59 protein-coding genes and 2 tRNA genes (2 of these 61 only partly in view) are annotated in these 56231 nt (G+C 67.4%); 20 read left to right on the forward strand and 41 right to left on the reverse strand.

Annotation, left to right across the window (positions count from 1 at the left end; all coding sequences use genetic code 11):
- Both AAY78_RS03825 and AAY78_RS03830 read left to right on the forward strand, forming a co-directional pair.
- On the forward strand, positions 1-1203 hold the 3' portion of the coding sequence (locus AAY78_RS03825) for an FAD-binding dehydrogenase (protein WP_046747034.1). 462 nt of this gene lie to the left of the window's left edge; the window shows 1203 of its 1665 coding nt (coding positions 463-1665); its start codon lies beyond the left edge, outside the window; it ends in the stop codon at positions 1201-1203.
- Between the two features lie 119 nt (positions 1204-1322).
- Entirely contained in the window at positions 1323-2822 is a 1500-nt protein-coding gene (locus tag AAY78_RS03830) for a serine hydrolase domain-containing protein (protein WP_082108561.1), read from the forward strand.
- On the opposite strand, the gene AAY78_RS03835 is transcribed toward AAY78_RS03830, so the two are convergent.
- Entirely contained in the window at positions 2753-3418 is a 666-nt protein-coding gene (locus AAY78_RS03835) for a hypothetical protein (protein WP_046747035.1), read from the reverse strand. The two genes, AAY78_RS03830 and AAY78_RS03835, sit on opposite strands and share 70 nt — an antisense overlap.
- A 50-nt stretch (positions 3419-3468) precedes the next feature.
- Between AAY78_RS03835 and AAY78_RS03840 the strand changes: the two genes are divergently transcribed.
- Positions 3469-4359 (forward strand): acyl-CoA thioesterase, encoded by an 891-nt coding sequence (locus AAY78_RS03840; RefSeq protein ID WP_046747036.1) that lies wholly within the window; start codon positions 3469-3471, stop codon positions 4357-4359.
- Between the two features lie 113 nt (positions 4360-4472).
- Here AAY78_RS03840 and AAY78_RS03845 read toward each other — a convergent pair whose 3' ends face one another.
- From AAY78_RS03845 to AAY78_RS03860, 4 genes are all read right to left on the reverse strand, one after another.
- Entirely contained in the window at positions 4473-4958 is a 486-nt protein-coding gene (locus AAY78_RS03845; protein ID WP_046747037.1) for an acyl-CoA thioesterase, read from the reverse strand.
- A 7-nt stretch (positions 4959-4965) separates the two neighbouring features.
- Positions 4966-6645 (reverse strand): energy-dependent translational throttle protein EttA, encoded by a 1680-nt coding sequence (ettA, locus tag AAY78_RS03850; RefSeq protein WP_046747038.1) that lies wholly within the window; start codon positions 6643-6645, stop codon positions 4966-4968.
- Positions 6646-6708: 63 nt separating this feature from the next.
- Positions 6709-7206: a DUF6993 domain-containing protein gene (locus tag AAY78_RS03855; RefSeq protein WP_046747039.1), complete on the reverse strand. Its 498-nt coding sequence runs from the start codon at positions 7204-7206 to the stop codon at positions 6709-6711.
- Positions 7207-7301: 95 nt separating this feature from the next.
- A complete protein-coding gene (locus AAY78_RS03860; RefSeq protein ID WP_046747040.1) occupies positions 7302-7808 on the reverse strand; it encodes a single-stranded DNA-binding protein in 507 nt (168 codons plus the stop codon).
- 205 nt (positions 7809-8013) lie between these two features.
- On the opposite strand from AAY78_RS03860, the gene AAY78_RS03865 reads away from it, so the two are divergent.
- A complete protein-coding gene (locus AAY78_RS03865; protein WP_052748636.1) occupies positions 8014-8283 on the forward strand; it encodes a hypothetical protein in 270 nt (89 codons plus the stop codon).
- 55 nt (positions 8284-8338) lie between these two features.
- Here AAY78_RS03865 and AAY78_RS03870 read toward each other — a convergent pair.
- Positions 8339-8414, reverse strand: a tRNA-Arg gene (locus tag AAY78_RS03870).
- A gap of 87 nt (positions 8415-8501) precedes the next feature.
- Here AAY78_RS03870 and orn point away from each other — a divergent pair.
- The 6 genes from orn to AAY78_RS03900 all read left to right on the forward strand — a co-directional run bounded on the left by orn (position 8502) and on the right by AAY78_RS03900 (position 11118).
- Positions 8502-9128, forward strand: a complete 627-nt coding sequence (orn, locus tag AAY78_RS03875) for an oligoribonuclease (RefSeq protein ID WP_046747041.1) — start codon at positions 8502-8504, stop codon at positions 9126-9128.
- A 35-nt stretch (positions 9129-9163) separates the two neighbouring features.
- Positions 9164-9238: transfer RNA gene (locus AAY78_RS03880), tRNA-His, on the forward strand.
- Between the two features lie 89 nt (positions 9239-9327).
- Positions 9328-9957 carry a LysE family transporter gene (locus AAY78_RS03885; protein ID WP_046747042.1) on the forward strand — a complete coding sequence of 210 codons (630 nt, stop codon included), beginning with the start codon at positions 9328-9330 and terminating at the stop codon, positions 9955-9957.
- A gap of 26 nt (positions 9958-9983) precedes the next feature.
- Entirely contained in the window at positions 9984-10331 is a 348-nt protein-coding gene (locus tag AAY78_RS03890; protein WP_046747043.1) for a metallopeptidase family protein, read from the forward strand.
- The gene (gene clpS, locus AAY78_RS03895; RefSeq protein ID WP_046747044.1) at positions 10328-10624 is read left to right on the forward strand and encodes an ATP-dependent Clp protease adapter ClpS; all 297 of its coding nucleotides are present in this window, start codon (positions 10328-10330) and stop codon (positions 10622-10624) included. The genes AAY78_RS03890 and clpS overlap by 4 nt, the downstream gene beginning before the upstream one ends.
- Positions 10621-11118: a DUF2017 family protein gene (locus AAY78_RS03900; protein ID WP_046747045.1), complete on the forward strand. Its 498-nt coding sequence runs from the start codon at positions 10621-10623 to the stop codon at positions 11116-11118. Before clpS ends, AAY78_RS03900 begins: the two co-directional genes overlap by 4 nt.
- Here AAY78_RS03900 and AAY78_RS03905 read toward each other — a convergent pair whose 3' ends face one another.
- Genes AAY78_RS03905 through gatC form a run of 6 tightly spaced genes read right to left on the reverse strand, consistent with a single transcriptional unit; the run spans position 11119 to position 16670 of the window.
- Entirely contained in the window at positions 11119-11700 is a 582-nt protein-coding gene (locus AAY78_RS03905) for a hypothetical protein (protein WP_082108562.1), read from the reverse strand. It lies immediately after the preceding gene.
- Positions 11684-12001, reverse strand: coding sequence for a hypothetical protein (locus tag AAY78_RS03910; protein WP_046747046.1), 318 nt, complete (start codon positions 11999-12001; stop codon positions 11684-11686). Before AAY78_RS03910 ends, AAY78_RS03905 begins: the two co-directional genes overlap by 17 nt.
- A 37-nt stretch (positions 12002-12038) precedes the next feature.
- A complete protein-coding gene (gene dinB, locus AAY78_RS03915) occupies positions 12039-13295 on the reverse strand; it encodes a DNA polymerase IV (protein WP_046747047.1) in 1257 nt (418 codons plus the stop codon).
- A 47-nt stretch (positions 13296-13342) separates the two neighbouring features.
- Entirely contained in the window at positions 13343-14857 is a 1515-nt protein-coding gene (gene gatB, locus AAY78_RS03920; protein ID WP_046747048.1) for an Asp-tRNA(Asn)/Glu-tRNA(Gln) amidotransferase subunit GatB, read from the reverse strand.
- Positions 14857-16374, reverse strand: coding sequence for an Asp-tRNA(Asn)/Glu-tRNA(Gln) amidotransferase subunit GatA (gene gatA / locus AAY78_RS03925; RefSeq protein WP_046747049.1), 1518 nt, complete (start codon positions 16372-16374; stop codon positions 14857-14859). Before gatA ends, gatB begins: the two co-directional genes overlap by 1 nt.
- Positions 16371-16670: an Asp-tRNA(Asn)/Glu-tRNA(Gln) amidotransferase subunit GatC gene (gene gatC / locus AAY78_RS03930; RefSeq protein WP_026049703.1), complete on the reverse strand. Its 300-nt coding sequence runs from the start codon at positions 16668-16670 to the stop codon at positions 16371-16373. The genes gatA and gatC overlap by 4 nt, the downstream gene beginning before the upstream one ends.
- 67 nt (positions 16671-16737) lie before the next feature.
- Between gatC and AAY78_RS03935 the strand changes: the two genes are divergently transcribed.
- Positions 16738-18438, forward strand: coding sequence for a long-chain-fatty-acid--CoA ligase (locus tag AAY78_RS03935; protein ID WP_046747050.1), 1701 nt, complete (start codon positions 16738-16740; stop codon positions 18436-18438).
- A gap of 47 nt (positions 18439-18485) precedes the next feature.
- A complete protein-coding gene (locus AAY78_RS03940; RefSeq protein WP_442922329.1) occupies positions 18486-20327 on the forward strand; it encodes a DEAD/DEAH box helicase in 1842 nt (613 codons plus the stop codon).
- 23 nt (positions 20328-20350) lie between these two features.
- Here the strand turns inward: AAY78_RS03940 and AAY78_RS03945 are convergent, their stop codons facing one another.
- Genes AAY78_RS03945 through AAY78_RS03960 form a run of 4 tightly spaced genes read right to left on the reverse strand, consistent with a single transcriptional unit; the run spans position 20351 to position 25469 of the window.
- On the reverse strand, positions 20351-20818 hold the full coding sequence (locus AAY78_RS03945; RefSeq protein WP_046747052.1) for a hypothetical protein: 468 nt from the start codon (positions 20816-20818) through the stop codon (positions 20351-20353).
- The gene (gene ligA, locus AAY78_RS03950; protein WP_046747053.1) at positions 20815-23148 is read right to left on the reverse strand and encodes an NAD-dependent DNA ligase LigA; all 2334 of its coding nucleotides are present in this window, start codon (positions 23146-23148) and stop codon (positions 20815-20817) included. The genes AAY78_RS03945 and ligA overlap by 4 nt, the downstream gene beginning before the upstream one ends.
- Before the next feature lie 38 nt (positions 23149-23186).
- Entirely contained in the window at positions 23187-24284 is a 1098-nt protein-coding gene (gene mnmA / locus AAY78_RS03955) for a tRNA 2-thiouridine(34) synthase MnmA (RefSeq protein ID WP_082108563.1), read from the reverse strand.
- Between the two features lie 9 nt (positions 24285-24293).
- Entirely contained in the window at positions 24294-25469 is a 1176-nt protein-coding gene (locus AAY78_RS03960) for a cysteine desulfurase family protein (protein WP_046747055.1), read from the reverse strand.
- A gap of 100 nt (positions 25470-25569) precedes the next feature.
- On the opposite strand from AAY78_RS03960, the gene glgX reads away from it, so the two are divergent.
- From glgX to glgB, 3 genes are all read left to right on the forward strand, one after another.
- Positions 25570-27642: a glycogen debranching protein GlgX gene (glgX, locus tag AAY78_RS03965; RefSeq protein ID WP_046747056.1), complete on the forward strand. Its 2073-nt coding sequence runs from the start codon at positions 25570-25572 to the stop codon at positions 27640-27642.
- Positions 27643-27707: 65 nt separating this feature from the next.
- On the forward strand, positions 27708-29780 hold the full coding sequence (locus AAY78_RS03970) for an alpha-1,4-glucan--maltose-1-phosphate maltosyltransferase (protein ID WP_231589649.1): 2073 nt from the start codon (positions 27708-27710) through the stop codon (positions 29778-29780).
- Complete coding sequence (glgB, locus tag AAY78_RS03975; protein WP_046747057.1) at positions 29777-31981, forward strand: 1,4-alpha-glucan branching protein GlgB; 2205 nt, start codon at positions 29777-29779, stop codon at positions 31979-31981. Before AAY78_RS03970 ends, glgB begins: the two co-directional genes overlap by 4 nt.
- Positions 31982-32036: 55 nt before the next feature.
- On the opposite strand, the gene AAY78_RS03980 is transcribed toward glgB, so the two are convergent.
- Positions 32037-32960, reverse strand: a complete 924-nt coding sequence (locus AAY78_RS03980; RefSeq protein ID WP_046747058.1) for a tetratricopeptide repeat protein — start codon at positions 32958-32960, stop codon at positions 32037-32039.
- The gene (locus AAY78_RS03985; protein WP_052748637.1) at positions 32957-34906 is read right to left on the reverse strand and encodes a hypothetical protein; all 1950 of its coding nucleotides are present in this window, start codon (positions 34904-34906) and stop codon (positions 32957-32959) included. Before AAY78_RS03985 ends, AAY78_RS03980 begins: the two co-directional genes overlap by 4 nt.
- A 179-nt stretch (positions 34907-35085) precedes the next feature.
- Here AAY78_RS03985 and AAY78_RS03990 point away from each other — a divergent pair, with 179 nt between their 5' ends.
- Entirely contained in the window at positions 35086-36147 is a 1062-nt protein-coding gene (locus AAY78_RS03990; protein ID WP_046747060.1) for an AI-2E family transporter, read from the forward strand.
- 19 nt (positions 36148-36166) lie between these two features.
- Here AAY78_RS03990 and AAY78_RS03995 read toward each other — a convergent pair whose 3' ends face one another.
- The 9 genes from AAY78_RS03995 to rpsB all read right to left on the reverse strand — a co-directional run bounded on the left by AAY78_RS03995 (position 36167) and on the right by rpsB (position 42903).
- Positions 36167-36889 carry an alpha/beta hydrolase gene (locus tag AAY78_RS03995; protein ID WP_046747061.1) on the reverse strand — a complete coding sequence of 241 codons (723 nt, stop codon included), beginning with the start codon at positions 36887-36889 and terminating at the stop codon, positions 36167-36169.
- Positions 36886-37173, reverse strand: a complete 288-nt coding sequence (locus AAY78_RS20040) for a hypothetical protein (protein WP_082108564.1) — start codon at positions 37171-37173, stop codon at positions 36886-36888. The genes AAY78_RS03995 and AAY78_RS20040 overlap by 4 nt, the downstream gene beginning before the upstream one ends.
- A gap of 9 nt (positions 37174-37182) precedes the next feature.
- The gene (locus AAY78_RS04005; RefSeq protein WP_218867353.1) at positions 37183-37857 is read right to left on the reverse strand and encodes a transglycosylase SLT domain-containing protein; all 675 of its coding nucleotides are present in this window, start codon (positions 37855-37857) and stop codon (positions 37183-37185) included.
- Between the two features lie 66 nt (positions 37858-37923).
- Positions 37924-38502, reverse strand: a complete 579-nt coding sequence (locus AAY78_RS04010) for a DivIVA domain-containing protein (RefSeq protein ID WP_046747063.1) — start codon at positions 38500-38502, stop codon at positions 37924-37926.
- The gene (locus tag AAY78_RS04015; RefSeq protein ID WP_052748638.1) at positions 38502-39647 is read right to left on the reverse strand and encodes a phosphatidate cytidylyltransferase; all 1146 of its coding nucleotides are present in this window, start codon (positions 39645-39647) and stop codon (positions 38502-38504) included. The genes AAY78_RS04010 and AAY78_RS04015 overlap by 1 nt, the downstream gene beginning before the upstream one ends.
- A 5-nt stretch (positions 39648-39652) precedes the next feature.
- Positions 39653-40207 carry a ribosome recycling factor gene (gene frr / locus AAY78_RS04020; protein ID WP_017830710.1) on the reverse strand — a complete coding sequence of 185 codons (555 nt, stop codon included), beginning with the start codon at positions 40205-40207 and terminating at the stop codon, positions 39653-39655.
- Between the two features lie 67 nt (positions 40208-40274).
- Positions 40275-40991, reverse strand: a complete 717-nt coding sequence (gene pyrH, locus AAY78_RS04025; RefSeq protein ID WP_046747064.1) for a UMP kinase — start codon at positions 40989-40991, stop codon at positions 40275-40277.
- 92 nt (positions 40992-41083) lie between these two features.
- Positions 41084-41911: a translation elongation factor Ts gene (gene tsf / locus AAY78_RS04030; protein ID WP_045265219.1), complete on the reverse strand. Its 828-nt coding sequence runs from the start codon at positions 41909-41911 to the stop codon at positions 41084-41086.
- A gap of 41 nt (positions 41912-41952) precedes the next feature.
- Positions 41953-42903 (reverse strand): 30S ribosomal protein S2, encoded by a 951-nt coding sequence (gene rpsB, locus AAY78_RS04035; protein ID WP_046747065.1) that lies wholly within the window; start codon positions 42901-42903, stop codon positions 41953-41955.
- Positions 42904-43223: 320 nt separating this feature from the next.
- Here rpsB and AAY78_RS04040 point away from each other — a divergent pair, with 320 nt between their 5' ends.
- Positions 43224-43760, forward strand: coding sequence for a murein hydrolase activator EnvC family protein (locus AAY78_RS04040; RefSeq protein WP_052748639.1), 537 nt, complete (start codon positions 43224-43226; stop codon positions 43758-43760).
- A 22-nt stretch (positions 43761-43782) separates the two neighbouring features.
- Here the strand turns inward: AAY78_RS04040 and AAY78_RS04045 are convergent, their stop codons facing one another.
- The 9 genes from AAY78_RS04045 to AAY78_RS04085 all read right to left on the reverse strand — a co-directional run bounded on the left by AAY78_RS04045 (position 43783) and on the right by AAY78_RS04085 (position 50850).
- Positions 43783-44685, reverse strand: a complete 903-nt coding sequence (locus tag AAY78_RS04045) for a tyrosine recombinase XerC (RefSeq protein ID WP_046747066.1) — start codon at positions 44683-44685, stop codon at positions 43783-43785.
- 55 nt (positions 44686-44740) lie between these two features.
- Positions 44741-45934: a DNA-processing protein DprA gene (dprA, locus tag AAY78_RS04050; RefSeq protein WP_052748640.1), complete on the reverse strand. Its 1194-nt coding sequence runs from the start codon at positions 45932-45934 to the stop codon at positions 44741-44743.
- Positions 45931-47460 carry a YifB family Mg chelatase-like AAA ATPase gene (locus AAY78_RS04055; protein ID WP_046747067.1) on the reverse strand — a complete coding sequence of 510 codons (1530 nt, stop codon included), beginning with the start codon at positions 47458-47460 and terminating at the stop codon, positions 45931-45933. Before AAY78_RS04055 ends, dprA begins: the two co-directional genes overlap by 4 nt.
- On the reverse strand, positions 47457-47819 hold the full coding sequence (locus tag AAY78_RS04060) for a YraN family protein (protein WP_046747068.1): 363 nt from the start codon (positions 47817-47819) through the stop codon (positions 47457-47459). Before AAY78_RS04060 ends, AAY78_RS04055 begins: the two co-directional genes overlap by 4 nt.
- A 128-nt stretch (positions 47820-47947) precedes the next feature.
- Positions 47948-48274: a DUF2469 family protein gene (locus AAY78_RS04065; protein WP_045265213.1), complete on the reverse strand. Its 327-nt coding sequence runs from the start codon at positions 48272-48274 to the stop codon at positions 47948-47950.
- 72 nt (positions 48275-48346) lie between these two features.
- Positions 48347-49006 carry a ribonuclease HII gene (locus tag AAY78_RS04070; protein ID WP_046747069.1) on the reverse strand — a complete coding sequence of 220 codons (660 nt, stop codon included), beginning with the start codon at positions 49004-49006 and terminating at the stop codon, positions 48347-48349.
- Entirely contained in the window at positions 49003-49728 is a 726-nt protein-coding gene (gene lepB, locus AAY78_RS04075; protein ID WP_046747070.1) for a signal peptidase I, read from the reverse strand. Before lepB ends, AAY78_RS04070 begins: the two co-directional genes overlap by 4 nt.
- Positions 49729-49845: 117 nt before the next feature.
- A complete protein-coding gene (gene rplS / locus AAY78_RS04080; RefSeq protein ID WP_045265383.1) occupies positions 49846-50193 on the reverse strand; it encodes a 50S ribosomal protein L19 in 348 nt (115 codons plus the stop codon).
- A gap of 168 nt (positions 50194-50361) precedes the next feature.
- Complete coding sequence (locus AAY78_RS04085; protein WP_046747101.1) at positions 50362-50850, reverse strand: hypothetical protein; 489 nt, start codon at positions 50848-50850, stop codon at positions 50362-50364.
- A gap of 109 nt (positions 50851-50959) precedes the next feature.
- Here AAY78_RS04085 and map point away from each other — a divergent pair, with 109 nt between their 5' ends.
- Entirely contained in the window at positions 50960-51742 is a 783-nt protein-coding gene (map, locus tag AAY78_RS04090) for a type I methionyl aminopeptidase (protein WP_046747071.1), read from the forward strand.
- A gap of 85 nt (positions 51743-51827) precedes the next feature.
- Positions 51828-52421 carry a histidine phosphatase family protein gene (locus AAY78_RS04095; protein ID WP_046747072.1) on the forward strand — a complete coding sequence of 198 codons (594 nt, stop codon included), beginning with the start codon at positions 51828-51830 and terminating at the stop codon, positions 52419-52421.
- 28 nt (positions 52422-52449) lie between these two features.
- Here the strand turns inward: AAY78_RS04095 and trmD are convergent, their stop codons facing one another.
- From trmD to rpsP, 4 genes are read right to left on the reverse strand one after another with little or no spacing between them, the layout of a single operon-like run.
- Positions 52450-53166 carry a tRNA (guanosine(37)-N1)-methyltransferase TrmD gene (gene trmD / locus AAY78_RS04100; RefSeq protein WP_046747073.1) on the reverse strand — a complete coding sequence of 239 codons (717 nt, stop codon included), beginning with the start codon at positions 53164-53166 and terminating at the stop codon, positions 52450-52452.
- An 18-nt stretch (positions 53167-53184) separates the two neighbouring features.
- On the reverse strand, positions 53185-53793 hold the full coding sequence (rimM, locus tag AAY78_RS04105) for a ribosome maturation factor RimM (protein WP_046747074.1): 609 nt from the start codon (positions 53791-53793) through the stop codon (positions 53185-53187).
- Complete coding sequence (locus AAY78_RS04110; RefSeq protein WP_017830729.1) at positions 53786-54016, reverse strand: RNA-binding protein; 231 nt, start codon at positions 54014-54016, stop codon at positions 53786-53788. Before AAY78_RS04110 ends, rimM begins: the two co-directional genes overlap by 8 nt.
- Before the next feature lie 6 nt (positions 54017-54022).
- Positions 54023-54457 carry a 30S ribosomal protein S16 gene (gene rpsP / locus AAY78_RS04115; protein ID WP_046747075.1) on the reverse strand — a complete coding sequence of 145 codons (435 nt, stop codon included), beginning with the start codon at positions 54455-54457 and terminating at the stop codon, positions 54023-54025.
- 210 nt (positions 54458-54667) lie between these two features.
- Here rpsP and AAY78_RS04120 point away from each other — a divergent pair, with 210 nt between their 5' ends.
- Positions 54668-55819: a glutamate--cysteine ligase gene (locus tag AAY78_RS04120; RefSeq protein ID WP_046747076.1), complete on the forward strand. Its 1152-nt coding sequence runs from the start codon at positions 54668-54670 to the stop codon at positions 55817-55819.
- 32 nt (positions 55820-55851) lie between these two features.
- Here AAY78_RS04120 and AAY78_RS04125 read toward each other — a convergent pair whose 3' ends face one another.
- Positions 55852-56231: the final stretch of a sugar-binding transcriptional regulator gene (locus tag AAY78_RS04125; RefSeq protein WP_021200458.1), read on the reverse strand. The gene runs 592 nt beyond the window's last position; the window shows 380 of its 972 coding nt (coding positions 593-972); its start codon lies off the right edge, out of view — the gene reads right to left on this strand; the stop codon is at positions 55852-55854.

The raw sequence follows: 56231 nt of genomic DNA on the forward strand, positions 1-56231 counted from the left end.
GCGCCATTCGCCGCAGCTGTCGAGCAAGGGGAGCGAGAGGGGCGCCTGACCGTGCTCCCCCGCCACCGCGTCTCCGAGCTGCTGGTGACCGACGGAACCGTCACCGGGGCACGCGGGCAGATCCTCGCGACGAGCGGGTCGAAGCGCGGTGAGCCTTCATCGCGCGACGTCGTCGACGATTTCGAGATCACGGCGACAGCGACCATCGTCTCGTCGGGCGGCATCGGTGGAAACCACGACCTTGTACGCGCCGCTTGGCCCGCGCGCCTCGGCACTGCACCGGAGCACATGCTCACCGGGGTGCCCGCGTATGTCGACGGCTCGATGCACGGCGTGAGCGAAGCCGCCGGTGCCCGGCTGATCAACGGCGATCGCATGTGGCACTACGTCGAAGGCATCGCCAACTGGGATCCGGTATGGCCGTCGCACGGGATCCGCATCCTCCCCGGGCCGTCTTCGCTGTGGTTCGACGCGACCGGCACTCGCCTGCCCGTGCCGCTGTTCCCCGGATTCGACACTCTCGGGACTCTCGCTCATCTGCGCACGACCGGGCACGACCACTCCTGGTTCGTCACGTCGCGCCAGATCGTCGAGAAGGAGTTCGCCCTCTCCGGAAGCGAGCAGAACCCCGACCTCACCGGGAAGGACGTGGGCCTCCTGTTGAAGTCCCGCCTGGCGAAGGGGCCCACAGGGCCGGTGCAGGCGTTCCTCGACGAGGGTGAGGACTTCATCGTGGAGAACGACCTCGATTCGCTGCTGGAGCAGATGCAGAGGCACGCTGGCGGCGAGGTGCTGGACATCGACAACGTGCGGCGCGAGGTGCTCGCCCGCGATCGGGAGATGGAGAACGACTTCACGAAGGATGCGCAGATCGGCATGCTCCGTTCCATGCGCAGCTATCGAGGCGACAAGCTCATCCGAACGGCGGCTCCGCATCGCCTTCAGGATCCGGCCGCGGGGCCGCTCGTCGCGGTGAAGCTGCACGTGCTCACCCGCAAGTCGCTCGGCGGCATCAACACCGACCTCCAAGGGCGCGCGCTGAACGCGGTCGGCGAGCCGATCCCCGGGTTGTACGCCGCTGGCGAGGCGAGCGGTTTCGGCGGTGGCGGAGTGCACGGCTACCGTGCGCTCGAGGGGACGTTCCTCGGCGGGTGTCTGTTCTCCGGCCGCATCGCCGGACGGGCTGCGGCTCTGGCCGGATGATCTCGGTCCCGGGCTTTCCGGGTGACCCTCTTCGGGGCATCCATCCTGCTTGTTCGGGGTAACCCGAAGCGGCGGCGGCGGGTCTCGAGTCGTCGCGTCCTGCTCCCTACCGTGGACTCGTGCGCATCCTCTGCATCCTCGGTCTCGTCTCGGCATCGATCCTCGGCGGTACGCTCTCCGCTGCCGCCGCCGATGCGTCGACGGCGCATGAAAGCGCGGTCAGGAGCTACGCCGAGGCGTTCGCGACGCCCGGGGTCGCGGCAGCGGTCATCTCGAATGGTGACGTCGACCTGATCGTGCACGGCCGTGACGGAGCGGGCGACCCGATCACTCCGCAGACGCCGTTCCGGATCGCGTCGATGAGCAAGTCGATCACGGCGACCGCGATCATGCTCCTCGTGCAGGATGGAGCGCTGGCGCTCGACGACCTCGTCGTCGAGCGGCTCCCTGAATTCACGATGGCCGACCCCAGGCATCGGAACATCACGATCAGACAGCTCTTGTCTCATACGTCGGGGCTCTCGCTGCAGACGAACGACGAGTTCTCGCTGCCGGCGCCGCGCAACACGCGGGCGGTGGTGGCTGAACTCACAGGACGACGACTCGTCGCGGATCCGGGTGCTCGTTTCGAATACCACAACACGAACTACTCGCTGGCGGCCCGCATCGTCGAGGTCGTCTCCGGGCAGAGCCTCGACGAGTTCCTCCGTCTGCGGCTTTTCGCCCCGCTCGGGATGCTCGACTCTCGAAGCGTCGACGCCTGTGATCAGAGCGTCGACGGGCTCACGCCCGGCTACTCCGTGGTGCTCGGGGTCGCCTATGTCATGCCGGAGATGCCCGGCCGATGCGGCGGCAACGGTGGTGTGGTCTCAACGCTTTCCGACATGGTGCAATGGCTGGGTTTCAACCAGGGTGACGTCGGCGCGGACATCCTGGATCCGGTGCTGCGGGAGGAACTGCATTCTGTGCAACCGGGCGCCGTGTCGTATGCCCTGGGATGGCAGAACCTCGGTCCGGACGGAGCACCAGCGCCCGGCGTCCTGTCGCACGGGGGTACTCTCGCGACGTTCGGCGGGTCGATGGCCTTCGACACCACCACCGGTACCGCAGCCGTGGTGCTGACGAACGGGGTGGGCTCCCCCGGCGAGCTGGTGCGTCACCTGATCGAAGGCGACCCGTCCGCGGCGACGTACGAGAATCCGCTGGATATCGCGAACAGGATCCTCCTGGGTGTCACAGCGTTCGCGTCGATCGTTCTGCTCGTCACGACGCTGAGGGGTCCGCGTTGGGCGAGGCGGATGCGCGGAGAGGGGAGGTCGCGTGCCGGTGCCCGGCTCGTTCCGTTCGCGCTCGTCATCGTGGCGGGGTTCTTCGTCCCCCTGGTGCCAGGGCTGCTCGGGGGATCCGTCAACTGGCAGTACTGGGTGATCGACCTCTGGCTGTTCCCGCTCCTGGACGCTCTGGGACTCGTGCTCGTACTGGGTGGCACAAGCGCGCTGGTGAGCAGGATCGTGGCGCTGCGGTTGGACTCGCGGGCGCCCGGAGGATCTCAGCCCGCGGAGCCGGTGTCCCGGACGCTCGTGAGACCCGATGCGACGGGACCGCGCGACAGCACGTGACCACGTCGGAAGGCGAGACGTGTCCACCGCCCCGACTTCGACACGCGGACCTGCTCCTCACCGGAGATGAACCCCATCGCGTCGGCAGCGAAGGCGATTCCCCGAGGGAGGCCGTCGAGGTCCTCGTCGGGTTCGCCCCAGATCGCCGCACGCAGGGCGCGTACGGCCTCTTCGCCGGATCCCGGGGCTGCGCCGCGGGCGACGGCGGAGATTCCCCACTGCGCGCGCTGCGCGATCACAGATGCGTCGAGCTCGCCTACGGGCTCCCAAGAGCCACGGGGCGGAGCCACCCCGGCCCAGGCGGGCGACATCCCGGTCTCCGGGAGACCGAGCCGCTGCGGCTCATCGGTCTGCGAGAGCTGGTCGACCACGATGTCGCACTCGAGCTCGGGGTCGGCGTGCACGATCCGCATCGCGAGGATCGTCGGTGTCTGGTCGAAGAGTCCATGGGGAGCGAGCGCCGCGGTCGTGAGGGCGAGCACACCGTTCCCCGCCTGCAACCGTACTCCCTCGTCCGTGATCCGTGACGCGCGTCCCACGAACGTGAGGACGTCCTTCGCTGTGTCCGGGTCGGCGAGGAGGAGGTGATGCGGCACGCGTTCTAAACTACCAACGGAGCGGCGCCTCGGGGCGCGGAGAGGAACAGATGAGCACGGACGAGCACGCCACCCGGACCGTCGAGCGGCTGCTCGAAGTGCTCGATCTCGATTCGACGCAGGCAAGGACCACGGAGGACATCTTCACGGGTTCTTCGCACCCGATGCCGAGCGGACGGATCTACGGTGGCCAGGTCCTCGCTCAGGCGCTCCTGGCTGCCGAACGCACGCTCCCCGAGGATCGGGCTGCGCACTCGATGCACGGCTACTTCCTGCGCCCCGGCGACGCGAGCCAGGGCATCACGATCTCTGTGGACCGCATCCACGACGGACGTTCCTTCTCGACGCGCCGTGCCCAGGCGTACCAGAACGGTGTGCCGATCTTCTCGATGATCGCTTCCTTCCAGGACGCGGACCCCGGTGTCGAACATGCGGCATCGATGCCGGAGGGCATTCCCGCACCGGAAGACCTGGCTCCGGACGAGGCCCGCGTGCAGGGGCTCCCCGGCGGGACGGCCCGGATGCTGAGCGAGCGGGCAGCGGACATCCGTCACGTCGACTCGCCGTTGTATCTGCCCAGTGACGACGAGCGCATACCGCAGCAGGCCGTGTGGATGCGCCTGCGGGCTCCGCTCCCCGACGACCCGCGTCTGCATCGCGCAGCCCTCGCCTACCTCAGCGACATGACGATCCAGGAGTCCATCCTTCGGGCGCACGGCGTGTACTGGGCGCTTCCCGGTCTCAAAGTCGCGAGCCTCGATCATGCGATGTGGTGGCACCGGCCCGCGCGGGTGGATGAGTGGCTCCTGTACGTGCAGGAGTCGCCGAACGCGCGCGGCGGACGGGGACTCGCCACTGGCCGGATCTTCACCCGAGACGGCGAGTTCGCGGCGAGCGTCGCGCAGGAGATCATGATCCGCGTCCCTGACGATCAGGACTGACGAGCAGCACTGACCAGCAGCACTGAAGCGTCTGCCGAGTTTGACTGGCCCGACCGGCTTGAAGAGCTGGCAGCTCCGGTCGAGGCGCGCTGCGACCGGGACCGCGGCCGGTGTCAGCGGTGGGTGTACTCGATCGATTCGCCGACGTACGGCTCCCAGACGTCGCGCATCTCCTGGGTCAGGCGGGTCGGGCGACCGGTCTGCGCGTCGACCAGGACGATGATCGCCGTCGAGCGCGCGTAGATCTGACGAGGTTCCGCCGTCGGATCGTTGTGTACCTCGTAGCAGACCTCGACGCTGGATCCGCCGAGCTTGCCGAACCACATCTGCACCTCGAGCGGTCGCCGCTGATACGGCACCGGCGCGAGGTATTCGATCTCCTGGCGGGCGATCAGCGTGAGGATCCCCTCTTCGATGCCCGAATCGAGCACCGCCGTCGATGGAGCCTCCTCGCCGGGGCCCGCACGCCAGAACGCTCGCACGCGAGCCTCCTCGAGCAGTTTCAGCATCGAGGTGTTGTTGACGTGGTTGAATGCATCCAGATCGCCCCAGCGGAGCTGGATCGGGATGTGCAGGCGGGGCCCCGGCGTCGCGGTCATGACGGAGTCAGTCGCGCGTCAGCTTGCGGTGGGTTGAGCGGTGCGGCTTGGCGGCATCGGCTCCGAGACGCTCGATCTTGTTCTCCTCGTACGCCTCGAAGTTGCCCTCGAACCAATACCACTGGTCCGGCTTCTCGTCGGTTCCCTCGTAGGCGAGGATGTGCGTGGCGATGCGGTCGAGGAACCACCGGTCGTGGGTGATCACCACGGCGCAGCCGGGGAACTCGAGCAGCGCGTTCTCCAGTGAGCTCAGGGTCTCGACGTCGAGGTCGTTCGTGGGCTCGTCGAGAAGAAGCAGGTTGCCACCCTCCTTGAGGGTCAGCGCCAGGTTGAGGCGGTTGCGCTCACCACCGGAGAGCACGCCGGCCTTCTTCTGCTGATCGGGGCCCTTGAAGCCGAACTTCGACACGTAGGCGCGCGACGGGATCTCGGTCTTGCCGACCGTGATGTAGTCGAGTCCGTCGGAGACGACCTCCCACAGCGTCTTGTTCGGGTCGATGTTGGAGCGGGACTGGTCGACATAGCTGATCTTGACCGTCTCACCGATCTTCAGGTCTCCGCCGTCGAGCGGCTCGAGCCCGACGATGGTCTTGAACAGGGTGGTCTTTCCCACACCGTTCGGCCCGATGACGCCGACGATGCCGTTCGGCGGGAGGCTGAAGCTGAGTCCATCGATGAGCGAGCGCCCGTCGAAGCCCTTCTTCAGGTTCTTGGCCTCGATGACCACGCTTCCGAGACGCGGGCCCGCCGGAATCTGGATCTCCTCGAAGTCGAGCTTCCTGGTCCGCTCCGCCTCGGAAGCCATCTCCTCGTATCGGGCGAGACGCGCCTTCGACTTGGTCTGGCGACCCTTCGCGCTGGAACGCACCCACTCCAGCTCCTCCTTGAGGCGCTTGGCGAGCTTGGCGTCCTTCTTGCCCTGGATCTCGAGGCGTTCGCCCTTCTTCTCCAGGTACGTCGAGTAGTTGCCCTCGTAACCGATCAGGCGGCCGCGGTCGACCTCGGCGATCCACTCGGCCACGTGGTCGAGGAAGTACCGGTCGTGGGTGATCGCGATGACGGCGCCCTTGTATGCCTGGAGGTGCTGCTCGAGCCAGAGCACGCTCTCGGCGTCGAGGTGGTTGGTCGGCTCGTCCAGCAGCAGCAGATCGGGCTTCTGGAGGAGCAGCTTCGCCAGCGCCACGCGACGCTTCTCTCCACCCGACAGCGGTGCGATGGCCGCGTCTCCCGGAGGGGTGCGGAGGGCGTCCATGGCCTGCTCGAGCTGCGAGTCGAGGTCCCAACCGTCTGCCGCGTCGATCTCCTCCTGAAGCGAGCCCATCTCGGCGAGGAGAGCGTCGAAGTCGGCATCGGGATCCGCCATCAGAGCGGAGATCTCGTTGAACCGGTCGAGCTTGGCCTTGATCGCGATCCCGTCCTGGATGTTCTCCAGAACGGTCTTGGTCTCGTCGAGTTCAGGTTCCTGCATCAGGATGCCGACCGTGAACCCCGGGGAGAGCTTCGCCTCGCCGTTCGACGGGGTGTCGAGTCCTGCCATGATCTTGAGGATGGTCGACTTACCCGCGCCGTTCGGACCGACCATGCCGATCTTGGCCCCGGGGAGGAACGCCATGGTCACGTCGTCGAGGATGAGCTTCTCGCCCACCGCCTTGCGCGCACGAACCATCGAGTAGATGTACTCAGCCACCGAAAACCGCTCCTTCTGTTGGCGTCGAAGATCGACACTCCAGCCTACCGGCCCCCTGGCATCTCACCAGTCGATCGGACGCGTGGTGCCGACGAGACAGCGCCCCTCCGCGAGCTGCGGGAGAACCGCCGTGACGACCTGACCGGTGGAAGGGCCGACCTGGCCGACGAGGCACTCGTCATTGCCCCAGCGGACCGAGAACTGCAGACTCTCCGCCGGGTTGCCCACCGTGGTCAGATCCTGGGTCACCTGCATCGAATCGCGATCGAATCCTGCGCCGATCAGCGCGTCGATGTACGCCCGACCTTCGCCGCGCTGCTCGGTCGCCCAAACGCCCTCCGCGGTAGCGGTGAACAGCGGCAGATTGTCGTCGGCGCTACCATCCGGCACGAGAACGGGCCCGACGGGTGCCGTCGATTCCGCGTCCGGTGAGGCGGAGGCCGTGGCGGAGGGAGACGGTGCGGCGGTCGGCGTGCAGCCGGACAGGAGCATGGCGACGACAGCGGCGGCGGCTAGTGCACCGGCTGTGCGCGGCGGAGGAAGGACCGATCGACGAAGCACGTGCCGAGTCTACGTCGCCTTCTCATCACACCTGCGCTGTCCTCGTGCCCCCCGTTCACGCGCGCAGCCGTGCGCCGTCGCCGAGGCAGCGCCCGTCACGCGCTCCCGGCCACCTCTACGTCCGGTGCCGACCAGGAGAGTGCGAACGCGGATGAATCGCTCCCCGAGCCCAGCGCATCGACGTCATCCTCGGAGACACGCGTATCCGGTGATTCGGTCGACGTGTCGGGAGCACTCGTCTGCGGACGCGGCTGCGGGCGATACGCCGTGGTTCCCCACCGCAGATCATGGCCGATCGCATCTGCCTCGATGTCGACACTGGTGCCGTGCTTCCCATTGCTCTCCCAGTTGCGGATCTTGAGACGCCCCGTCACGATGACGCTGTCTCCCGTGCGCAGCGACGCCTTGGCGTTCTCTCCGAGGTGGCGGTACGCCGCCACCGAGTACCAGTTGGTGCCCGAATCCGTCCACGTCTGCGTCGCGGCATCGAAGCGACGGTGCGTGGTGGCAAGGCGGAAGTTGGTGACAGGGACCCCTCCGCCTGTCTGTGTCTGCGTCGGGTCGGTGGCGACTCGTCCCACGATGGTCAGGGTGTCGATCATGTTCGTATCCTCTCGATCGCCGGGTCTTTTCCGGCTTTCTCCAGCTTGCGCGGGAGCCTCGGGCCGTGGATGCGGTGAAGACGCGACCGGTGGACAGATTGCAGATCGCGCGGACGGTGGAGAGAAAGCCCCGATGACAGCGACGGAACCTGCGACGGCGAATGTCGGTGGTCGGTCATACCTTCGAATCATGAAAGGAGTACCGATGTCCGACCACCTGACCACCTCCCTACCCGACGTCCCGTTCGCGACGCCTCGACTCTCCTCTGCGCGCGAGCATCTGGTCCGCGCTGCCGATCACCTCTGGAGGGTGCAGGATCGCCGGGAGCACATCCTGGGTCATCTCCGGATCGTCGCCGATCCGCTGGGGCTTCGGTACCGCGCCGAACGGCTGCACCTCGCGACGGGCGTGTTCCGCGTCGTCGGCGAGTTCTGGCGTGTGGACGACGCGGTCGCCGCTCTGCGTGCTTCCTGACGACGGCCAGGAGGCCGGTCCCCTTCCGCGTCTCTCACCGGGATTCGATGCTGCGTGGTGCCCCCGGCAGGATTCGAACCTGCGACCAAGAGATTAGAAGGCTCCTGCTCTATCCCCTGAGCTACGGAGGCGCACGCGTCTAGAGTATCGCGCTCCTGCCGAACGATCATGACGCCGGTTCCGGTCGGGGATGTCGGGACCGTCGATAGGATGGCGACATGGTATCTGCGTCCGAGAATGACCGCCTCGTATGGATCGACTGCGAGATGACGGGCCTCGATCTCGCAGTCGACGAACTCGTGGAGATCGCGGTCGTGATCACCGACTTCGAACTCAACCCCGTCGATGCGGGGTTCCAGGTGGTGATCAGAGCCAGCGAAGCGGCCCTCGATCACATGAATGACTTCGTCACGAACATGCACGAGACCTCGGGGCTCATCGACGAGATCGCAGGCGGTCTCTCGCTCGAAGAGGCGGAGGCGCAGACTCTCGCCTATATCAAGCGCTTCGTTCCGCTTGAGCGGAAGGCTCCTCTGGCAGGCAACACGATCGGCACGGACAGGATGTTCCTGGCAAAGTACATGCCCCAGGTCGATCAGTGGCTGCATTACCGCAACGTCGACGTGTCGAGCATCAAAGAGCTGTCGCGCCGCTGGTATCCGCGGGTGTTCTTCCAGGCTCCCTCGAAGGACGGCGGTCATCGCGCCCTTGCTGACATCCTGGAGTCGATCAGGGAGCTCCGCTACTACCGGGAGGCCGTGTTCGTCGATGAGCCGGGTCCGTCCAGCGACGAGGCTCGCGAGATCGCTTCGCGTACGGTGTCAGAGTTCACTCCGAACATGTAATAGACTCGTATGGTTGCCCGCTCCGGTGGGCACATGGTGGGTATAGCTCAGCTGGTAGAGCGCTGGCTTGTGGTGCCGGATGTCGCGGGTTCGAGTCCCGTTACTCACCCTCCAGAAGAAGGCCCGAATCGCAAGGTTCGGGCCTTCTTCGCATCTGTGCCTCAAATGATGCGCCCCCGCGAAGCCCTAGACTGACGACGTGTCGCTTGCGGTCTGGTTCTCGTTGCTGACCGCTTCCGTCGTCATCAGCTTCACGCCGGGGGCCGGCGCGATCAACACGATGTCGAATGCGATGAATCAGGGATGGCGTCGTTCCATCTGGGGCATCGTCGGGCAGCAGATCGCCCTGATCGTCCATGTGGCGGTCGTCGCCGCGGGAGTCGGGCTCCTCGTGTCCCGTTCGGAGCTTCTCTTCAACGGGATCCGCTACGCCGGAGCGGCCTACCTCGTGTTTCTCGGCGTCCGGCTGATCCTGACGAAGCCGACCGTGGCGGTCGAGGACGCACCCGTTCCGGTCGACTCCCGTGAGAGTCCGTGGTCGATGATCCGCCGCGGCTTCTGGGTGAACCTGCTCAATCCCAAGGCGATCGTGTTCTTCCTGGCGTTCATCCCCCAATTCGTCAGACTGGATCAGCCCCCGCTCCCCCAGTACCTCACGCTCATCGCGACGGTGATCGTGGTGGACGTGATCGTGATGTGGGGGTTCTTCGCGGCAGCCGCGCGTCCGTTCCGTCGCCTCACGCGAACCGCGCGCGGACAGCGAGTGCTCAACACGGTCTTCGGCACGCTCTTCATAGCGGTCGCCGCGATTCTCGTTCTCCTCCACTGAGGGCTGTCGCCCCTAGGCTGGAGGGGATGGACATGGATGCGGCCGCCTTCGAAGAGCTCGTGATCGACGAGCTCGATCTGCTCCCCGACGACATGGTCGAAGGGCTCGACAACGTGGTGTTCGTGGTGGAGGACCGCCCGGAGGACGGCAGCCTCGATCTGCTCGGTCTCTATGACGGACTGGCGCTGACGGAGCGGACGCAGTACGGGATGGGCGAACTCCCCGATCGCATCGTCGTCTACCGCGAACCGCATCTTGCGCAGTGCGAGACGGAGCAAGAACTCCGCGACGAGATCCACACGACGTTGGTGCATGAGATCGCTCACTTCTACGGGATCGATGATGCGCAGCTGCACGAGTTGGGCTGGGCATGACGATGCCCACGGCAGTCCCCGATCTCGAGGAGACGATCGAACTCAGTGCCGCACCTCTGGAGCCGTGGCAGGTCGTCGTCTGGAATGATCCGGTGAACCTCATGAGCTACGTCGTCCGCGTCTTCCGGAAATACTTCGGCTACTCGCTCGACCACGCGACAGCGCTCATGCTCGCGGTGCACAACGACGGGCACGCGATCGTGGCCACGGGTCCCCGGGAGACCATGGAGGTCCACGCGCAGGCGATGCACGACTACGGCCTCTGGGCGACGGTCAGAAGGGCCTCCCCATGACTTCAGACCGCATCACCGTCACGATCAGCGCCATCGAGGAGCATCACCTGGCGATGCTGCTCGACGACTTCATCGAGCTCATCGGTGAATCGCGGAACGGCGAGGACCCGGCCGTCGACCGCCTGACGCCCAACCCGTATCCCGATGACCCCGACGCCGCTGCCGATTTCGCCGGGAGCACGCGGAAGGATCTGCTCGATCGGCGCCTCGCGGACGCGCGTCGCATGCGTGCTGCGCTTGAAGACGTCTCTGCCCCCAATGCGGGCCTCACGGATGCAGACGCGGTTCGCACTCGTGACCTCTCCATCACCCTGGGCGATCTGGAATCGTGGCTCCGCACCGTGACGGCCCTCCGGCTCGTGATCGCTGATCGTCTGGGGATCACGACGGACGAGCACGCGATGTCGGACAGCCGTCACGACGTGTACGACTGGCTGGGCTATCGTCTGGAGCTTCTCATCCAGGCAGCAGACGAAGCCGAGTCGGGCGCGTAGTCAGGGAACCTCGACGATACGCGTCGCCAGGGAGCGAGGATCATCCCGCTCGATGTGACGGCGTTCCTGCGCGGCCCAGCGGTCCCAGTGCGGGCGATAGGTGTCCCCGTCGCGAGCGAGGGCGCGCGCCTTCCGCGAGGCTTCGGCCGACTCCACCCAGATTCTGACGTCGGCGAGACCCGCCGTGGAGGGGCGAAGGATGCCGCTCCCCTCGACGATCACTCCGAGGGAGGGGTCGACGGCATGACTCTCCGCCTCGGACTGCTCTTCCCAATCCCAGCGGCGCCAGATGCCGATGTAGCCGCGCCCGTGCGGACCGAGGATCCACTCGCGGGCGCGCTCCGCGCCGCCGTCGAGTCCGTCCCAGCCCGGATAGAGGGAATCCAGGGCGATGAGCTGCACGTGCCCGACCACGGGCCAACGTCTCACCAGCAATGCCGCGAGAGAGGACTTGCCGGCCCCGCTGCCGCCGTCGATGAGGACGACCGGATTCGCCGCGGCCACGGCACGGACGTCCTGCTCGATCAGCGCCGCGGCGTGCTCCAGTGCAGCCGCGACCGGATCGTCACTTCTTGAGGGCACGGATGATGCGAGTGAGCGCCCGTCCGGCGACCCAGACGAAGGGGACAGCGACCACGAGCAGCGTGATGATGTTGGGCTCGAAGCGCAGACCCTCCTCGCGACGCACGTACACGCCGACCGGGACCGAGACGCCACCGCCACCGCCACCCTCGCCGCCGTCTCCGCTGCCGCCGCCGAATCCGGAGTACGTGAACGCCACCGGGGTGATGCTCACCCCACCGACGTCCTGTGGTTCTCCGTATGCGCTCTTCACTCCGAAGGACGCAGCCTGCTTTCCGAGTTCCAGTGCAATGTTCGGCATCCCCCCACGCTAGCCCAGGAACCGCACCGGTGCGTGATCAATCCACGCCGTGGGCCTTCGGATGCTGAGCGGCTCCCCGACCGTCGCCGCGACCTATGTGCCGCGCACGACTGATCGTCGCCGTGCCGAACCGAGCGACGGCCTCGTCGACGGCCCCCTCGACTTTGCGCCAGTCCTCATCTTCGTCCCAGAGAGCCAGACCCCCGCCGCCGGCAGGACGCAGGTTCTCGGCGCGAACACCGACGAGCCGGACGGGGTCTCGCCGATCGATCAGCTCGAACAGCGACTGCGCGGCCTCGCCGATGCGTTGCCCCACCGCGGTGGGTTCGCTCAAGGTCTGGGAGCGGTTCACCGTGCGGAAGTCGTCGAAGCGGATCTTGACGGCGACGGTCGAGGTCTCCCACTCCGCGCGCCGGAGCCGAGCCGCGACCCGGTCGGCCAGCCGCAGCAGTTCGGCTCGCAAGAACGGACGGTCGAGGATGTCGTGGTCGAACGTCTCCTCGTGGCCGATGCTCTTCTCCACCCGCTCCGTGTGCACCGCCCGCGGGTCTTCCCCCCGCGCGAGTTCTCCGAGACGCATGCTGAGAGCCGTGCCCACGGCGCGTTCGACCATTCCGGGGCGCGCATCGCGGACGTCCTGCACCGTGCGGATACCACGCGCCTCCAGAGCCTCCGCGGCTTTCGGACCGACGCCCCACATGGCCCGGACCGATCTCGGCGCCAGGAAGTCGAGGGTGTCCCTCGCAGCGACCACGAGCATCCCGTCGGGCTTGGCGATCGTCGAGGCCATCTTCGCGACGTGCTTGGTCGCCGCCACTCCCACGCTGCAGGTGATTCCCACCTCGTCGAGGACTCGTTGTCGGATGAGGTCGGCGATGCGTGCAGGGCTCCCCCAGAGTCGACGCACACCCTGCACATCGAGGAACGCCTCATCGACGGACAGCGGCTCGACCAGCGGGGTGAACGACTCGAAGATCGCCATGACCTGCTGGGAGACCTCCTGGTAGCGGTGGAAGTGCGGCGGGACGATGCGCGCGGTCGGGCACAGTCGAAGGGCCTGCGACACCGGCATCGCCGCCCGGACGCCGTAGCGTCTCGCCTCGTACGATGCGCTCGACACCACGGAACGCCCATCGGGAGCTCCGATGATCAGAGGCAATCCGCGGAGGGAAGGATCGTCGAGCACCTCCACGGCGGCGTAGAACGCGTCCATGTCGACATGGAGAATCCGCGTGCCGGAGTCGTCGGCGTCGGGGGCGGATACGATCCGCCCCCGTCCGTCACCGTGTCCCATACGACCATTCTCCCCCGGGCCTCCGACACGAGGCCCGGGACGGCGCGCTACTGCGCAGCGCGCTCGAGAATGAGCTCACGGACACGGGCGGCGTCCGCCTGGCCCTTCATCGCCTTCATGACGGCCCCGATCACGGCGCCGGCGGCCTGCACCTTGCCGTCCTTGATCTTGGCCATCACATCGGGCTGCGCTGCGAGGGCCTCATCGATGGCGGCGATCAGCGCTCCGTCGTCGGAGACGACCGCGAGCCCACGCGAGTCGACCACTTCCTGCGGCGAACCCTCCCCGGCGATGACGCCCTCGAGCACCTGACGCGCGAGCTTGTCGGTCAGGGTTCCCGCATCGACGAGCTGCTGCAGAGCAGCCACGCTCTCCGGGCTGATCAGCTCGGTCGCGTCCTTCTCCTGGGAGTTCGCGATACGGGTGATCTCACCGGTCCACCACTTGCGCGCGGTCGCGGGGGTCGCCCCGGCGGCGATGGTCGCCTCTACGACCTCGAGCAGACCGCCGTTGCGGACATCCTGGAACTCCAGGTCGGTGAATCCCCATTCGGTCATGAGGCGGCGGCGGCGAGCCACCGGCTGCTCCGGAAGCGCCTCGCGCAGTTCCTCGACCAGCTCGGCTGACGGCTCCACGGGCAGCAGATCCGGTTCCGGGAAGTAGCGGTAATCGTCGGCATCCGACTTGGGCCGTCCCGGCGAGGTCGTGCCGGTGTCCTCGTGCCAGTGCCGGGTCTCCTGCGTGATGGTGCCGCCGTCCGCGAGGATCTGCGCCTGACGCTGGATCTCGTATCGCACGGCCCGCTCGACGGAGCGCATCGAGTTGACGTTCTTCGTCTCGGTGCGGGTGCCGAGCTTCTCCTGTCCGCGCGGACGCAGGGAGACGTTGGCGTCGCAGCGCAGGTTGCCGCGCTCCAGACGCGCTTCGGAGATACCGAGTCCCCGCACGATGTCGCGGATGGCCTGCACATAGGCCTTCGCGACCTCCGGCGCACGGTGGTCGGTGCCGAAGATCGTCTTCGTCACGATCTCGACCAGGGGCACGCCGGCGCGGTTGTAGTCGACGAGCGAGTACTCGGCGCCCTGGATGCGCCCGGTCGCACCGCCCATGTGGGTCAGCTTCCCGGCGTCCTCTTCCATGTGCGCGCGCTCGATGGGGATCGTGATGAGCGTCCCGTCCTCGAGCTCGACCTCCACCGAACCCTCGTACGCGATCGGCTCGTCGTACTGCGAGATCTGGTAGTTCTTGCCCAGGTCGGGGTAGAAGTAGTTCTTCCGCGCGAACCGGCTCGATTCGGCGATCGAGCAGCCGAGAGCCAGACCGAGACTGATCGAGGAGCGGATTGCCGTCTCGTTCACGACCGGAAGCGAGCCCGGGAGCCCGAGGTCGACCGGCGCGATGAGCGTGTTCGGCTCGGCGGCATGGAAGGCCTCGTTCGCCGGGTTCGGTGCATCAGAGAACATCTTGGTGTTGGTGTTCAGCTCGACGTGCACCTCGAATCCGAGGACCGGCTCGAACAGCTCGAGCGCCTTGTCGAAGTCCATGAGCTTGGCGGCGGCCATCAGCGCTTCCCTCCTGCGAGCTGCGGTGCACGGGTGAGCAACGGCGCACCCCACGAATCGACGAGGAGCGTCTCGAGCGCTGCGCCGACCTTGTAGAGACGAGCATCCTCGCGCGCCGGAGCGATGAACTGGATGCCCACGGGGAGGCCGTCTTCGTCTGACAGACCACTGGGGATGGAGATCCCCGGGACACCGGCCAGGTTCACCGGGATGGTGGTGATGTCGTTGAGGTACATCTGCAGCGGGTCGTCGATCTTCTCGCCGAGCTTGAACGCCGTGGTCGGCGCGGAGGGCGTCGCGATCACGTCGACCTCGGCGAACGCGTTCGCGAAGTCCTGCTGGATGAGCGTGCGAACCTTCTGGGCGCTGCCGTAGTAGGCATCGTAGTAACCCGCCGAGAGCGCGTACGTGCCGAGGATGATCCGGCGCTTGACCTCGTCGCCGAATCCGGCATCGCGCGTCGCGGACATGACGTCCTCGACCGTCGGGTTGCCGTCGGGGGTCACCCGCAGGCCGAAACGGACCGAGTCGAACTTCGCGAGGTTGCTCGACGCCTCCGCCGGGAGGATCAAGTAGTAGGCGGCGACGCCGTACTCGAAGTGCGGCGCGCCGATCTCGACGATCTCCGCGCCCTGGGCCTCCATCAGCGCGAGCGCGCTGCGGAAGGACGCGGCGACGCCGGGCTGGAAGCCGCTGTCGGGAAGCTCGCGGATCACGCCGACCTTTAGCCCCTTGAGCACGTCACCGCGCGCGCCCTCACGGGCAGCCTCGGCGAACGAGGGCCACGCATCGCGCAGGGAGGTCGAGTCCTTGGGATCGTGGCCGCCGATCGCGTCGTGCAGCAGTCCGGAGTCGAGCACGGTGCGGGAGACCGGGCCGACCTGGTCGAGGCTCGAGGCGAGGGCGATCGCGCCGTAGCGGCTCACACCGCCGTAGGTGGGCTTGACGCCGACCGTGCCGGTCACGTGCGCGGGCTGACGGATCGAGCCGCCCGTGTCGGAACCGAGCGCGAGCGGCGCTTCGAACGCGGCGACGGCCGCGGCCGAGCCACCACCGGAACCGCCCGGGATGCGATCGAGGTCCCAGGGGTTGTGCGTGGGGCCGTATGCCGAGTGCTCGGTGGACGACCCCATCGCGAACTCGTCCATGTTGGTCTTGCCGAGCGGGATCAGTCCCGCGGCGCGAGAGCGTGCGACCACCGTCGCGTCATACGGCGAACGGTAGCCCTCCAGGATGCGCGAGCCACTCGTGGTGGGCTGGTCCGTCGTGACGAGGACGTCCTTGATCGCGAGAGGGACTCCCGCGAGCGGGCCCAGCTCTTCACCCGCCGCACGACGGGCATCGATGGCTGCAGCCGCCTCGATCGCCCCTTCGTTGACGTGCAGGAACGCGTGGACGTCGCCGTCCACCGCGGCGATGCGGTCGAGATGAGCGCGGGTGGCCTCGACACTGGAGATCTCGCCGGAAGCGAGCTTCGCGGCCAGATCCGCCGCGTCCAGACGGATGATGTCGGTCACTGCTCTTCTCCCAGGATCGCGGTCACACGGAATCGGCCGTCGGCGGCATCCGGGGCGTTCTGAAGCACCTGCTCGTGCGTGAGCGTCTGCCCGACCACGTCGGGGCGGAAGACGTTGCTCAACGGGATGGGGTGGCTCGTCGCTGCCACGTCGGCGGTCGCGACCTCCGACACCTTGGCGATGTTGTCGACGATCGCGTCGAGCTGGCCCGTGAGCCGCGACACCTCGTCGTCGTTCAGCTGGATGCGTGCGAGCACACCGAGGTGGCGCACGAGTTCAGGGGTGATTTCAGACACTCCCCCAGTCTAGTTGGAGCACCCGTCACTCCTCTTCCCTGCACGGCCGTCGACATATGCTGGGCGGGTGAGCACGTTCCAGCCCCCGCGCCCGTGGACCGCCAGCTACGCCGCGGGCGTCCCGGAAGACCTGCCTCCCGTCGACGGATCGCTCGTCGACATCGTCGCCGCCTCGGCACGCGACTATCCGGATGCCCCCGCCCTGCAGTTCTTCGGCCGCGAGACGACGTACGCCGAGCTGCAGGCCGCCATCGACCGGGCGGCGACGGGCCTGCGAGACCTGGGCGTCCGCGCCGGCGACCCGGTGGCCATCGTGCTCCCCAACTGTCCGCAGCACATCGTGGCGTTCTACGCGGTGCTCCGACTCGGCGCGGTCGTGGTCGAGCACAACCCGCTGTACACGCCGCGCGAGCTCCGCAAGCAGTTCGAGGACCACGGCGCGAAGCATGCGATCGTGTGGAACAAGGTCGTCTCCACGGTGCAGGAGTTCCCCGCCGACCTGGCGGTGACGAACCTCGTCTCCGTCGACGTGACCCGCGCGATGCCCTTCCTCACCCGCTTTGCCCTGCGTCTGCCCGTCGCCAAGGCCAGGGAGTCCCGCGCAGCGCTCACCGAGAAGGTCCGCGGCACGGTGCTCTGGGACTCGCTGATCGCCACAGACCCGATTCCGTCGTCGCACCCGACGCCCGCAGCCGACGACCTGGCGATCATCCAGTACACCTCAGGCACCACCGGGACGCCGAAGGGTGCCGCGCTCACGCACCGCAACCTCCTCGCCAATGCTGCGCAGTCGCAGGCCTGGGTGCCGTCGATCCAGCGCGGCAAGGGATGCGTCGTGTACGCGGTGCTGCCGATGTTCCACGCATACGGCCTCACGCTCTGTCTGACGTTCGCGATGTCGATGGGCGCGCGACTCGTGCTCTTCCCGAAGTTCGACCCCGATCTGGTTCTCGACGTCGTGAAGAAGCATCCCGCGACGTTCCTCCCGCTCGTGCCACCGATCGCCGACCGCCTTCTGAGCGCTGCCAAGGCCAAGGGTGTGTCGCTCGACGGCATCGAGGTCGCGATCTCCGGGGCCATGGCACTGCCCCACGAGCTGGTGGTGCCCTTCGAGGAGGCGACCAACGGCTACCTCGTCGAGGGCTACGGCCTGAGCGAGTGCTCGCCCGTACTCATGGCGAACCCCGTCGCCGACAACCGCGTGTCCGGCACCGTCGGACTTCCGCTGCCCGGAACCGAATGCCGGGTGGTCGACCCGGAGAACCCCACGGAGGACGTGCCTGCAGGAGCGGCGGGAGAACTCGTGGTTCGCGGACCGCAGGTCTTCTCCGGGTACTACGGCAAGCCGGAGGAGACGGAGGCCGTGTTCGTCGACGGGTGGTACCGCACGGGCGACATCGTCACGATCGACGAAGCCGGCTTCGTGCGCATCGTCGACCGCATCAAGGAGCTCATCATCACCGGCGGCTTCAACGTCGCCCCCACCGAGGTCGAGAATGCGCTGCGCCAGCACCCGCAGGTGGTCGACGCTGCGGTCATCGGACTTCCGAGCGAGCACTCGGGCGAGGAGGTCGTGGCCGCGATCGTCGTCGATCCGGAGACCGAGGTCGACGTGGAGGCCATCCGCGAGTTCGCGCGCAGCATCCTGACGCCCTACAAGGTCCCCAGGAGGATCTTCGTGGTCGACGAACTCCCGAAGTCGCTCATCGGCAAGGTGCTCCGTCGGCAGGTCAAGGAGAAGCTGGTCGCCCTGAACACCGGCTCCTGAGGACGCCCTCACAGGCGGCGAGACGTTCGGCGCGCTACCCTTGGGAAGTGACCCCTGAAGATGCAGTGCTGACCGACGCCCCCGAGGACTCCCCCGCGACCCCCGGATTCGAGGAACTCGGAATCACCGGGCCCGTCCTCAAAGCCATCAAGGACCTCGGCTACGAGACCCCGTCGCCCATCCAGGCGGCCACTATCCCTACCCTCCTCGCCGGGCGCGACGTCGTCGGCATGGCGCAGACCGGAACCGGCAAGACCGCGGCATTCGCGCTGCCCGTGCTCGAGCGTCTCGATGTCGCGCAGAAGACGCCGCAGGCGCTCGTGCTGGCTCCGACCCGTGAGCTCGCCCTCCAGGTGTGCGAGGCGTTCGAGTCGTACGCGTCCAAGATGAAGGGTGTTCACGTCCTCCCCGTCTACGGCGGACAGGGCTACGGCGTGCAGCTCTCGGCTCTGCGCCGCGGGGTGCATGTCATCGTCGGGACACCGGGCCGCATCATGGATCACCTCGCCAAGGGCACACTCGACCTGTCGCAGCTGCAGTACCTCGTGCTCGACGAGGCCGACGAGATGCTGAAGATGGGCTTCGCGGAGGATGTGGAGCAGATCCTCGCGCAGACACCCGAGGAGAAGCAGGTCGCGCTGTTCTCCGCCACGATGCCGCCGCAGATCCGCCGCCTCGCGCAGAAGTACCTGCGCGAGCCGGAAGAGATCAGCATCAAGTCGAAGACCGCGACGGGCACGAACATCACTCAGCGGTACCTCGTGGTCTCGTACGCGCAGAAGGTCGACGCGCTGACCCGCATCCTCGAAGTCGAGAACTTCGACGGCATGATCGTCTTCGTCCGCACCAAGAACGAGACCGAGACGCTCGCCGAGAAGCTCCGCGCCCGCGGCTACTCAGCCGCAGCCATCAACGGCGACGTGCCTCAGGTGCAGCGCGAGCGCAGCGTCAACCAGCTCAAGGACGGAAAGCTCGACATCCTCGTCGCGACCGACGTGGCCGCGCGCGGGCTCGACGTCGAGCGCATCAGCCACGTCGTGAACTTCGACATCCCCACGGACACCGAGTCCTACGTGCACCGCATCGGTCGCACCGGGCGCGCGGGACGAACGGGCGACGCGATCAGCTTCATCACCCCGCGCGAGCGCTACCTGCTCAAGCACATCGAGAAGGCGACCCGACAGCAGCCCACTCAGATGCAGCTGCCGAGCACGGAGGACGTGAACACCACCCGGTTGACCCGGTTCGACGATGCCATCACCGCCGCTCTCTCGGAGACCGGGCGCATCGACGCGTTCCGCGACATCATCGCGCACTACGTCCGTCATCATGATGTGCCGGAGAGCGACGTCGCCGCGGCGCTGGCCGTGGTCGCGCAGGGAGACAAGCCTCTGCTCCTCGATCCCGCCAACGATGCGCTCACCAGGGCCGTCGAGGCGGACAATCGGCCGCAGCGGGAGCGCCCCGCTCGTGACGCGCGCGAGCCTCGGGGCGAACGCCGCAGCCGTGGCGACTACACCGCCTATCGCATCGAGGTCGGCAGGCGTCACCGTGTCGAGCCGCGCCAGATCGTCGGCGCCCTCGCCAACGAGGGCGGCCTGGGCCGTGACGACTTCGGGGCGATCAACATCCGCCCCGACTTCTCGACCGTCGAGCTCCCGTCGAACATGGATCCCGCCGTGCTCGACAAGCTCCGCGACACCCGCATCTCGGGCCGCCTCATCGAGATCAAGCCCGACCGCGGTCCTGGCGCTCGACGTAGCGGCCCTCGCGAGGATCGTCCCTCCGGCGGTCGCGGTGACCGTTTCGATCGTCGTGACCGTGACGAGCGCCCTGCGCGCGAAAGCCGGGACGAGAAGCCCTTCCGCAAGCCGCGCCACAAGAGCTGACGGCGGGTCGCGCGCGGCGGTGTCTAGTCGCTTCCGCGCGCGAGCCGTGCGGCGACGGCGATCAGCGGCTCTGGATGTGCCAGAAGGGCCCGTTGCTCCGGGTGCGAGATCAGGTGAGCGATCAGTCGGTGCGCTCCCGTGACGGTCGGGGTCCAGTAACCTCCGACGTGATGACGGCTCAGCGGGACGGTGCGCGTCTCCCCTTCGACGACGAGCTTCGCGGAACCGTCATCGGGATCGATCCCGGGATCGCTCAGCATCAGGGCGGTCAACGCTCCGAGCAGCACAGTGCCCGTGAGACCGGGGAGGCGGAAGTTCGTCGTCGGAACGTCGAGTTCGATCTGCTCGAGTCCCGTCCACGGCACTATTCCGCGATTCTCGACTCCGTCGCGGATGATCACGGCCTCGGGCATCAGCCGCAGGTGGTTCCGACCGGGATCACCGACAGCCAACGCCTCGGGGACGACGATCAGCGGACCGAAGCGTCTCACGCCCCTTCGCCCGCGGGAGGGAGCGCGTCCGGCCCCTCCGTCACCAGGATGTGGAACTGCGCCGCGTCGAGGATCCGGAGACCGAGCTCCTCCGCCTTGGCGAGCTTGGACCCCGCGCCGGGGCCGGCGGCCACGAAGTCCGTCTTCTTCGACACGCTCGACGCCGCCTTTCCTCCCGCGTTGATGATGGCTTCCTGCGCACCCTCACGCGTGTAGCCGTCGAGCGAGCCGGTGGCGACCACCGTCAGTCCTTCGAGCACTCCCCCTGCGGCGACGGCAGCGCCGGGACCGGGGTGACCTGGTGTCTTCCACTGCACCCCCGCATCCGCCCACTGCTCCACGATCTCTTTGTGCCAGTCGACCTCGAACCAGGCGAGGAGCGAGTCGGCGATGATGCCGCCCACGCCCTCCACGGCAGCCAGCTCGTCGCGCGTAGCCGTGCGGATCGCGTCGAGTGAGCCGAACCACTGCGCGAGCGCCCTCGCAGCGACAGGTCCGACGTGGCGGATGTTCAAGGACACGAGCAGACGCCACAGGTCCTTCTTCTTCGCCTTCTCGAGCTCGGCGAGAAGAGTGAGCGCCTGGGACGAGGGCTGCGGACCCTCGAGGCCGGACTTCTTCTCGGCCGCAGTCGGGTTCCGTCGGAACGGGGCGCGCCTCTTGACGATCCCGTCCTCGTCCTCCTTGGGAAGCCCCGTCTCCGCATCGCGGACCACCAGCTCGATGGGGACGAGCTGGTCGAGCGTGAGGGCGAAGAGGCCTGCCTCGGTCTCGAGCGGCGGCACCGCGGGAGACGTCGGCTGTGTCAGAGCGGCGGCGGTGACCTCGCCGAGGGCCTCGACATCGAGGGCACCGCGGGAGCCGATGTGCTCGACACGTCCGCGCACCTGCGCCGGACACGAACGCGCGTTCGGACACCGCAGATCGATGTCGCCCTCCTTCATCGCCCGAAGCGGAGTGCCGCACTCCGGGCACTCCAGGGGCATCACGAACTCGCGTTCCGTGCCGTCGCGCTTCTCGACGACCGGACCGAGGACCTCGGGGATGACGTCGCCGGCTTTGCGCAGCACGACGGTGTCTCCGATCAGCACGCCCTTCGCCTTCACGACGTCCTTGTTGTGCAGAGTCGCCTGCCGGACGACGGACCCCGCGACCTGCGCAGGAGCCATCACCGCGAAGGGCGTCGCGCGGCCGGTGCGGCCGACCGACACCACGATGTCGAGGAGCTTCGTCTGCACCTCTTCCGGCGGATACTTGTACGCGATCGCCCAGCGCGGAGCCCGGCTGGTCGCGCCGAGCTCGTCATGAAGCTCGAGCTCGTCGACCTTCACCACGATGCCGTCGAGCTCGTGCTCGATATCGTGGCGGTGTTCGCCGAAGTACTCCACGAACGTGACAACCTCATCGATCGTGTGGCACACCCTGGTGTGCGGGCTCGTCGGCAGCCCCCACTCGGCCAGCAGATCGTAGACCTCGCTCTGCGCCGCGACGGGAGGGTTCGACCATGCGCCGACGCCGTGCACGTAGAGCGCGAGCGACTCGATGCGCAGCAGGCCGGCTTCGAGTTCGAGGCCGTTCTTCTTGTCGATCTGCTGACGCAGGCCGCCGCTCGCCGCGTTGCGGGGATTTGCGAACGCGGGGAATCGGCGCGCGGCGGCGGTGCGAGCCTTCTCCTCGTCGAAGGGCTTCTTCGCTCCGCCCCGCGCCTCCCAGCGCTCGAGCGCATCGGCGTAGGCGCGATCGCGGAACGCCGCCTGGGCCGCGTTGAGCCGTTCGAACGCGGCGACGGGGATGAAGACCTCCCCGCGCACCTCCACGATGGCCGGGTGGCCCTCACCGCTCAGTCGATACGGGATCTCGGGCAGCCGAAGCGCGTTCTCCGTGACGATCTCCCCCACGCGTCCGTCGCCCCTGGTCGCAGCAGAAGTGAGCACGCCTTTCTCATAGCGGAGATTGATGGCGAGGCCGTCGATCTTCAGCTCGGTGAGCCAGGCGACATCGCGTCCGGCGGCGGCCTTCGTCTTCGCGGCCCATTCCCGCAGCTCATCGATGGAGAAGACGTTGTCGAGGCTGAGCATGCGCTCCGCGTGCTCGATGGTCGCGAGACCCGTCGCCTCAGCCGCCCCCACCATCTGTGTGGGCGAGTCCTGCCCCTGCAACTCGGGATGCAGACGCTCGAGCTCTTCGAGTCGGCGCATCCAGCCGTCGTAGGTGGAATCGTCGACGATCGAGGTGTCGCGGCCGTAGTAGGCCTCCTTCGCATCGAGGATGCGCGTGGTCAGCTCCTCGGCTTCGGTTCGGGCGTCTTCCAACGAGATGTTCTCCGGCACGCCGTCAGTCTACGAGCGGGTGCGGACACCGGAGGAGGCTACGCGCCGACAGGGACCGCGGACACCGTGGTGTCGATCGTGAACTGTCCGAGCACCCGCGTCCCGATGTAGAGCACGGCGGTCTGTCCCGGTGCGACGCCGTCCAACGCGACCTGGGGCGTCACGCGCACGCCGCCTTCGGAGATCTCGGCCCTCGCAGGGACCGGCTCGGCGTGCGCTCGGATCTGCACGTGGCACTCGAACGAGGACTCCGTGGGTGCGGCACCGGCCCAGCTGAACCGCTCTCCGGCGATCTCGGCGATCGCGAGGGCCTCCTTGGGGCCGACGACCACCGTGTTCGAGACCGGTCGCACCTCGAGGACGAAGCGCGGCTTGCCGTCTGCCGCGGGAACGCCGAGCTTGAGCCCGCGTCGCTGTCCGACGGTGAAGGCATGCGCGCCCTCGTGCGATCCGACGACCTCGCCCGCACGATCGACGATCTCGCCGGTGGCCGTGCCGACCTTCTCGGCGAGCCAGCCGCGCGTGTCCCCATCGGGAATGAAGCAGATGTCGTGGCTGTCCGGCTTCTGCGCGACGCTCAGGCCGCGTGCTTCGGCCTCTGCGCGGACGATGGCCTTCGTGGGCGTCGTGCCGAGCGGGAAGTAGGTGTGCGCCAGCTGTTCGGCCGTGAGGACGCCGAGCACATAGGACTGGTCCTTGGCGTTGTCCGACGCCCGGTGCAGCTCGAGGCCGTCCTCGCCGTCGACCAGAGTGGCGTAATGCCCCGTGCACACCGCGTCGAAGCCCAACTCGATCGCACGCTCCAGAAGGGCGGCGAACTTGATCTTCTCGTTGCAGCGCATGCAGGGATTCGGGGTGCGGCCTGCCTGGTACTCCGAGATGAAGTCCTCGATCACATCGTCTCGGAACCGCTCGGAGAAATCCCAGACGTAGAACGGGATGCCGAGCACGTCGGCTGCACGACGCGCGTCGAGGGCATCCTCGATCGTGCAGCATCCTCGACTGCCGGTGCGCAGTGTTCCGCCCGCCCGGGAGAGCGCGAGATGCACGCCGACCACGTCGTGCCCCGCCTCCACGGCCCTGGCTGCCGCGACAGCGGAGTCGACTCCACCGCTCATCGCCGCAAGGATCCGCATACGACCAGTCTACGAGCGTGCGGCTGTGCCGGCGCCGGATGCGCGCGTGTACGCCTCGGCGATCGCACCGAGCACGGCATCGACATCGCTCTCGGTCGATGTCCGCCCGAGCGAGAAGCGCAGCACGCTGCGGGCGTCCCGCTCCGGGCGTCCCATCGCCATCACGACATGCGAAGGTTCGGCCACGCCCGCCTGGCAGGCTGATCCCGTCGACGCCGCCACCCCTGCGACGTCGAGCAGGAACAGCAGGCTCTCCCCCACCGCACCCGGGAACAGCATGTGCGCGTTGCCGGGAAGACGGTCGGTCGGGTCGCCCAGGAGCTCGGCCGTCGGCACCGCGGCAACGATCCCGGCCACGAGGCGGTCGCGCAGCGCACTGAGACGCGCAGCCTCGCCCTGTCGTTCATGCTCCGCGAGTTCGAGAGCCACGGCGAGGGCGGCGGCTCCGGCGATATCCTGTGTGCCGGCGCGCAGGCCTCGTTGCTGGGCTCCCCCGCGTAGCAACGCCGTGAGCCGGGCGGAGCGGGCGGTGACGAGCACCCCGACCCCCACCGGTGCGCCGATCTTGTGACCGGCGAGGCTCATCGCGACGAGCCCGACCCCGCTGTCCGCCTCTCCTCGAAGGCCTCGGAACGACAAGGGCACGTGGCCGAGCGCAGCGACCGCGTCGAGGTGGAGGGGAACTCCGGCGCCGGCGGACCCTGCCGCAAGCGACCGTGCGTCGTTGATCGTCCCGGCCTCGTTGTTCGCCACCAGCGCCGTGGCGAGGGCAGCTCCGGGAAGAGCCTCGGCGAAGCGCTCCGGGACGATGCGCGCCGAGGGCGAGACCGGCACCTGTCGTACCTCCGCCCCCTCATCGAGGAGCGCTGCAACGGTGTCCGTGGTCGCGTGGTGCTCGGCGTCGGGCATCACGATCGCCGACGTCCCCGTGGGCCGGGCGCGCCACAAACCCTGCAACGCCAGGTTGATCGATTCGGTGCCGCCTGAGGTGAACACGATCTCGATCGGGTCGGCCTCTAGCACCGCCGCCACGCGCTCACGGGACTCCTCGAGAAGCCGCCGTGCGTCCTGGCCGGCGCCATGAGTCGAGGAGGCGTTGCCCACCGTCTCCGACGCTGCCAGCCACGCCTCACGCGCTTCGGGGCGCAGGGGCGTGGTCGCCGCGTGGTCGAGATAGTGCCGCATCCTTCGATTCTCTCGCGAAACCGTCGGGAGAGGGCCTTCGCGCCTGGGACCGGGTCCTCCTTGTCATGAGACGGCAACACATCACGCCTAATGTGTACTCATGCCCGCGTCCCGAGACCTCACTGCGCCCGGCGGCCCCGTCCTCGACAACCTCGGCGTCCGTCTGCACGACGGTGTCGGCACACTGCGTGTCTGGTCGCAGAACGCCTCATCCGTCGAACTGGTCGTCTTCGACGCGACCGATCTCGACTGGGCGACCGATCAAGTGGCGCTCGAGCGGCTGCCAGGGGGGATCTGGGAAGTCACGACGGAGATGCTCCAGCCGGGGGTTCGCTACGCGATCCGCGTCAGCGGCCCACACGGCCCGGGCAACACCTTCAACCCGGAGACCCTGCTGCTGGACCCCTACGCTCGCGGCCTCGCTCAAGGAGACCGGTACGAGGAATGGCGCTCGGTCGTCATCGTCGACGGTTTCGACTGGGGCGACTCGCAGAAGCCGCGCGTGCCCCTGGACCGTACCGTGATCTACGAAGGTCACGTCAAGGGGCTCACGAAGCGTCACCCGGACGTCCCACCCGCGCTGCACGGCACCTACGCCGGTCTCGCGCACCCCGCGATGATCGAGTACTTCCACGAGCTGGGCATCACTTCGATCGAGCTGCTGCCTGTGCACGCCTTCGTGCCGGAACCACGACTCCTCGAACGCGGACTCACGAACTACTGGGGCTACAACACTCTGAACTTCTTCACTCCGCACACCGCCTACGCGACGGAGGAGGCTCGGAAGGCGGGCCCCGAAGCCGTACTGGCCGAGTTCAAGGGCATGGTGCGGCTGCTGCACGAGGCGGGGCTCGAAGTGATCCTCGACGTCGTGTACAACCACACCTCGGAGGAGGGTATCGGCGGCCCCAGATCGAGCCTGCGGGGCATCGACAACGCGAGCTACTACCGTCAGGACGAGTCCGGGATCTACATCGACACCACGGGCTGCGGCAACACCCTCAACACATCGACCGCTGCGGGCGCGAGACTCGTGCTGGACTCGCTGCGCTACTGGGCGCAGGAGATGCAGATCGACGGGTTCCGCTTCGACCTCGCCACCGCCATCGCGCGAGACGAGACGCACGCCTACTCGCCGGAGCACCCGCTCCTCGCCGCCATCGCGGATGATCCCGTCCTCGCAGACGCCAAGCTCATCGCCGAACCCTGGGATGTGGGCCTCGGTGGCTGGCAGACGGGGAACTTTCCCGCCGGCTGGCATGAATGGAACGACCGCTATCGCGACAGGGTGCGCAACTTCTGGTTGAGTGACATCGACTACGCGCGCCGCGCGTCCGCCCCGGTCGGCATCGGCGGGTTCGCGACCCGCCTCGCCGGATCCTCCAACACGTTCAGCGAAGACCGCGGCCCGCTCGCCAGCGTGAACTTCGTGACCGCCCACGATGGATTCACCCTGCATGATCTCGTCTCCTACGACGTGAAGCACAACGAGGCGAACGGCGAGCACAACCGCGACGGCGCCGATATGAACCGCGCCTTCAACCACGGCGTCGAGGGCCCCACCGACGACCCGGCGATCCTCGCCGCCCGCCGCAAGGCGATGCGGAACCTCTTGGGGACCCTTCTGCTCTCTGCAGGTATCCCGATGCTCACTGCCGGCGATGAAGTGGGCCGCACCCAGCGAGGCAACAACAACGCCTACGCTCAGGACTCCGTGCTCACCTGGCTCGGCTGGGAGTTCGAGCCGTGGCAAGAGGACCTGCGCGCCCACGTCTCGCGCCTGATCCGCCTTCGTCAGGAGAACCCCGCACTGCGCCCCAGCCGCTACGCGCGACTCGGCGAGCACATTCCCAATGCCTCGGTGATGGACTGGTACGACCAGAACGGCGAGACGATGGAACAGGAGCAATGGGCCGACCCCGGCAACAGAACGCTGCAGTACGTCGCCGCCTCCACGCCTGATACCGAGGCGCACAACCGCATCCTGCTCATCGTGCACGGAACCGAGTCCCCCGTGGATGTCCGTCTCCCCGAGGAGATCGATGGAGCGACGCGCTTCGTCTCGCTGTGGTCGAGCGCGCAGGAACGTCCCTCTGACGACGCCGAGGTCTTCGCACCCGGCGATGTCCTTCCGGTGTCCGGCACGTCGATGAGGCTTTTCCGCGTGGAATGAGTCCGGCGGCCGACGCACCATCCTGCGCGCTACCCGCCGCCACGTCCGCGCGGTACATTCGGGAGGTGGCTGCTCGTGCTGGTACTCGGTCCTCGGCTCTTCGGAGCCCCGCTCAGATCCCGGCGCGCGCCGCGGACGGAGCAGATGCTCCCGGCTCGTTGCGGACGACGCGTATCCCGCTCCTCGAGCCTGCGCCCATCGTCCCTGGCGGGTTCACTCCGAAGGCCTTCGTCGGCGAGGTCGTCCCGTTCCGGGTGGTCGCGTTCCGAGAGGGGCACGACATCATCGGCGTGCATGTCCGCCTCACATCGCCCTCCGGCGAAGAGAGCCTGCATCGCCTCACGCCGCGCGATGACGGCACCGACACGTGGGTGGCGGAGATCGCGCTCGACGAGCAGGGCTCCTGGAGCTACCGGTTCGAAGCCTTCTCCGACGACTTCGCGACCTGGGCCCACGCCGCCGCGCTGAAGGTGGCGGCCGGCGTCGACGTCCCGGTCATGGCGGCGCTCGGCGCCGATCTCCTCACCACCGCCGCCGCCGAGAAGGATCGTCCTGCAGCGCAGCGGAGACGACTGGCCGCTGATGCCCTCTCGCTCCGCAACGGAGATGCCGCGACGACCATCGCCCTTTCGACGGATGCAGAGCTCGCACAGATCTTCCGAGAGCGTCCTGTCACGTCGCTGCGCTCCGTCACACTCCCCCAGATGCTGGACGTCGACCGGCGCGCCGCGGGTGTCGGCGCCTGGTACGAGTTCTTCCCGCGCTCCGAGGGCGCCAGACGCCTCAAGGACGGCACGGTCAGGAGCGGTACGTTCCGTACGGCGACACGACGGCTGCCCGAGGTCGCAGCCATGGGGTTCGACGTCGTCTACCTGGTCCCCATCCATCCGATCGGCACGACCAACCGCAAGGGCCGCAACAACACCCTCACGGCCGAACCGGGAGACCCGGGCTCCCCGTACGCGATCGGCGCAGCGGAGGGCGGACACGACGCCATCCATCCGGACCTCGGCTCGGCCCAGGATTTCCGCGCCTTCGTGCGTGCAGCCCGGAAGGAGGGCCTGGAAGTCGCTCTCGACCTCGCGCTGCAAGCCTCTCCCGACCACCCGTGGGTGCAGGAGCATCCTGAGTGGTTCACGACCCTCCCCGACGGGACGATCGCCTACGCCGAGAACCCGCCGAAGAAGTACCAGGACATCTATCCGCTCAACTTCGACAATGATCCCGCGGGCATCTACACCGAGATGCTGCGCGTCGTGCAGCACTGGGTTGCGCAGGGCGTGAAGATCTTCCGCGTCGACAACCCGCACACCAAGCCGCTCCAGTTCTGGGAGTGGCTCATCGCCGAGGTGAATGCGGCCGACCCCGACGTCATCTTCCTGGCTGAGGCGTTCACACGCCCGGCGGTCATGCGCGCGCTCGCCGCCGTGGGCTTCCAGCAGAGCTACAGCTACTTCACGTGGCGCAACACGAAGGCGGAGCTCGAGGAGTTCCTGACGTCGGTGTCGCAGGAGACCTCCGACTACATGCGCCCGAACCTGTTCGTGAACACGCATGACATCCTCACCGAGTACCTGCAGTTCGGCGGCAGGGCGGCCTACCGTATCCGGGCCTGCATCGCGGCGACGGCCGGCCCCGTCTACGGCGTGTACGCCGGATACGAGCTGTTCGAGAACGTCGCCAGGCCCGGCTCGGAAGAGAACATCGACAACGAGAAGTACGAGTTCAAGTTCCGCGACTGGGCGGGAGCCGAAGCCAGAGGTGAATCGCTCGCTCCCCTCCTGCGCAGACTCAACGCTATCCGGGAGGCACACCCGGCGCTGCAGCAGCTTCGCAACTTCCGAGTGCACTGGAGCGACGACGATGCCGTCCTCGTCTACAGCAAGCACCTTGCTGCCGAGTTCACCGGTACCGGACGCTCGGACACCATCATCGTGGTCGCCAACGTCGATCCGCACTCGGTACGCGAGACGACCGTGCACCTCGACACGACGCAATGGGGAATCCCGCTGGGGGAAGCCTTCGAGGTGGAGGATCTCCTCACCGGAGCGATCTGGACCTGGAGCGACCACAACTACGTACGACTCGACGCGTTCGCCGAGCCGGTGCACATCCTGAAGGTGAGGGAGCGATCATGAGCTACACCGAAGACGTCGCGGCATCCACCGAGTGGGAGGCGATCTCAGCGGCCACGCATCACGATCCGCACGCGGTTCTCGGAGCGCACGCGCACAAGGATGCCGCTGATCGCACCGTCACCGTCATCCGGGCGAGACGCCCCCTCGCGGGTGCGGTCGCTGCCGTGTTCGCCGACGGGAGCAGGCTCGAACTCTCCCATGTGGCGCACGGCATCTGGGAAGCTCAGCACGACGGCCCTCCACTCCCGTATCGGATCGCGACGCGGTACGGCGATCACGAGGAGACGGTCGTCGGCGACCCCTACCGCCATCCCCCGACTCTGGGCGACCTCGACCTCCACCTCATCGCCGAGGGGCGTCACGAACGTCTCTGGGAGGTGCTGGGAGCACACGTGCGCACCTTCGACGGAGAGATCGGCGTCTCATTCGCCGTCTGGGCCCCGAATGCCTCAGCCGTGCGCGTGGTCGGTGACCACAACGGCTGGAACGGCGAGTCGCACGCCATGCGCTCGATGGGAGTCAGCGGCGTCTGGGAGCTCTTCGTCCCCGGGATCCCGATCGGCACCAAGTACAAGTATCAGATCCGTACCCGCGACGGCGCGTGGATCCTCAAGGCCGATCCGATGGCGCTCGCGGCGGAGGTGCCGCCGGACACAGCGTCCGTCGTGACCACCTCCTCCCACTCCTGGTCCGATGGCGCCTGGATGACCAGGAGGGCGGCCACCCATGCCGTCGCGCAACCGCTGTCGGTCTACGAGGTCCACGTCGGATCGTGGCGAGGTGGACTTGGCTATCGCGAGATCGCGGATCCGCTCATCCAGCACGTGACGGACGCGGGATTCACCCATGTCGAGTTCATGCCGCTCGCGGAGCACCCCTTCGGCGGATCCTGGGGATACCAGGTGAGCGGGTACTACGCCCCGACCAGTCGTTTCGGCAGCCCCGACGACCTCCGCTACCTCATCGACCGGCTGCACCAGGCAGGCATCGGCGTCATCATGGACTGGGTGCCTGGTCACTTCCCCAAGGACGCCTTCGCCCTCGCCCGCTTCGACGGACAGCCGCTCTACGAGCACCCCGATCCGCGACGGGGAGAGCACCAGGACTGGGGGACGCTGATCTTCGACTACGGCAGGCCGGAGGTACGGGGATTCCTCGTCGCCAACGCGCTCTACTGGCTCGAGGAGTTCCACGTCGACGGCCTTCGCGTTGACGCGGTCGCCTCCATGCTCTATCTCGACTACTCGCGCGAACCCGGCCAATGGGAGCCGAACATCCACGGCGGACGCGAGAACCTCGAGGCGATCCGCTTCCTGCAGGAGGTCAACGCCACCTCGTACCGGCTACACCCGGGAATCCTGATGATCGCGGAGGAGTCGACCAGCTTCCCCGGGGTCACTGCTCCGACCGATCACGCGGGTCTGGGGTTCGGCTTCAAATGGAACATGGGGTGGATGAACGACTCGCTCCAGTACATCGCCCGCGACCCGATGTACCGCGGTCACCATGAAGGCGAGATGACCTTCTCCTTCGTGTACGCCTTCGGAGAGAACTACCTGCTTCCCATCAGTCACGACGAAGTCGTGCACGGCAAGGGCAGTCTGCTCGCCAAGATGCCGGGCGATCACTGGCACAAGCTCGCGAACGTCCGCGCGTATCTCGCCTACATGTGGGGTCATCCCGGCAAGAAGCTGCTCTTCATGGGGCAGGAATTCGGTCAGCTCGCCGAGTGGTCGGAGGGTCGGGAGCTGGACTGGTGGCTTCTCGACCAGCCCTCACACGCGCAGCTGCAGGACTTCGTCGGGGCGATGAACCGCTCCTACCGGGCGCAGGCGCCGCTGTGGGAGCGTGACAACGACGGCTCGTCGTTCAGCCGTCTCGGAGCGCCGAGCTGGGATCCCACGGTGATCGCCTTCGAACGACGTGACGCCCACGGGGGGCGCCTGGTCGTCGTCAGCAACTTCGCCGGCGTGGAACGCACGGGCTACCAGCTCAACCTGCCCCGCGAGGGCGTGTGGCAGGAGGTGCTCAACACGGATGCCGCCGACTACGGGGGCCGCGGATCGGGGAACCTCGGCCTGGTGTACGCGAAGCCGGCAGAAGGCGGCGCTCCTGGCGCGAGCCTGACGCTGCCTGCGCTGTCCACTCTGTGGCTGCGGTACCAGTCCGACCCACACGTGCCGACCGTCAACCACGGCTGAGACGCCCTGGCGCGTACGCGCGCCAGGGCCGAGAACGGTACCGGAGAACGTCCCCCTAGAAGAGCAGCGACGACAGTCGGTTGCGCGCCGACACCACTCGCGGATCCTCCGCGCCGATGAGACCGAAGAGCTCGACAAGACGCTCCCTCACCGGAGTGCGCTGATCCGCCGGGAGCTGCGCGAACAGGTCGAGCAGCCTGCCGAAGGCGTCTTCCACGTGTCCCCCGGCGAGATCGAGGTCGGCCACGTCGAACTGCGCCTGGACATCGAGCGGGCCATCCGCTGCCGCAGCGCGCGCCGCCTGCAGATCGAGGCCCTGCACGCGGCCGAGGAGGCGCACCTGGCCGAGCCCCGCGATCGCGTCCGCGTCACGGGGGTTCTCCGCGAGCGCCTTCTCATAGGCCGTGATGGCCGCCGCGTAGTCCCCGAGCTCGATCGCTGCGAACGCCTCAGCGTGCAGCGGTGGAAGCTCCGGCTCTGCGGGGGGCGCCGGCTCTGCACCCTCCTCGGACACCGAGAGCGACCCGGTGACACCGTTCTGGGCCGCCACCTGGAGCAGCTGGGCGAACACATCGCGCACCTGCTGCTCGGGCACGGCACCCGTGAACATGGGCACGGGCTGCCCGGCGATCAGCGCCACCACCATCGGGATCGACTGCGCGCGGAAGCTCTGGGCGAGCTGGGGATTCGCATCGACGTCGACCTTGGCGAGCAGCACTCGTCCCCCGAGTTCGCGCGTCACCTTCTCGATGATCGGGCTCAGCTGCTTGCACGGACCACACCACTCCGCCCAGAGGTCGACGACCACGGGGACGGTCCGCGAGAGCTCGAGGATCTGTCCGAACGTCTCGTCGGTCGCATCGACGACGACATCGGCGACAGGCGGTGCGGAGGTCGCCTCGGTCGGAGTTGCCGGGCGGTTGCGGAGGCTCGACAGGTCCACGGCGCCACGCAGGGCGGCGGGAGAGATCTCACTCATTTGATCACCTTCACGGACAGGAGGTCCTGGTGGGCTGCCAGGAGCCGGATCTGCTCCGTCGATCCCTTGGCAGGGACCGAGAAGAACAGCTGGAACTCGTAGGTCGTCTCGACGCCCTTCGCCGACTCGGTCGCGTCGGTGAGCGCCTTCGCCTGCGCGTTGTCACCGAAGCGGATGGAGACGTCCTCGCCGGTCGGCGTCACTGTTTCCGTATCGGTGAGGGTGACGGCGACGATGGCACCGCTGTCGAGAGTCGTCATCGAGATGGGGGCATCCTGCGTCGCGGCCATATCGAAGGCCGCCTTCGAGGTTTCGGCGGCGCCCTTGTCCGCGAGCGCCTGGACCACGGCCTGACGGCTGTCAGTGATCGACTTCGCGTAGGTGAGGGCGAGATCGTCGAACTTCCCGTACGACGCGCTCTGTTCCCCCTGATCGACGACGTCGGCGAACGTCGTGGCCAGATCGGCAGGAGGGATAGTGAGGAAGGCCGAGTCGGACGGCACGAGAGACGTGCCGAGCCAGGATGCAGCGACTTCCGGGAAGGCGGCGTCCGCAGACATCTCCGCCATGTGCGAGACCTTGTAGTTCGACCACGGGTCGGCCTGCGTCATCGTGAGCACGACGGGCGGCACGGTGTCGTCTCCGGTCTTCGACAGCATCAGGACGGTGCGAGGCCACTGGTCGGTCGCCTCGGGAAGCACGACCTCCACGTCGTCGGTCGGGATGGCGGCGGGCGGCACCGTCTCCGGGATCTTCGTCCGCAACGCGTACTCCGTCGTCCTGGTCGCGAGTGCGGGTCCTTCGAAGCGCGTCGCCAGCAGATCGAGATCGAGGGCTGCGTCGGCCTCACTCACGGTGCCGGCGAGAGACTTGAGGATGCGCTTGGCCTGAGCTTCGGTGACCGCCGGCGGCTTCTGGTTCTCCGGTGCGACCACCGTGGGGCTCGGCGACGGAGTCGGCGAGGCGTCGCCCAGCTGCGGCCAAGAGTCGGACGAGCAACCGGCTGCGAGTATGGCTGTGAGTCCGAGCGCGGGGATCACGAGAAGACGGCGCCGACGACGAACGGTCGCGGCTCGCATCGATGTCTTGGAGCCGGGGTCTTTACCCTCGTCCACGATCTCGGCCTCCTCCGCATCGTGGTCCTGCCGTGGACTCGAATCCGCGGGGGCCGTCGCCGTGGCGGACTCGCTGTCTTCGATCGCCGCGCGCTCCGCGGGCGGAAGCGTGGCGAGGTCGATGGGCTCGGTGATCGGTAGCGGACCGGGTCCCTTGCGACGCGGACCTCGGCCCCGACGCTGATGCCGGATGGCCAGGACGTAGAGGATGAGGCCGAGCAGCAGCATGACCCCACCCGCGACCATGAGCGGTCCGGCCCACGGGGTCGAGTTGTCGAGCGGCCAGGACACCACGATGTCATCGGGAGCGTCGGCGGTCCCGTCATAGGCGACGAGCAGACTCGTGCCTTCGGGAAGCTGTATGTTCTCCGCGGTGAGGCGATCCTCCTTGACGAAGGAGTCGAGCCAGAGGTCGGAGCCGCGCGGGTCACGGCCCGTCGGAGCGCCTTCTGACGGATCGGCCTGTCCGTCGCTCGGAGCATCGGTGGACGTGTCGGCCTCGGAGTCGGAGGCGGCGATGTGCTTGACGGCCAGATCGCCGTCCTTCTTCATCGTGACCTGGTTGTAGTCGGAGTCCGCGAGCCAGGCCTCCATGTCGGCCGTGCGACCGTAGCTGCCGAAGATCTCGCCCTGCCCACGGACGATCAGTGTCTGGGCACCGGGATTCGCTCGAAGGACATCGCCGTCGATGAGAACGAACGGTGCCGGTTCACTGATCTCGACCTGGGTCTTCTGAGTGGAGGGGCCCATGAAGATGGTGCGCTGAGCAATCCCTGCACCGATCAGTACGGCAGCCAGCACGAAGGCCACCACGGCCCATACGAAACGCACGAATAGTCTCCTCACGCATCACGGACCTCTGTCCGCGACGCAACACTCGACATTTCAGACTAGCGAAATCAGCTGTGTGTTGCCCACGAGCAGACGCAGTGACGGCTGGACCGGCACGTCGTCCGCGCCGACGAAGCGCGTCTGGATAATCTTGCGGGAGCCGTCCCGAGGAGTCTCCGATGAAGATCCACAATCCCTTCCGCACCGCCCTGGTGGCGACGCTCGGCGTGGGGTTGGGGATCCTGCTGATCAACAGCGTGCAGAATCTCTCCACCGTGCTGCTCTATCTCGGCACCGCCCTGTTCCTGAGTCTCGGACTCGACCCGCTCGTCTCGTTCCTCGAACGCCGACGGCTCCCCCGCTGGGCGGCCGTGTTGGTGACGATCCTCGCGGTGCTCGGCGTCTTCGTGAGCATCGTGCTCATCGTCCTCCCGGTCCTGGTGGACCAGATCTCCCAGCTGGTCGCCCAGATCTCGGCGATCGTCCAGCGCGGGAATCTGATCCCCGACCTCAAAGAGTGGATACAGGACGCCTTCCCGAACCTTCTCGTCGACGATGTGTTCACGTACGTCACCAACTGGTTGACGAGCAACCTCGCCGAGATCGGCGGATCCATCGGTCAGGGCGTGCTCGTTGCCAGCGGCGCTGTGCTGGGCGGTCTGTTCGGAGCGTTCATCGTCCTGATCCTGACGATCTACCTGACGGCATCGACGCCGTCGCTCAAGCGCGCTGTCTACCAGCTCGCGCCCGCGTCGAAGCGCGATCGATTCATCGACCTGTCGGAGCAGATCACCGACTCGGTCGGCTATTACGTCATGGGCCAGGTATCGCAGGGTGTGCTCAACGGTGTGCTCAGCGCGATCTACCTCTCGATCATCGATGCGCCCTTCCCCGCCGTCCTGGCCGTGATCGCCTTCTTCTTCTCGCTGATCCCGCTCGTCGGCACGCTCACCGGCTCGACGATCATCGTGCTGGTATGTCTCATCCCCGGACTCGGCTCCCCGGCGACCGCCATCGCCGCCGCGATCTACTACCTGATCTACATGCAGATCGAGGCGTACATCATCTCGCCTCGCATCATGAGCCGCGCCGTATCGGTGCCCGGTGCCGTGGTCGTGGTGGCGGCCCTCGCCGGAGGAAGCCTGCTCGGCCTCCTCGGCGCTCTGATCGCGATCCCCGTGGCCGCGAGCATCCTGATCATCTACCGCCAGGTGCTCATCCCTCGGATGAACGAGCTCTGACGTCGAGGCCGTCGGCCTCTCAGTCGTCGGCGGGCCAGTGGGTGGCGAGAGGCAATGCGGAGGGGTTGACCGCCGCGACGATCTCGGTGAGCACGCGCCGCGTCTGCGTCTCGCCCACCCAGAGATGCTTGCCGCCCTCCACCGCGATGAGCGTGGCGTGCGGAATCGAGGCGAAGCGGTCCTTTGCCTCGGCCGGACGCAAATAGTCGTCGAGCTCCGGCACCAGGACCACGACGGTGCGGTCGGTCGACGCCCAGGCGGCGACCTCTTCCGGCGTGGCGCGGTGCAGCGGCGGCGAGAGAAGGATGAGGCCTTCGATGTCGTGCTCCCGGCCGTACTTCAGAGCGAGCTCCGTGCCGAAGGACCATCCGAGCAACCAGGGGCGCGGTAGTGCGCGCTCGCGGACGAAGTCCATCGCGGCGGCCACGTCGAACTGTTCAGCGGCTCCCCCGTCGAAACTCCCGTCGCTGGTGCCTCGTGGGGATGTGGTGCCTCGCGTGTTGAACCTCAGGACGGCCAGGTCTGCGAGGGCGGGCAGCCGTGCGGCCGCCTTCCGGATGATGTGCGAGTCCATGAAGCCGCCGGCGGTCGGCAGGGGATGCAACGTCACGAGCGTCGCGACCGGTGGTGCGTCCTCGGGCTGAGAGAGCTCCCCGACGAGGGTGAGGCCGTCCGCCGTGATCAGTTCGATGTCCTCGCGTCGTGCGGGCAACTCCAGCGGTCCACGGATCTCGATGGTCATGCAAGCCTCCAACAGTGCGTGTGCCAGTGCCGACGGGCCGCCAGGTCAGCGGCGTCCCCGAGTACCCCGTCCGCACGCCAGGCGACGAGATGAGCTGTCCCGGCGACGATGCCACGGCCACAGCCGGGGCACACGTACTCCTTCTGCGCCTGCGCGGCCGACACCGGTTGAACGGTCCACTCGCTGCCACGTCGAGTCTCGGTGCGCTTCCAGCCGGCGAGGAGACGATCGAATGAGTCCTCGGATTCAGGGCGCGCCGAAGGGCGTCTGCGGGAGCGGGGCATCGTGCCTGCTCACCACCAGTGGTTGTTGACCCAGAAGTTGTAGGCGCCGGCCCAGCTGCCGTAGCGGCCGGTCGCGTAGCCCGTCGCCCAGCGGAGGTTGTCGACGGGGTTGTAGCCGTTGCCGGGAACCTTGCTGCAGGGCAGAGCCTGCACCAGTCCACATGCCCCTGACGACTTGTTCGTGGCGTTGGGGTTCCAGCCGCTCTCACGCGATACGACGTAGTCGACGTACTGCCAGTCGCTCTGCGCGATACCGGCGGCGGCCATCCACTCCGCAGGAGCCCCACCACCCGTGTACGGAGGAAGCGCGCCGCGGGATGAACCGCCGGATGACCCGGTCTTGGGCGCTGCAGCAACCGTGGGGACGGGGGCCGGTTTCGGCTTCACGTACACTTCGAAGCCTCCGCGCACAACGGGCGCGATCTCGGCACCTTCGACGGTGACGGTGAGGTTCTGCGTGTCAGCGAGCGCGAGCGAATACGCCGAGTCCGGCGACTCCTCCGGTGCCGGCGCGGCCAGTGCCACCCCGGTCGGAGCGACGAGCGCGCCGGCGAAGCCGACGACCGCGAGGGCGCTGAAGACGCCGACGACGCCGCGGCTCCGAGACCAGCGACGGGTGCCCGTGCGCGCCGAACCGGCCTTCGCTGCGGGCACAGGCGAACGGTCGTTTCTGTCGAGAGTCATGTCGTTTCGGGAGTTCACGATGAGGGACAGTCTACGCAAGGTCGCCTGAATCGACCATCAGGAACCTCAACGAACCGCGAGGATGACGTCGATCGTGGCGTCGAGAAGGGCATCCACCTGCTCCTCGCGGTATCCGCCGCGCTGCATCCGGAAGGCTGCGGACCGCAGCTGCTCGGCGGTCAGGGCGTCCCCGTCACGCAGGTAACGAACGATGCGGGTCGACACGTGGTCGACCTCGTCGAGACGATAGCCGAAAGTGAGCACCCCGGTGCGGGCGAAACGATGCCGACGGGGGCGAGCCAGGTGATCCAAGATGACCTGCGCGTCCTCCCGTGCCCGCTCGACCCAGGCTCCGGCACCCTGTGCGCGCACCACTCGCTCGCGTTCCCGCGCGGCGAAGGCATCTTCGACGCGTCCGAGTGCAGCATCGACATCGGCGACCACGTAGCCGTTCTTGACCAGAGGGAACGAGGCCGTCCGCACATCCGCCGCGCTGAGGTCAGCGCCGCCCTCTTCGAAGGCGCGGCGGGCCGAGGCGAGGAACGTGTCGACGGCTGCACGGTGGTATCCGCGCACACGTCCGGAGGTGAGGGCGAACGCCGCGGGCGCCTGCGTGGGCTGTTCGTCCAACTGATCTTCGGTCATCACAGAGCCACCCAAGGAGAGAAGAGGAAGTAGAGACACAGAGCGGGGATGGTGGAGGGAAGGATGCTGTCGAGTCGATCGAGCAGCCCGCCGTGACCCGGCAACCAGGAACTCATGTCCTTGATGCCGAGGTCGCGCTTCAGCATGGATTCACCCAGGTCGCCGAGCGTCGCTGAGAGCAGGATCGAGACACCGAACACGAGGCCGCACCACCACGGCAGCTCCAGGAGGAAGATCGCCAGCAGCACGCCAGCGGCGATGGACGCGGCGACCGCACCTCCGAACCCTTCCCAGGTCTTCTTCGGACTGATCTTCGGCGCCATGGGGTGTCGGCCGAAGGCCAGACCGGCGGCGTAGGCACCCGTGTCGGCTGCGACGGCGATCGCGATGAAGCTGAGCACCCACCACTCACCGCCCTCCTGCTTGAGCAGGATGAGCGCGATACCCGCGAGGAAGGGGACGTACACCTGGACGAAGCCGCTGATCACGGCGTCTGCGAGCACGTCGCCGTAAGTCCGTCCGTCCTTCTCCACCATCTGCGCGATGAGTCGCCAGACGATCACGAAGGCAACGGATACGAAGAGCATCACCCAGCAGAGCCACGGCTCCGCGAAGTATGCCGAAAGCACCAGGAAAGTGGCTGCGATCAGTTGGGGCACCACGTCGACTCGCCGCCCGGAACCCCGCAGGGCTCTCGAGAGCTCGTACACGCCCAGCAACGCGGCCGCGAGGGCGAACGGGACGAAAAGCACCTTGAGGAAGAGCAGGGAGCCGAGCAGCGCAGCTCCGAACGCGAGGCCGATCACCGTGGCGAGGATGAGATCCCGGCCGGTGCGCTCCTTGATGCGTTCGTTCGCCTGGTCGAGCTGGTCACGTGCGTGGGAGACGTGGCTGCCGAGCTCATCCCTCGCCGCCCGCCACTGCTCGCGGATGGCGTTGTGATCTGCCGTGTCCAGGGAGCTGATGTCCCCGACTGCGACGCGGTCCGCGGGGGTTGGAAGTGGCGGCCGAGGGGGTACCTCGGCACTGTCGAACGTGGGGAACGCCGCATCGACGAGCGGGACGCCTTCGGACGGGGTACCGTGATGCGCGTCTCGACGCGCGAACGGCTTGTCGTCGTCGGCATCTCGCGTTTCGTCAGACATCCCGACTACACCTCGAGGAGTTCTGCCTCTTTGCGCTTCAGCGCGTCATCGATGAGATCGACATGCTGGCGCGTCAGAACATCGAGCTCCTTCTCACCGCGAGCGATCTCATCCTCACCGAGCTCGCTCTTGAGCGCGTCCAGCTCATCCTTGGCCTTGCGGCGGATGCCACGGACGTGGACCTTCGCGTCCTCTGCCTTGGTCTTGACGAGCTTGACGTACTCCTTGCGCCGCTCGGCGGTGAGCTCCGGCATTGTCACACGCACCAGGTTGCCGTCGTTCGTGGGATTCGCACCGAGGTTCGGCATGTCGCGGATGGCCTGCTCGATCGCCTTCAGGGCGGACTTGTCGTACGGCGTGATGATGAGCGTCCGCGCCTCCTGGTTCGCCAGGGACGCGAGCTGCGCGATCGGCGTGGGAGTGCCGTAGTAGTCCACGAGGACCTTCTGGAACATCTGCGGGTTCGCACGACCGGTGCGCACCGTGGAGAAGTCCTCCTTGGCAGCTTCGACCGCCCGGTTCATGCGAGTGGTGGTTTCAGCGAGGACGTCCGCGATCACGGTGACTCCTATCGTCGGGGTGTTCTGCAAATTCTATCGGGCGAAGTCGTCTCCGCCCGTCGCACACTCAGGTGGTGACCAGCGTGCCGATCGGGTCTCCGAGCAGAGCGCGGGTGACGTTGCCCGCCGGCTCCATGCCGAAGACCCGCATGTTCATGTTGTTGTCCATGCAGAGACTGAACGCTGTCGAATCGACCACCTTCAGGCCCCGCTGCAGTGCGTCGCTGTAGGTGACCCGCTCGATGCGCTCGGCATCGGCGTGCTTGTTCGGATCCGCGGTGTAGATGGCATCGACGCCGTTCTTGGCGACGAGGACCTCCTCCGCACCGATCTCCAGCGCACGCTGAGCCGCGACCGTATCGGTCGAGAAGTACGGAAGACCCGCGCCGGCTCCGAAGATCACGACGCGCCCCTTCTCGAGGTGACGCTCAGCCCGACGCGGGATGTAGGGCTCCGCGACCTGAGTCATCGAGATCGCCGACTGCACGCGCGTGGCGGCACCGGCCTGCTCGAGGAAGTCCTGCAACGCAAGTGCGTTCATGACCGTGCCGAGCATTCCCATGTAATCGGCGCGTCCACGGTCCATGCCGCGCTGGCTCAGCTCGGCTCCGCGGAAGAAGTTCCCTCCCCCGACGACGATCGCCACCTCGACGCGGTCGACGGCAGCGGCGATGTCGCGCGCGATCTGGCTGACGACATCCGGGTTGACGCCCAGCTGTCCAGCGCCGAAGGCCTCTCCGGAGAGCTTGAGAAGGACGCGGCGGCGTCCGGTGCGTTCAGTCATGGGTGGGTGTCCTCTCGTCCCGATTCAAGATAGTGCCTCGTGGGCATGAAGAAGGGGTTCGGATCATGACGATCCGAACCCCTTCGACGTTGCTACGCGCCGACCTTGAAGCGCGCGAAGTCCGTGACGGTGATACCGGCGTCCTTCGCCACCTGGGCGACAGAGAGCTTGTTGTCCTTGGCGTAGTCCTGCTCGAGCAGGGCGACCTGCTTGATGAACGCGGAGACGCGGCCTTCGACGATCTTCGGGAGAGCCGCTTCCGGCTTGCCCTCGTTGCGGGAGATCTCGGTGACGATCTCGCGCTCCTTCTCGACAGCGTCCGCCGGGACGTCCTCGCGGGACAGGTACGACGGGTTGGCGAACGAGATGTGCTGAGCGATGCTGCGCGCAGTCTCGGCGTCGTCACCCGTGTAGGCGACGACGACGCCGATCTGCGGCGGCAGGTCCTTGCTCGTGCGGTGCAGGTAGACCTCGACCTTGTCGCCGGAGATCGTGCGCACTCGACGCAGCTCGACCTTCTCGCCGATGATCGCAGCCTCTTCGGAGATGACCTGCTCGACGCTCTTGTCGCCGGCGGATGCAGCCAGGGCGGCGTCGACCGAGTCGGCCTTCACCGCGGCAGCGGCGTCGGCGACCTTGTCGGCCAGCGCGATGAAGCGCTCGTTCTTCGCGACGAAGTCCGTCTCGCACGCGAGCTCGATGAGCGTCACGGCGCCATCCTGCTCGCGAGCGACGATGAGTCCCTCGCTGGTCGAACGGTCAGCGCGCTTCGCGTTGCCCTTCGCACCCTTGAGACGCAGGATCTCGGTGGCCTTCGCGACGTCTCCGTCGGCCTCCTCGAGCGCCTTCTTGGTGTCGACCATTCCGGTGCCGAGCTGCTCGCGCAGCGCCTTCAGGTCAGCGATGGTGAAGTTGGCCATGTGTGGTGGCTCCTTGCTTCGTTAGGTGTGTGTACGAGGGATTACTTGGCGTCAGCGGCTTCGGCGGCGGCGACCTCAGCGGTCTCCTCACCGGAAGCGGCGGCGATCGCCTCGTCGTGTGCCTCTGCACCGGCCTCGTCGGCGGCGGTCTCGTCGGCAGCGGGGGTCTCGACGACCGCGGCAGCGTCATCCGCGGTGGTGACCTCGGCGGCGTCAGCGGACTCCTGGACCTCCTGTGCGGGGGCCTCGAGGAGCTCCTTCTCCCAGTCGGCGAGAGGCTCGGCGTCACCGGTCTCCGGGTTGTGCTTCTGCTGCAGACCCTCGGCCGCAGCGTCCGCGATGATGCGGGTGAGCAGCGACACCGAACGGATGGCGTCGTCGTTGCCGGGGATCGGGTACTGGAAGTCGTCCGGGTCGGCGTTCGTGTCGAGGATGCCGATCACGGGGATGCCGAGCTTCTTGGCCTCGTCGATAGCGAGGTGCTCGCGCTTGGCGTCGACGACCCAGATGGCAGACGGCGTCTTCGTGAGGTTGCGGATACCACCGAGCGACTTGTGCAGCTTGTCGAGCTCGCGCTTCTTGAGGAGCAGCTCCTTCTTCGTGAAGCCGCTGTTCGCCGGGGTCTCGTAGTCGAGCTCCTCGAGCTCCTTCATACGAGCCAGACGCTTCGAGATCGTCTGGAAGTTGGTGAGGAGACCGCCGAGCCAGCGCTGGTTCACGAACGGCTGGCCGACACGCGTCGCCTGCTCCGCCAGGATCTCCTGCGCCTGCTTCTTGGTGCCGACGAAGAGGATGGTGCCGCCGTGGGCGACCGTCTCCTTGACGAAGTCGTACGCCTTGTCGATGTAGCCGAGCGACTGCTGAAGGTCGATGATGTGGATGCCGCTGCGCTCGGTGAGGATGAAGCGCTTGACCTTCGGGTTCCACCGACGGGTCTGGTGTCCGAAGTGCACGCCGCTGTCGAGCAGCTGGCGGATGGTGACCACAGCCATGGTCGTCTCCTGGTTCTGGCGCGATTCTGCGCCGTTGAGGTTGCAAGCCGACCGGATGATCGGACTCCCTGGTGCCCGGCTCACACCCGCCTGTCGGAGGACAGGACCTGTGGGAGTGGATGCCGCGAAACGAGTCGCTCTGGGCACGCGTAGTCACCTCGATCTCGAGGTGCTCCTCCAGCATACAGGATCAGACGGCCGGCTCCCCTGCACCGTGGCTTCCCCTGCACAGTGGCGTCGTGTCACGTCTTACTCCCCGGATGTGTACGCCGTACTGCGCACGGTGCACCGCGGCAGCGTCGAGCCATCAGGATGCCTTCATGCGCTTGAGATCCAGAACACGAGCCCTGCTCACCGCGACTCTTCTCGTCGTCTCGACGGTCGTCTTCGCAGTGATGCTCTCCCCCGGCGCGGCGGCGTGGTCCGACGAGCCTGACGTACCCGCCTGGAGCTGGCCGGTCACCGGACCACGCTCGGTCGTCGCGCCCTACCGCGCTCCGGCTCATCGATACGGCGCCGGGCATCGTGGCGTCGATCTCAGCGCCGCGATGGGGACGACGGTCTCGGCTCCTGCTGACGGAGTCGTCGCTTTCCGCGGGACGGTCGTGGATCGGCAGCTCATCACCATCGAGCACGCCGGCGGGCTGGTGTCGACATTCGAACCGTTGCGATCCGATCTCGTGGTCGGCGACCTCGTTGCGGAGGGTCAGGAGATCGGAGTGGTCGATGGTGGCGGGCACACACCGCCCGGCGCGATCCATCTCGGCGTGCGTCTCGACGGGGACTACATCAACCCGATGCTGCTCTTCGGCGATGTTCCGCGCGCAGTGCTCCTCCCTTGCTGCGAAGCCACGTGATCGAGCTTCTGAGTCGTCGGAGTCAGGCGCGGGGATGGGCGAGCCGGTAGGTGGCCGTCAGGCGCTCGGTCGAGACGTGCGTGTAGATCTGCGTGGTGCCGAGGCTGGCATGCCCGAGTATCTCCTGCACCGCCCGCAGGTCCGCTCCGCCGTCGAGGAGGTGGGTGGCGGCGGTATGACGGAGCGCGTGCGGACCGATCGTCTCCGCGCCGACGATCGGCGCCAGGACACGCGCGACGAGTTCGTACACCGTTCGCGGGCCCACTCGCCCTCCTCTGCTTCCGAGCATCACGGCGGGGGTGAAGGTCCGTGATCTGGCGATGAGGACCGGCCTTCCTCTTCGCAGGTACGCGGAGAGCGCATCTCGTGCCGGCGCCCCGTAGGGGACGACGCGTTCCTTGTCTCCCTTGCCGACCACTCGGGCTGTGCCGCGCTCGAGGTCGAGATCGTCGACGTCCAGACCGCAGAGCTCGGAGACGCGGATACCGGACCCGTAGAGCAGCTCGAGGACGGCATGATCTCGCAGCGCCAGCGGGTCACCCTCCGACGCTGTGGCGCGATGCGCGTCGAGGAGCTCGGACATCGCATCGCGCGAGGCGACCGTCGGCAACGTCCTCCCCTTCTTCGGCGCGACCAATCTCAGGCTCGGGTCATGCGCGGCGATCCCCTGTTCAGTTGCCCAGCCGAAGAAGGACCGTGCGGTCGCGGCGCGGCGCGCGAGAGTGGACCGCGCGTCTCCACGCTGCGTGGCGTTCCAGAGCCAGTCCCGGAGGACTTCCAGGTCGACGTCCTCGACGGCGACTTCCCCTGCAGAAGCGGCGAGGTCGCGAAGGTCGGAGCGATAGGCCTTCACCGTCGCCGACGACAGCCGACGCACCCGCAGCAGGTGGTCGGCGAATGCGTCTGCGGCCGCCGCGATCTCCATGACCCCAGCTTGCCGCGATCGAGCTTCCTGACCGGCAGCCTCGCCGTCGGATCGGTTACCGTCTGGGCGGCGCAGCCCGGTGCCACCCCGCGCTGTCGAGTGCGACATCTCCTTCCAGGTGCAGTAGTCCGAGCACTGATCGAACGCGATCAGGGGAGAGCCCCGACCGGCGGGCGACCTCGTCGATGGAGAGGCGTGCCCGAACGGTCATGACCTCCAGGATGCGCGCGTGGTGAGGATCCCGCTCCCCCGGGCTCGTGTCGGGTCGATGACCTATCGCGCCGAACAGCTCGCGCACCTCCTGCGCCGATGTGACACACTGCGCGTCGTACTCGCGCAGCAACCGGTGGCATCCCGCTGAGGACGCGGAGGTCACCGCTCCGGGGACGGCACCGAGTGGACGCCCGAGCGTCGCAGCGTGACCGGCGGTGTTCAGCGATCCACTCCTCCAGCCCGCTTCCACGACGACGGTCGCGTGTCCCAGTGCGGCGATCAGACGATTCCTCGCCAGGAACCTCCACTTCGTGGGCGCCGTGCCGCAGGGTGGCTCGCTCACCAGTGCCCCCTCTTCGGCGATCCGCCTCAGGAGCGCCTGGTGCCCCGCCGGATAAGCACGGTCGACCCCGCCGGCGAGGAAGGCCACCGTCGCGCCCTCCACTCCGAGGGCAGCTCTGTGGGCGGCTCCGTCGATCCCGTACGCACCGCCCGAAACGATCACCACGCCTGTGGCTGCCAGATCTCCCGCGATCTCTGAGGCCACGTGCTCGCCGTACCCCGAGGAGGCGCGCGCACCGACGATGGACACGCGAGGCTGATGGTCGAGCAGCTCCACACGACCCCGCACCCACAGTGCGGCGGGGACATGCGGTCCGAGATCGTCGAGGGCGGCGGGCCACGCCGCGTCGCCGGGAATCAGCAGCCGGACACCAGCGGCAGCGGCTCCGTGGAGCGCTGCCAGCACGGCTCGTGGTGCTGCCCGCGGGGTCCAACGTGCACGCCCGTCGGCGAGCATCCGGGATGCCGCCGCGTTCGCGCTCCCGGGAGACAGCAGCGATGACGAGTGCCCTACGGCCACGGCGAGTGCTTCCGCAGCACCGAGCTCCGCGATCAGAGCGCCGGCGACGGCATCGCCCGGCTCCGCGATCACGGTCCATGCGGCGCGTGCCATGCACTCGTCCATACTCCCACCCGGGTGGATCTGTTCCGTGAGGGCCACAGCTTCGGCGTCGGCCAGGAGCTCGTCGATCATCGCGGCAACCCCCGTCGAAGGTGCAGCGCGCGGCCGATCTCATCGGTTCCCGGCCTGTCCAGCGCAGCCAGGTCCGCCATCGTCCATGCGACCCGGAGAACGCGGTCGTAGCCGCGAAGTGTCAGCGCTCCACGCTCCAGGGCGCGATCGAGCGGCGATCGCGTCGAAGCGGGCAGCCGGAGCGCTCCCTGCCGCAGCCAGGTGCCCGGCACATCCGCATTACGACGCCATCGGGTGCTCCGCCAACGCGACGCTGCTCTCGCCCGCGCGTCCGCGACACGGTCCCGCGCCCGCTCGGTTGTCAGCTCCGCACTCGCGTCACCCGTCGCCCGGGATGCGGCGACCCTCGTCACCTGGAGATCGATGTCGATGCGATCGCGGAGCGGTCCGGACAGACGGGTGGCGTAGCGTCTGATCGCCATCGGCGGGCACACGCATTCCGCACCGCGCACCCCATGATTTCCGCAGGGACAGGGATTCATCGCGAGCACGAGCTGGAATTTCGCGGGGAAGGTCGCGGTGAATCCGGCCCGATGCACAGCGATCACCCCCGACTCCAACGGCTGGCGCAGGGCATCCAGCGCGACGCGTGAGAACTCGGCCGCTTCGTCGAGGAACAACACGCCGCGGTGCGCACGCGCTATCGCTCCCGGTCTCGCGGCACGGGACCCGCCACCGACCAGTGCCGCGACCGACGCGCTGTGGTGCGGGGCCTCCAGCGGAGGGAGAGAATCCAGCGCGGACACCGCTTCTCCGCTGAGCGAGCGAACGGATGCGACCTCGAGTGCCTCCTCTTCATCGAGTGCGGGCATGATGCCGGGGAGACGCCGAGCGAGCATCGTCTTTCCGGCGCCCGGAGGACCGCTCAAGAGCAAGTGGTGCCCACCGGCAGCGGCGACGACGAGAGCTTCGACGGCCTCCTCCTGCCCGATCACGTCGGCGAGATCGAGGGCCTCGCGCGAGCTCCGCGTGTCGGATGCGACCTCCACGAATTCGACATCGGGCACCTCCACGTCGGCGCCGTGCCAGACGGCGACCTCCGCCAGAGACCCGGCTGCGCGTACGTCGATACCGGGCACCAGCCTCGCCTCTGCCTCGTTCCCGTATGGCACGATCGCCGTCTCGAATCCCGCTCGTGCCGCCGCGAAGACCGCAGGGAGGACACCGGGCACCGGTCGGATCCTGCCGTCGAGACCGAGTTCACCGATATGGACCGTCCGGGCGATGGAACGCGACTCGACGGCTCCGCCCGCCGCCAGACACGCCACGGCCACGCCCAGGTCGAACCCGGCGCCATGCTTCGGAAGGCTTGCGGGCGAGAGATTGACGGTGAGCCGTCGACGTGGCAGATCCAAACCGGCGTTCTTGCAGGCGTTGTGCACGCGCTGGACGGCTTCGCCCAATGACTTGTCAGGAAGACCGATGATCCGGAACTCGGGCGTCTGGCTCGACATGTCGGCCTCGACCTCGACAAGGTGTCCGTCCACGCCGGTCAGTGCGACGGCCCAGGTGCGCGCGGTGCTCACGCGATGTCCACGAGATGCTCGAGCACACCGGTGGTCGGATCGGCTCCGATGATGCCGATCGCCTCGAGGCGCACGTCTCGCCCTCGCGCGACTCCCGGATGCTCTGCGATCCACGCCTGCGCCAGTTGCCAGAGCCGCCGGCGCTTGCGCGCGTCGATCGCCTCGAACGGGTGCCCGAATGCGTCCGTCCTCCGTGTCTTGACCTCCACCACGGCGAGATGATCGCCGCATACGGCGACGATGTCGATCTCACCCTGTGCGCACCGCCAGTTCCTCGCGAGCACGGTGTACCCGCTGCTCCTCAGATGTTGCGCGGCGCGGTCTTCTCCGGCTCTTCCGAGTTCATCCTTCGCTGCCATCTGCCCAGCATCACGTGGACACGCTTCCCGGGGTCGGGGCACGGCTGCAGATTCACGGCGTCTGGGGAGAAGTCAGCTCTTCAGCGCAGTGTGGAGTGGGTCCGGGCGCATCGGCGCGAGAGCCTTCGTCACTCGCCGTCGAGCGAGAGCTCCTGCGGGAGTTCGAACTCCCTGCGCTGCAGCTCCTCGACGTTGACGTCCTTGAACGTGAGCACGCGCACAGCCTTCACGAAGCGATCGGCACGGTAGATGTCCCACACCCAGACGTCCGTCATCGAGATCTCGAAATAGAAGTCGTGCTCGGTGTCCCGGCGGACGACGTTCACGTCATTGGCCAGGTAGAACCGGCGCTCGGTCTCCACGACGTACTGGAACTGCGACACCACATCCCGATACTCCCGGAACAGTGCCAGCTCGAGTTCGCGGTCGTAGTCGTCGAAGGCTTCCTCATCCATGATGTGTCCATCCTAGAGTCGCGGGCACCGGCGAGCGTCATCGGCTACCGGGGCGCGTCCTCGGTGCCTCTGTCAGAACAGCGTGGGAGCGTCAGCTATGGCCCACGACGCCCTGTGGTGCGGCGACAGCCCGATCGTCCGGATCGCATCGCGGTGCTCAATGCTGGCATAGCCCTTGTTGCGGTTCCACTGATACGCGGGATGCGTCTCATGAAGCTCCGCCATGTAGCCGTCCCGCGCGACCTTCGCGATGACGGAGGCCGCCGATACCGAAGCACAATCACGGTCCGCCTTGACCACTGGACGCACATTCAGCGGAGTCGGGTGCACCTTCGACACGTAGTCGTGGTTCCCGTCGAGCAGGATAAGGGCTCCGTCGAGCACGGCCCCCTGCGCAGCGACGGCCGAGACCGCGCGGGACGCGGCGAGTCCGAGCGCCCTCATGATGCCGACCTCGTCGACCTCCGCCGCACTCGCCCAACCGACCGCTGACGCCTGCACCCACGCGGCGGCACGGGCGGCCACCTCCGGCCTGCGCTTCTCCGTCACGAGCTTCGAATCACGCAATCCTTCGGGCACACGACGGCGGGCACCGGTCGCATCCATCACGGCAGCACCCACCGCGACCGGCCCCGCGAGCGCACCACGACCGACCTCGTCCAGGGAGATGATCAGTTCGCATTCACCGAGGAGCCGACGTTCCAGGGTGAGCTTCGGCGCGATGACGGTCATTCCGGATCCGGAACGCCGTTGAAGATCTCGTGGTGGCCGTCGATCGGTCCCAGCCGGTTCAACGGCCAGGTCGTGAGGAACGCCTTGCCCACGATGTTCTCCATCGGGACGAAGCCTCCGCTGGGCAGGTCCTGGTGCGCGCGGGCGTCGCGCGAGCGGTCCCTGTTGTCGCCCAGCAGCCACACGGAATCCTCCGGGACCACGACATCGAACGGCTCGTTCGACGCGGCAGTGTCGCCCTGAGGGAGATTCAGGTAGCTGAGCTCGTCGATGGGCGCACCGTTGATCGTGATCTGTCCGAGCGCATTGCAGCAGACCACGTGGTCGCCAGGAAGACCGATCACCCGTTTGACGAGATGATCCTGGGAGTCGGTGGCGGAGATGCCCACGAAGTTCAGTACCCAGTCGACGGCCTCGACCAGAGGCGGCTGTGCGGGCGTCTGTGGCTGTCCGTCCAGCCAGCCTCCCGGGTCCTTGAAGACGACGACGTCTCCGCGCGCGTAGTCGGTCCAGCGCGGAGTGAGCTCGTCGACGAGGATGCGGTCGTTGACCAGGAGGGTGCGCTCCATCGACGCGGAGGGGATGTAGAACGAACGGACCACGAAGGTCTTCACGACGAAGGAGACCAACGCGGCGATCACCACGATCACCAGCACGTCTCGAAGGAAGACCAGGAACCCGCGGCGTCGTCTGGACGGGGGCGCGGATGGGGATTCAGTCATCTGGTTCCTTCACGATCATGCGCCGGCGCGCGGCGACGATATCTAGGGTCGCACACCGGACGGAGAACAAAGCACCCCGGGACATCGTGTCCCGGGGTGCTTCGGAGATGCGTCGACTCAGCGGTCGCGCTTCTCCTTGATCTTCGCCTTCTTGCCACGCAGCTGGCGGAGGTAGTAGAGCTTCGCGCGACGCACGTCACCACGGGTGACGACCTCGATGTGGTCGATCACCGGGGAGTGCACCGGGAAGGTACGCTCGACGCCGACCTGGAAGCTGATCTTGCGCACGGTGAACGTCTCGCGCACGCTGTCACCCTGGCGACCGATGACGACGCCCTGGAAGACCTGGATACGAGAGCGGTTGCCCTCGGTGATGTTGACGTGCACCTTGACGGTGTCACCGGGGAAGAAGTCCGGGATGTCCGAACGGAGGGAAGCCGCGTCGACGGCGTCGAGGATCTGCATGATCGTCTCTCTCTGCACCCGCCACAGGTCGCATGCATGTATTCAAAGGAACAAGAAAAGGGTTGAGCTGTACGGAGCTGACGCGTCCGCGGGCTCCCCTGTGGCAGAGCCGGTCACAGCACAAACATCCATTCTGCCACGAATGCGGTGACGGGCCAAAACGCGGTGTCAGTCCCGGATGTCCGTCTCCCGCACCACGATGACCTCGTGCGCACGCGTCGGCACGGTCGGCTCATCGACGGTGGGCATCGTGGACCAGGAGATGGTCTCGCGCAACCGCGCCCCACTTCCCCTCGCTTCGTTCCACAACTGCCACAACTGCAGCCAGATCAGCGCGATCCCCGCGACGATAGCCCCCGTGAGCAACCACGGGAATGCGCCGTCGATGAAGAACCCGACCGCGATCGTGAGGCCGTTCCAGATCGTGAACCCGGCGACGTCCCACCACGAGACCGCTCGCTCGATGCGCACGGACGGACGGGACCGCGTCAGAAGGGTGAGGAGAAGCTGCCCGAGGAACACGGAGGGCATGGCGACGAGCAGCACCCACAGGATCGACCAGCCGCCCTGGAAGACACCCCACCCGATCAGCAGCCACAGGGGCAGCAGGAAGGCCGCCGGGAGAAGCCATCGGAAGTAGGCCTGTCGCAACCACATGCTGAGATCGTACGACGACGATCCGACGCGCGCTCCTGTGTTCGCTGAGAGCGCTCGGCCTTCCTCGGCCTCACGATCAGGGAGAATGGGAGGGACGAGAGGACAACCGATGATCGAACTGCGCACCCCCGCCGAGATCGAAGAGATGCGCGCCGCAGGGCGGTTCGTCGCCGAAACCCTGGCGACGTTGCGTGACGAGACCAAGGTCGGAACCAACCTGCTCTCGATCGATCGTCGCGCACACGACATGATCCGTCGCGCCGGCGCCGAGTCGTGCTACATCGACTATCACCCCTCGTTCGGAGCGAGTCCGTTCGGGAAGGTCATCTGCACCTCCGTCAACGACGCCGTGCTGCACGGCCTCCCCCATGACTACGTGCTCCGCGATGGCGACCTCGTCACCCTCGACTTCGCTGTCGCAGTCGACGGCTGGGTCGCCGATTCCGCCGTCTCGTTCGTCGTCGGAACAGCCAGCGACGAAGATCTCCGACTCATCGACACGACCGAGCGCGCCCTGACCGCGGCGATCGACGCCGCCTCCGTCGGGAACCGCATCGGCGACATCTCCGCAGCGGTCGCCACGATCGCACACGGTGAGGGTTACTCGATCAACACCGACTTCGGCGGCCACGGCGTCGGCCGGACGATGCACGGCGATCCCCACGTCCCCAACGACGGCCGCCCCGGTCGTGGCTTCCCCCTGCGCGCCGGCCTCGTCCTCGCCCTGGAGCCCTGGCTTCTCGCCACGACCGACGAGCTCGTCACAGACCCCGACGGGTGGACGCTGCGCAGCGCAGACGGGTCCCGCGGCGCGCACTCCGAGCACACGATCGCGATCACCGAGCAGGGCCCGATCATCCTGACCGACCGGTCGTTCCTCGGCGTCGACTGACCTGCCACGGTACTGATCGTCGTATCGGGTCGTGCAGACGTAGCACTCAGGCGCGGTCGGCGCTCCGGTGTGCCATCCTGAGTCCATGATTCCGCAGGATCGTCATGTGCCGAAGCGAGTGCTCCTCGCGCGTCACGGGCAGACCCAGTGGAACAGAGAGCATCGCCTGCAGGGGCGGCTCGATTCCCCCCTCACTCCCGAGGGAGTCGAACAAGCGCATGCGATCGCGGATCGGTTGACGGACGTCGACGTGCGCACGGTGTGCTCCAGTCCGCTCGGCAGGGCGGTACACACGTCGACGATCGTCGCAGAGCGCCTCGGTGCGGACGTGGTCGAGGTGCCCGAGCTCGCTGAGCTCGACCATGGCGAGCTCAGCGGCCTGACATGGGAGGAGATCGACGCGGAGTATCCGACCGCAAGGGAAGAGCGGGCGGCCAACCGCTACGGGTGGGCGTTTCCCGGCGGGGAGAGCTACGCGCAGGCCAGAGCGCGCGCACGCAAGGCGCTCAGCAGCTGCGGATGGGTGTCACAAGGCATCCCCCTCCTCATCAGTCACGAGATGATCGGGCGCATGTTGCGTGCGGAACTGCGGGGGTTGGATGCCTCGACCGCACTCGGGCTGAGGCACCCACACGGGGTCGTGTTCGAGATCGACGGCGCCTCCGAGCGCATGCTCTGAGAGACACGTTCCCGGTTCGAGGCCTCGGTCAGGAAGACGGCGACGTGTCGTCGAGGAGATCGGGACGGCGCGACCGTGTTCTCTCGATCTGCTGCTCGTGGCGCCACGCGGCGATCGCCGCATGGTTTCCGCTCAGCAACACGTCGGGCACCGATCGTCCCCGCCACGATGCGGGCTTGGTGTACGACGGATACTCGAGCAGACCGTCCTCGTGGGATTCCTCGACGAGGCTCTCGGGATTGCCGACGACACCAGGGATCAGCCGGCCGATGGCCTCGATCATCGCCATCGTGGCGACCTCTCCCCCGTTGAGGACGTAGTCGCCGAGACTGATCAGCCGGACATCGCCCCGCTCGGCGGCGTACTCGAACACGCGCTCGTCGATGCCCTCGTAGCGGCCGCAGCCGAAGATGAGATGCTCGCGAGTCGCCAGATCACGCGCGGTCTTCTGGGTGAACACCTCTCCGGCGGGCGACGGGAAGATGATGGTGGGACGTTCAGCGACCGTTGCGGCAGCTGCTTCGCTGATGTCATCGAGGGCGAGTCCCCAGGGCTCCGGCTTCATCACCATGCCCGCTCCGCCGCCGTAGGGGGTGTCGTCAACGGTGCGATGACGGTCCGATGTCCAGTCGCGAAGGTCTCGGATGCGGAGATCGATGATCCCGGTCGCCTGAGCCTTTCCGAGCAGCGAGAGGGTCAGACCGTCGAAGTAGGACGGAAAGATCGAGAGGATGTCGATGCGCACGGGGACCCGTATCAGCGATCACTCGGACGCGTCGGCGTCCGCGCCTGCCTGCGGCTCGGCGTCAGTGGACTCCGGGAGCTCCTCGAAGAGGCCGGGCGGCGGGGTGACGATCACGCGACCGGCCTGCACATCGACGGTGGGGACGATGGCGGAGACGAAGGGCACCATCACCTCGTCCTCGCCTGCCTTGACGATGAGGAGGTCCTGTGCGGGGAAATGCTCCACCCGAACGACCCGACCGATCACGGTTTCGTCGCGGACCACCTCGAGGCCGACGAGCTGGTGATCGAACCACGCATCGTCTTCGGCCTCGTCGACATCCTGATCGATCCAGAGGATGGCACGGACGAGGCTGTCAGCCGCGTCGCGGTCCTCGACATCCTGGAAGAACACGACGGGGTTGCCGTTCATCACCCGGTACTCGCGCACCGTGATCTCCTTGCCGTGCCACGGAGATGCCTCGGGCACCTGCAACGTGAAGCCGGCTCCGGGGACGAAGCGCCCCTCGGGGTTGTCAGTGTACAGCTCGAGCTTGAGTCCGCCCTTGAGCCCATGCGCCTTGACGAGACGCCCGACTCGCAGCTGGTTCTTGCCCTGGTTGCGGTCCTTCGCCACCACGTCAGTCATCCGCGACATCGACGCGGACCCGCCGCCCGTCAGCGAGTGCGCTGACGAGGGTGCGAAGGGCCTTCGCGGTGCGGCCGCCGCGCCCGATCACGCGTCCACGGTCATCGGGGTGCACACGCACCTCGAGGAGGTCGCCTCGCGGCGATGTGGATTCGTTGATGCGGACATCTTCCGGGTGATCGACGATCCCCTTGACGATGTGTTCGAGCGCGGCGGCGAGCACGGCGGATTACTCTGCGTCTGCTGCGGGAGCCTCAGCGGCCTCCGCGTCGGCCGCGGCGGGAGCCTCCTCAGCAGGAGCCTCCGCCTTCTTCTCGGCCTTGGGCTTGACGACGGACTTCTTGGACGCGTCGATCTCGAAGGGGGCCTTCGGCTCGGCGACCTTGAGCGTGGACTTCGCGTCCTTGTCGCCCTTGAACTTGCCCCAGTCACCCGTGATCTTGAGGATGGCAGCGACCTGCTCGGTCGGCTGTGCGCCGACGGAGAGCCAGTACTGCGCACGCTCGGAGTCGACCTCGATGAACGAGGGCTCCTCGGTGGGGTGGTACTTGCCGATCTCCTCGATCACGCGACCATCGCGCTTGGTCTTCGAGTCGGCGACGACGATGCGGTAGTACGGCGCGCGGATCTTGCCCAGGCGCTTGAGACGAATCTTGACAGCCACGATTCTCCTGAATTGTGTGGAAGGAAACGAACCGGTCGCCTGGAGAGTGGGGTGCACACCCGGCGGAAGCTCTAATGAGTGTGGACTCCTGCTGGATAGAGGGTCGAGCAGGTCGTCCGACCCTCTATTCTGCCAGATCCGAGGGCCGGGCGCGAAACGTGGCGAAACCCCCGTTGCCGTGTCGCGCCTGCTGCGTGCCAGACTGTGCGGGTGAAACTCGAGTTCGCCTCTTCGGCCCGGTCCACCGTCGGTCTCGAATGGGAGATCATGCTCGCCGATCCGGTGAGCGGTGACCTCGTCGGGCGCGCACCCGAACTGCTCGCCGCGCTCGAAGCCGAGAGTGCGGACGAGCGACACACCGTCACGGGCGAGCTGCTCACCAACACGATCGAGGTGACGAGCGGCATCGGCGACTCCGTCGCGCACGCGGTCGACGACATCGGGAACGCCATCGCGGCGGTCCGCGCGGCGACGGATCCCGCTGGCATCGAGCTGCTGTCGGCGGGAAGTCACCCGTTCGCACAGTGGTACGACCAGCAGGTGACCGACAAGTCGCGCTACCACACGCTGATCGAGCGCACCCAGTGGTGGGGGCGCAACATGATGATCTGGGGCATCCACGTGCACATCGGCGTCGAGGATCAGCGCAAGGTCTTCCCCATCATCAACGCCCTCGCGGGCTACCTCCCTCATCTGCAGTCGCTCGCCGCGTCGAGTCCCTACTGGGCGGGAGAGCGGACCGGCTACGCATCGAACCGCGCGCTCGTGTTCCAGCAGCTTCCCACCGCCGGGCTCCCCTGGCCCCTGCACGACTGGGCGCAATACGAATCGTATCTCGACGACATGGTGCGCACCGGGGTGATGGCCGATGCCACGGAGGTGCGTTGGGACATCCGTCCCGCTCCGCGCTGGGGGACCATCGAGGTGCGCGCCTGCGACGGGCTGTCGACGTTGCCCGAGCTCGCCTCGGTCGCCGCGCTCGTGCAGGTCCTGGTCGAGGACTTCTCACGTCAGCTCGACGAAGGGAGGACCCTCCCCGAGCTTCCCGCCTGGTTCCACCGCGAGAACAAGTGGAGGGCGGCACGCTACGGGCTCGACGCCCGTGTGATCGTGGATGCGACAGGCACACAGCGCCCCGTTCGCGAGCATCTGTCCGAAGCTCTCGAATCACTGGCACCGACCGCTGTCGAACTCGGATGCGGCCGGGAGTTCGGCGGCATCGCCACGATCCTGGACGGCGGTGCCAGCTACGCGCGTCAGCTCGCCGTCGCCGACGCCGCGGACGGCGACCTCGCAGCGGTCGTGCATCATCTGATCAGGGAGTTCCGTTCCGGACCCGAGTCGTCGACCGAAGAGCCGTAGCTCCCGGCACGCCTGACGGCGGACGCCGCTGTTCAGTCCTCGACGAGGCGCCTCGCGAGTCCCTCGTCCAGGACCACATCGGTGATGAGTCCGGCCGCCAGGGCGGCGCGGAGGCTCACCAGCTTCGGGATGCCGGATACGACGCACACGCGGCGTGGAACCCGACGGAGTCGATCCAGGCCGGGGCCCGTGGCGCGCGCGTTCACCCGGATGTCCCGCCACGACCCGTCGGAGCGGAAGAAGACGGTGGCGACATCGCCGATCGCATGGTCCTCGCGGAGGCTGCGATAGTCATCACGACCGAGGTACCCGCCCACATAGACACGGCTCGGCACCTCGGCAGCGGGCGAACCGAGGCTGAACACGGCGACATCCATCTTCGCCTGCAGATCGAGCACACGTCGCGTGCTGC

Origin of the sequence: Microbacterium sp. Ag1, assembly GCF_001005635.1 — a bacterium.
Classification (GTDB): domain Bacteria; phylum Actinomycetota; class Actinomycetes; order Actinomycetales; family Microbacteriaceae; genus Microbacterium; species Microbacterium oxydans.

Bases quoted from the DNA above. Each gene is read 5' to 3' on its own strand.
- AAY78_RS03840 (WP_046747036.1), top strand. From the start codon at position 3,469: ATGAGCACGGACGAGCACGCCACCCGGACCGTCGAGCGGCTGCTCGAA.
- AAY78_RS03845 (WP_046747037.1), bottom strand. From the start codon at position 4,958: ATGACCGCGACGCCGGGGCCCCGCCTGCACATCCCGATCCAGCTCCGC.
- AAY78_RS03860 (WP_046747040.1), bottom strand. From the start codon at position 7,808: ATGATCGACACCCTGACCATCGTGGGACGAGTCGCCACCGACCCGACG.
- AAY78_RS03865 (WP_052748636.1), top strand. From the start codon at position 8,014: ATGTCCGACCACCTGACCACCTCCCTACCCGACGTCCCGTTCGCGACG.
- orn (WP_046747041.1), top strand. From the start codon at position 8,502: ATGGTATCTGCGTCCGAGAATGACCGCCTCGTATGGATCGACTGCGAG.
- AAY78_RS03890 (WP_046747043.1), top strand. From the start codon at position 9,984: ATGGACATGGATGCGGCCGCCTTCGAAGAGCTCGTGATCGACGAGCTC.
- clpS (WP_046747044.1), top strand. From the start codon at position 10,328: ATGACGATGCCCACGGCAGTCCCCGATCTCGAGGAGACGATCGAACTC.
- AAY78_RS03900 (WP_046747045.1), top strand. From the start codon at position 10,621: ATGACTTCAGACCGCATCACCGTCACGATCAGCGCCATCGAGGAGCAT.
- AAY78_RS03910 (WP_046747046.1), bottom strand. From the start codon at position 12,001: ATGCCGAACATTGCACTGGAACTCGGAAAGCAGGCTGCGTCCTTCGGA.
- dinB (WP_046747047.1), bottom strand. From the start codon at position 13,295: ATGGGACACGGTGACGGACGGGGGCGGATCGTATCCGCCCCCGACGCC.
- gatB (WP_046747048.1), bottom strand. From the start codon at position 14,857: ATGGCCGCCGCCAAGCTCATGGACTTCGACAAGGCGCTCGAGCTGTTC.
- mnmA (WP_082108563.1), bottom strand. From the start codon at position 24,284: ATGCGGATCCTTGCGGCGATGAGCGGTGGAGTCGACTCCGCTGTCGCG.
- AAY78_RS03960 (WP_046747055.1), bottom strand. From the start codon at position 25,469: ATGCGGCACTATCTCGACCACGCGGCGACCACGCCCCTGCGCCCCGAA.
- glgX (WP_046747056.1), top strand. From the start codon at position 25,570: ATGCCCGCGTCCCGAGACCTCACTGCGCCCGGCGGCCCCGTCCTCGAC.
- glgB (WP_046747057.1), top strand. From the start codon at position 29,777: ATGAGCTACACCGAAGACGTCGCGGCATCCACCGAGTGGGAGGCGATC.
- AAY78_RS03980 (WP_046747058.1), bottom strand. From the start codon at position 32,960: ATGAGTGAGATCTCTCCCGCCGCCCTGCGTGGCGCCGTGGACCTGTCG.
- AAY78_RS03990 (WP_046747060.1), top strand. From the start codon at position 35,086: ATGAAGATCCACAATCCCTTCCGCACCGCCCTGGTGGCGACGCTCGGC.
- AAY78_RS03995 (WP_046747061.1), bottom strand. From the start codon at position 36,889: ATGACCATCGAGATCCGTGGACCGCTGGAGTTGCCCGCACGACGCGAG.
- AAY78_RS20040 (WP_082108564.1), bottom strand. From the start codon at position 37,173: ATGCCCCGCTCCCGCAGACGCCCTTCGGCGCGCCCTGAATCCGAGGAC.
- AAY78_RS04005 (WP_218867353.1), bottom strand. From the start codon at position 37,857: ATGACTCTCGACAGAAACGACCGTTCGCCTGTGCCCGCAGCGAAGGCC.
- AAY78_RS04010 (WP_046747063.1), bottom strand. From the start codon at position 38,502: ATGACCGAAGATCAGTTGGACGAACAGCCCACGCAGGCGCCCGCGGCG.
- AAY78_RS04015 (WP_052748638.1), bottom strand. From the start codon at position 39,647: ATGTCTGACGAAACGCGAGATGCCGACGACGACAAGCCGTTCGCGCGT.
- pyrH (WP_046747064.1), bottom strand. From the start codon at position 40,991: ATGACTGAACGCACCGGACGCCGCCGCGTCCTTCTCAAGCTCTCCGGA.
- tsf (WP_045265219.1), bottom strand. From the start codon at position 41,911: ATGGCCAACTTCACCATCGCTGACCTGAAGGCGCTGCGCGAGCAGCTC.
- rpsB (WP_046747065.1), bottom strand. From the start codon at position 42,903: ATGGCTGTGGTCACCATCCGCCAGCTGCTCGACAGCGGCGTGCACTTC.
- AAY78_RS04040 (WP_052748639.1), top strand. From the start codon at position 43,224: ATGCGCTTGAGATCCAGAACACGAGCCCTGCTCACCGCGACTCTTCTC.
- AAY78_RS04045 (WP_046747066.1), bottom strand. From the start codon at position 44,685: ATGGAGATCGCGGCGGCCGCAGACGCATTCGCCGACCACCTGCTGCGG.
- dprA (WP_052748640.1), bottom strand. From the start codon at position 45,934: ATGATCGACGAGCTCCTGGCCGACGCCGAAGCTGTGGCCCTCACGGAA.
- AAY78_RS04060 (WP_046747068.1), bottom strand. From the start codon at position 47,819: ATGGCAGCGAAGGATGAACTCGGAAGAGCCGGAGAAGACCGCGCCGCG.
- AAY78_RS04065 (WP_045265213.1), bottom strand. From the start codon at position 48,274: ATGGATGAGGAAGCCTTCGACGACTACGACCGCGAACTCGAGCTGGCA.
- AAY78_RS04070 (WP_046747069.1), bottom strand. From the start codon at position 49,006: ATGACCGTCATCGCGCCGAAGCTCACCCTGGAACGTCGGCTCCTCGGT.
- lepB (WP_046747070.1), bottom strand. From the start codon at position 49,728: ATGACTGAATCCCCATCCGCGCCCCCGTCCAGACGACGCCGCGGGTTC.
- rplS (WP_045265383.1), bottom strand. From the start codon at position 50,193: ATGCAGATCCTCGACGCCGTCGACGCGGCTTCCCTCCGTTCGGACATC.
- AAY78_RS04085 (WP_046747101.1), bottom strand. From the start codon at position 50,850: ATGTGGTTGCGACAGGCCTACTTCCGATGGCTTCTCCCGGCGGCCTTC.
- map (WP_046747071.1), top strand. From the start codon at position 50,960: ATGATCGAACTGCGCACCCCCGCCGAGATCGAAGAGATGCGCGCCGCA.
- AAY78_RS04095 (WP_046747072.1), top strand. From the start codon at position 51,828: ATGATTCCGCAGGATCGTCATGTGCCGAAGCGAGTGCTCCTCGCGCGT.
- rimM (WP_046747074.1), bottom strand. From the start codon at position 53,793: ATGACTGACGTGGTGGCGAAGGACCGCAACCAGGGCAAGAACCAGCTG.